The following is a 40,659-nucleotide window of genomic DNA, read 5'->3' as shown; positions in this document are numbered from 1 at the left end:
CTACGTCACCGGCTCGATGATCCGCGTCGACGGCGGCATGATCCGGGGGATGTAAACACGAGCGCCACCGGCACGGGATTGCCGGTGGCGCTTTGTCGGATCGTGCGGCGCGCCTCAGCGCCTGTGTACGGAATCCGGGTTGCGGGCGCTCTCTGCCGCCTCTAATGTGTGATGATATAACATTACATACTAGAGATTGGAGAGCCCAATGCCAGCCAAGGATAACCGCCTGCCCGTCACTGTCCTGTCGGGATTTCTGGGGGCCGGGAAGACCACGCTGCTGAACGACGTGCTCAACAACCGCGAAGGCCGCCGCGTCGCGGTCATCGTCAACGACATGTCAGAGGTGAACATCGACGCCGATCTGGTGCGCGAGGGCGGCGCCGATCTGAGCCATACCGAAGAGAAACTGGTCGAGATGACCAACGGCTGCATCTGCTGCACCCTGCGCGACGATCTGCTGCTCGAGGTGCGCCGCCTCGCCGATGAGGGGCGCTTTGACTACCTGCTGATCGAGGGCACCGGCATCGCCGAGCCGCTGCCCGTGGCCGCGACCTTCGACTTCCGCGACGAGTTCGGCGAAAGCCTGTCGGACATCGCCCGGCTCGACACGATGGTCACCGTGGTCGACACGGTGAACCTGTTGAAGGACTATTCCAGCCACGATTTCATCCGCGACCGCGGCGAGAGCCTTGGCGACGAGGATGACCGCACATTGGTCGATCTGCTGGTCGACCAGATCGAGTTCGCCGATGTGGTGGTGCTCAACAAGGTCAGCGACGCGGGCCCCGAGCGGGTGGACGCGGCGCGCAAGATCGTCGTCTCGCTCAACCCCGATGCGCAGATCGTCGAGACCGATTACGGCAAGGTCGCCTCTGATCGCATCATGGGCACCGGGCTTTTCGATTTCGACAAGGCGCATCTGCACCCGATGTGGGCCAAGGAGCTTTACGGCTTTGCCGACCATGTGCCCGAGACCGAGGAATACGGCGTTTCGTCCTTCGTCTACCGGGCGCGCCGCCCGTTCCACCCGCAGAAGATCCACGATGTGCTGAACGGCGATCTGCCCGGGGTGATCCGCGCCAAGGGGCATTTCTGGATCGCCACCCGTCCCGACTGGCTCGCCGAATACTCGCTGGCCGGGGCGCTGAGCAGCGTCAAGCCGATGGGCATGTGGTGGGCCACGGTGCCGCAGGAGCGCTGGCCCGATCACCCGCAGGCGGTGGCCTATCTCAAGCAGCACTGGCGCGAGCCCTTTGGCGACCGGCGGCAGGAACTGGTGTTCATCGGCTCCGGCATGGACAAGGCGGCGATCTGCGCGGCGCTCGATGCCGCGCTGGTGGGCGACGAAGCCAGCTTTGTGCCGCAGCAATGGCAGGACCTGCCCGACCCCTTCCCCGGCTGGCGACGCGCGCCGCAGGCGGCCTAAAGCGGCGGGCGCGGCTCTCAGGCGGAGCCGCGCCGCACCACCTCAAAGCCGAGGTCGATGACCGAAGAGCCGTCTTTGTCACCGCGCAGGCGCGCCAGCATGCTTTGGGCTGCGGCGCGCCCGAAGGCGGCCATATCCACCCGCACAGTGGTGATCCCCGGCTCGACCGAGGACGCGAATTCCTGATCGCCGAAGCCGACCACGGCGATCTGCCCCGGCACGTCAAACCCCTGCGCCTGCGCCTCGACCATGACGCCATGCGCCAGCAGATCGGACGAGCATTGGATCAGCCCGCCGGTGAAGCCCTGTTCGAGCAACTGCCGCAGCGCCGCGCGGCCATTGGCCAGCGATGCCTGCGCGTCGAAGAGCGCGCGCGGCACGTCGCCGGGGACATGCTTTTGCCACTCCTGCACGAAGGCCTCGCTGCGGCGGCGGGCGCGTTCGTCCCCGGCAGAGACCGTGCCAACCGTCCGGTAGCCCGCATTCCACGCGAACTCGGCCACGGCGCGGCCGGTCTCGACGTGGCTGAAGCCGACGCAGAAGTCGATCGGGCTGTCGGTGATGTCCCAGACCTCGGCCACCGGGATCTCGGCCCCGAGCAGCATCCGCCGCGCCTGCGCCGAATGGTGGATGCCGGTGAGGAACATCGCGTCGGGCCGCCGCGACAGGTGTGCGGAGATCAGCTTTTCCTCATCCTCGGGGCCAAAGCCGGTTTCCGAGAGCAGGATCTGATAGCCCTCCTCGCGCATCTCTTCCGAGAAGGCCTTCACCATCGAGGAGTAAACGATGTTGGTGATCGACGGCACCAGCGCCGAGATCAGCATCGACTTGCTGGTCGCCAGCGCCCCGGCCAGCGCATTGGGCACAAAACCCGTCTGCGCGATGGCTTCCTTGATCTTCGCAAGCGTTGCGGGCGACACTTTCGACGGGTCCGACAACGCACGAGAGACGGTGACCTGACTGACGCCCGCCAGCCTGCCCACCGCCTCCATGGTGACGCCGCGGCCCTGACCTTTTCGGCTGGCCCGCGGTTTTTTTTCCTGCTCCTCGCCCATCGCGCGCATCTTTCTGTCAGCGGCGGTCCGGGCGCAAGCCTCAGACTGCCTCGTCGTTAATCTCTTTCTTCTTTTTCGCCATCAGCGCGGCACCTGCAACCGATCCTGCGATGAGGATCCACAGAACCACGGCAATCCAGCTCTTGGTGAAGAAGATCGTCACAGTGCCGAAGCTCTCGAGGCTCTTGACGAAGTAGATCTCGGCGGACGGGCCAAGGATGAAGCCGATGATGAAGGGCGCCACCTCGAGCCGCAGCTTGGTGAAGAGCCAGCCCAGCACCCCGAAGATCAGCAGCGTCCAGACGTCGAACATGATGCCGTAGTTGATCGTATAGGCGCCGATCACGCACATCATCAGGATGACGGGGAAGAGGATGTGCTTGGGGATCGTCACCACCAGCGCGAAGTAGCGGACGGCGAAATACATCATGGCGAACATGGCGATATTGGCGATCAGCATGGCGATGATCATCGCGTCCCAGGTGCCCGGGTTGTTGCCGATGAACAGCGGACCGACCTGAATGCCCTGCAGGGTGAACGCCCCAATGAGCAGCGCGGTCGTCGAGTCGCCCGGAATGCCCAGCGAGAGCAGCGGCACCAGCGCGCCGCCGGTCAGGCCGTTATTGCCCGCCTCAGACGCCATGATCCCCGCCGGCTCGCCCTTGCCGAAGTTGCCGGGGCGCTTCGAGAAGGTCTTGGCATTGGTGTAGCTGATGATCGACGCCGCCGAGCCGCCAACGCCGGGCAGGATGCCGATGAAGGTGCCGATCAGCGACGAGCGCACGAGGTTGATGCTCTGCCCCTTGAAGATCCCGAAGGAAAAGCGCGAGTGCTTGCCGACGTTGATGTCTTTGGTCGAATGGCCCTTGGGCACACCGATCTCGGCCTGCTCGAGGATGGCCGCAAGACCGAAGAGGCCGATCAGCACGGGCAGCAGCGAGAAGCCGCTTTCCAGCCAATATTCAGTCCCCGGCGGCACAAGGCGCAGCTCGCCATTGCCCCCGCGCGAGATGTCATAGGTGCCGATGAGGCTGATGAAGATCCCCAGCACGCCCGAGAAGATACCCAGCAGCATGTCCGAGGACAGCGCCGCCATGACGGTGAGCGCGAAGAAGATGATCAGGAACTTCTCGACGTAGGAGAACTTGATGGCGAAATCGGCCAGCGTCGGCGCGAAGAGGTCGAGCACCAACAGCGAGATGAGGCCACCGACCAGCGAGGCGACGATGCCGATGCGCAGCGCCTTCTCGCCCTCGCCCCTCTGGGCCATTGGATAGCCGTCGAAGGTTGTGGTGATAGAGCTTGGCGTGCCGGGAATGCCCAGCAGAATGGCGGGCACGAGGCCGCCCGAAATGCCGCCGACATAGAGGCCGAGCAGCAGCGCCAGCCCGTTCTCGAGGCCCAGCGAATAGGTGAGCGGCAGGCAGACGGCAACGGCCATCGTGGCGGTCATGCCGGGGATCGCCCCGAAGATGATGCCGACAAGTGTACCGCCGACGATCAGCGAGACGAAAAGCGGGGTAAGGATCTCGAACATGGGTCGGACCTCAGGGCAAAGTCAGGAAGAGGGGATAGGTGAACAGCCACCACACGAAGGTCGGCCCGACCACCGCGACGATCAGCAGCGGCAGGATTTGACGGAACCCCCGCTCGTGCATGAACAGGATGCCGGTCGCCAGCACGTAGGGGATCGAGCACAGCAGGAAGCCGAGGCCGGTGTTCGGCCAGATGTCACCCACCGGAACCATCAGCGAGAAGTAAAGCAGCGTCAGCGCCAGCGCGCCAAGGAAGCGCGGCTTGTCCATCGCCGACCACGAGGCGTGCCAGTAGCTGCCCGCCGCGGCGATGCGTGCCCTGTCGCGGATGACGATGGCAAGGCCAAGCAGGCCAAGGACGATCGCGATGATGGTGGGGAAAATCAGGTGTGACGTCTGAAAGTCGATGGTCACACGGGTAAGGTCGCCCATTGGGTCCTCCCTATGGGTAGCTTTTGTCAGTGGGTCCGGCCGGGCGCGGCCCGGCCGAACCGAATGTCATCTGGCTATCAGGACCCGGACGAGATGTCCTCGATCACCTTCTTATAGGTGTCGCGCTTCTCGTTCAGATGCGCTTGGGCATCTTCGGTCGAAAGGTAGTTCGGGATGAAGAAGGCTTCCTTCTGACGCTCCTGAATTTTCCCTTCCTCGAAGATCTCGGCCAGCGCACCGTCGATGGCGTCGATCACTTCGGGGTCCATGTCCTTGTTGAACAGGAAGAAGAATTCCTTGTCGAAGGTGAAGTCCGCGCTGTCGCTCACCGGCACCGAGGTCTCGGGGCTGGCGAAGCTCAGCATGTCGTCGCGGGTGGTGCCGCCCATGCCGGCCTCGGGCGCCTGCTCGAGCGTTGCAGGGCGCGCGGTGATCCACACGAAGCGCATCGCCTTCTCGTCCGACGCGTCGAGCTGGGTGAACTGCTCGTTGGCCTGGATCGAGCCGTTGATCACATCCGCCAGATCGTCCCACATCGCTTGGTTCTTGTCCGACTGCGAGCCGGTGTTCACCGCGACGATGTTCTCTTCCGAGCCCGGAGCGCGCAGCTTGGCGGCATTTTTCATCGCCGAGAACCCGATCTCCGACACACCGCCCGGCTGGATGGCGACGCGCACGCGGGTGCCGGCCTCGGCAGCCGCAAGGATGTCTTCCATCGACTGATACGGGCTGTCGGCGGGCACGAGGTAGGCGTTGCCGGGGTTGATCGCCACGGTCGGGCCGACCGCGTAGTTGGCGAAGGGATCTTCATAGCCGCTGACGCCATAGAGATTGCCGAGGTAGCTCTGGTCATGGAAGATCATGATCGTGGTGCCACGCTTGTCACGGCCAAGCGCCTTGAACGCCTCGGACGCGCCGACGGCGTCGACCTTGATGTTGATGCCCAGCTTTTCGGACAGCGCCTCGGCAACGATGGCCGAGTTCTGGTAGGTGTCACCGCCCGTGGATTTCGAGCCGATCACCATGCGCATGTTGCGCGGCAGGTTCTGCGCCTCCGCGGCGAGCGGAGCTGCAACCATGGCCGCAGCCGAAACGGCGGCAAGAAGGGTTCTGCGGGTAAATTTCATCGTTTCCTCCCGATGGGCCGCTGAGCGGCCGGCTTCTACTGACCGGGCGGTCTCCTGTCTCGCACCCGGATGTCGTGGCCATACGCTATGAAAGCGCATACATAGCTCAAGACCACATTCGCAGGCCGTCTGTCAAGGATTTCTGCTAAAAGTTAATTTCACAGTTAAATCACCCTGAATTGCTTGACGTCTCTTAATGTATGCGCATACATCATCGCCAAGTGACCGCGATGAGACGGAGGAGAATCATGTCGCAAAAGCCACGCAAGACCCCGGAGCAACTGCGCAGCGCGCGCTGGTTCGCCCCTGACGATCTTCGCAGCTTCGGACACCGTTCGCGGATGATGCAGCTTGGATATTCCGAAGAGGAATTCCGCGATAAGCCGATCATCGGCATCCTGAACACATGGTCGGAACTCAACTCCTGCCACAGCCACTTCCCCGAGCGCGTCAAAGACGTGAAGCGCGGCGTGCTGCAGGCGGGTGGCCTTCCGGTCGAAATGCCCGCGCTGTCGGTGGACGAGAGCTTCAACAAGCCGACCTCCATGCTCTACCGCAACATGCTGGCGATGGAGACCGAAGAGCAGATCCGCGCCCACCCGCTCGACGGCGTGGTGCTGATGGGCGGCTGCGACAAGACCACGCCGGGCCTCGTCATGGGCGCCATCTCGGCGGGCGTTCCGTTCATCTACCTGCCCGCTGGCCCGATGCTGCGCGGCAACTACGCGGGCAAGATCCTCGGCAGCGGCTCGGACGCTTGGAAATACTGGGACGAGCGCCGCGCGGGCAATATCACCGATGAGGAATGGCTTGGCCTTCAGGGCGGCATCGCGCGCTCGGCGGGCACCTGTATGACCATGGGCACCGCCTCGACGATGACCGCGATCACCGACGCCATGGGCCTTACGCTGCCCGGCGCCTCGTCGATCCCCGCGTCCGACTCGGGCCACCAGCGCATGGGTGCGGACTGCGGACGCCGCGTGGTCGAAATGGTCTGGGAGGATATGACCCCCGATCAGATCATCACCCCCGCCTCGGTGCAAAACGCCGCCAAGGTCGCCATGGCCACCGGCTGCTCGACCAACGCCGTGGTCCACCTGATCGCCATGGCGCGCCGCGCCGGGGTCGATCTGACGCTGGACCATCTCGACGCGCTTGGCCGGGTCACCCCGCTGATCGCCAACGTCCGCCCCTCGGGCAAGGACTACCTTATGGAAGACTTCTTCTATGCGGGCGGTCTGCGGGCGCTGATGAAGCAGATGGAGGACATGCTCGACACCTCCTGCGTCACAGTCACCGGGCGCAGCCTGGGTGAAGAGATCGAAAGCGCGCAGGTGTTCAACGACGACGTGATCCGTCCGCTGTCGAACCCGGTCTACCACGAGGGCTCGCTGGCGCTGCTGCGCGGCAACCTCTGCCCCGATGGCGCGGTGATCAAACCGGCGGCCTGCGATCCCAAGTACCACGTGCACGAAGGTCCGGCGCTGGTCTTCGACAGCTACCCCGAGATGAAGGCGGCAATCGACGACGAAAACCTCGACGTCACCCCCGATCACGTGCTGGTGCTGCGCAATGCCGGTCCGCAGGGCGGTCCGGGCTTCCCCGAGTGGGGCATGCTGCCGATCCCCAAGGCGCTGATCAAACAGGGCCACCGCGATATGCTGCGGATCTCTGACGCGCGCATGTCCGGCACCTCCTATGGCGCCTGCGTGCTGCACGTCGCACCCGAAAGCTTTGTCGGCGGCCCGCTGGCGCTGCTGAAAACCGGCGACATCGTGCGGCTCGACCTGCCCAACCGCAGCCTCGACATGATGGTGGACGAAGAAGAGATCGCCCGCCGCAAGGCCGCATGGACGCCGCCGGAGCCGCGCTTTGAACGGGGCTGGGGCTACATGTTCTCGCGCCATGTGACGCAGGCCGACAAAGGCTGCGACTTTGATTACCTCGAACGCGATTTCGGCCGCACCGCGGGCGAGCCCGACATTTTCTGAGGAGACACATATGCTCGATCTCGATACCGCCCTCGCCGGCATTTCCGGCATCCTCGTCACCCCCTATGACGAGGCGGGCGAGATTGCCCCGGCCAAGCTTTCGCCGATCATCGACCGCGCGCTTGGCGCCGGGCTGCACATGCCCGTGGTCAATGGCAACACCGGCGAGTTCTACGCGCTGACCACCGACGAAGCCTGCACCATGGCGCGCGAGGTCTGCGCCATGGTGGACGGCCGCGCCCCGGTGCTGGCGGGCATCGGCCGCGGCATCCGCGACGCCTGCGCATTGGCCAAAGCCAGCGCCGAGGCAGGCGCCACCGCGCTGATGATCCACCAGCCGCCCGATCCCTTCGTGGCACCGCGCGGCACGGTGGATTACGTCAAGGCCATCGCCGACGCCTCGGGCGGGCTGCCGATGATGCTCTACCTGCGCAACGACGCGATCGGGACCGGCGCCATCGCCGATCTCTGCGCCGTGCCGGGTGTGAAGGGCGTGAAATGGGCCACCCCGAACCCGCAGAAACTCGCCGCCGCCAAGGCTGCCTGCGATCCCTCGATCACTTGGGTCGGCGGTCTTGCCGAGGTCTGGGCACCGACCTTCTATGCGGTGGGCGCGCGCGGCTTCACCTCGGGGCTGATCAACGTCTGGCCCGAGCGCTCGCTGGCGATCCACGCCGCGCTCGAAGCGTCGGATTACGCCGAGGCCAACCGCCTGATCGGCGAGATGCAGGCCTTCGAGGACATCCGCGCCGAAGAGCTCAACGGCACCAATGTCACCGGCGTGAAGGCCGCACTGCAGGCCACCGGCTTTGACTGCGGCGCGACCCGCCCGCCCTCGGCATGGCCGCTGACCCCGGCGCAGCAGGACAAGCTGCAGGTCTTCCTCAAGACCAACGGCCTGATCTGATCCGCCTCTCGGGGCGCCGAATCGGCGCCCCTCCCCCAAGTTTCCCTCTGCCCCCGAAAGGACCTTTCCCCATGGACGGCACGACCCCGATCTTCACCCCGCACGGCAAGCACCTGATCGCAGGTGAGTGGATCGCCACCGAGGCGCAATTCTCCTCCGAACCTGCCACCGGCCCGGTGCATGCGTTCTCTGTCGGCACGCCCGAGCTGGTCGATCAGGCCTGCAAGGCCGCCGAAGACGCCTTCTGGACCTATGGCTACACCAGCCGCGAGACCCGCGCGAAATTCCTCGAGGCCATCGCCGACGAGATCGAAGCGCGCGGCGAGGCGATCACCGAAATCGGCAGTCAGGAAACCGGCCTGCCCGAAGCGCGCCTGCAGGGCGAGCGAGGGCGCACCACCGGCCAGCTGCGTCTCTTCGCCGAGCACATCCGCAAGGGCGACTACCTCGACGTGCGCGTCGATGCCGCCCTGCCCGACCGCCAGCCGCTGCCGCGCCCGGAACTGCGCATGGTGCAGCGCCCGATCGGCCCGATCGCCGTCTTCGGCGCATCGAACTTCCCGCTCGCCTTCTCCACCGCGGGCGGTGACACCGCCGCCGCGCTGGCCGCGGGCTGCCCGGTCGTGGTCAAGGGCCACTCCGCCCACCCCGGCACCGGCGAGATCGTCGCCGAAGCCGTTGCCGCCGCCATCGAAAGCTGCGGCATGCCCAAGGGTGTCTTCTCGCTGATCCAAGGCGGCAACCGTCAGGTCGGTCAGGCGCTGGTGCAGCACCCGCTGATCAACGCCGTGGGCTTCACCGGCTCGCTCGGCGGGGGCCGTGCCTTGTTTGATCTCTGCGCGCAGCGTGAGGTTCCGATCCCCTTCTTCGGCGAGCTGGGCTCGGTGAACCCGATGTTCGTGCTGCCCGAGGCTACCAAGGCGCGCGGCGCCGAGATCGGCACCGGCTGGGCGGGCTCGCTGACCATGGGCGCGGGCCAGTTCTGCACCAACCCCGGCATCGCCGTGGTCGGCACCGGCGCCGAAGGCGATGCCTTTGTCGAGGCCGCGCGCGCCGCGCTTGAAAAGGCCGCGCCGCAGGTCATGCTCACCGAGGGCATCGCGGGCGCCTACCGCTCTGGCAAGGACCGCTTCGATGGCCGCAACGCGGTGCGTCCGCTGCTGACCACCGAGAGCGGCCCGCGGTCGGCCTCGCCGAACCTCTATGAGACCGACGCCGCGAACTACCTGCAGGATCACGCGCTGGGGGAAGAAGTCTTCGGCCCGCTCGGCCTTGTTGTGCGGGTCTCGGACGTCGACGAGATGGTCACGCTCGCCAAGGGCTTCGAAGGCCAGCTCACCGCGACGCTGCATATGGACGACGGCGATGCGGGTGCCGCCCGCGCGCTGCTGCCGGTGCTGGAGCGTAAGGCGGGCCGCGTGCTGGCCAACGGCTTCCCCACCGGCGTCGAGGTCTGCGAAGCAATGGTCCACGGCGGCCCCTACCCCGCCTCGACCAACTTCGGCGCGACCTCGGTCGGCACGCTGTCGATCCGCCGCTTCCTGCGGCCGGTCTGCTACCAGAACATCCCCGGCGCCGTGCTGCCCGAGGACCTCGCCTGACGCGAAACTTTGCCCGGTCCGTCTTCTTGCCCCCTGCGGACCGGGCCCCCGATTTACTGGAGGAGAACTCGATGAATCCCGAAACCCGTGACATTCTGATGGATGTGTCCGTCGCGACGCTGGCCACCGCGCTCTTCAAGCGCGGCCTGCGCAACCAGGTGATCCAGGGCGTGCACCCGGTCGGCTGGAAGGGCAAGAACATGGTCGGCCCCGCCTTCACCCTGCGCTATATGCCCGCCCGTGAAGACCGCAACCAACTCACCGAGTTCCGCAACCCCGAGCACCCGCAGCGCGTCGCGATCGAGACCTGCCCGGAAGGCAGCGTTCTGGTGATGGACAGCCGCAAGCAGGCCAATGCCGCCTCTTCGGGGGACATTCTGATCACCCGCCTGATGATGCGCGGCGGGGCTGGCGTGGTGACCGATGGCGGCTTCCGCGACGCGGCGGTGATCGCCGAGCTCGACATCCCGGCCTATCACACCCGCCCATCGAGCCCGACCAACCTCACCAACAACGAGGCCATCGCGATCAACGAGCCGATCGGCTGCGGTGATGCGCCGGTGTTCCCCGGTGACATCATCGTCGGCGATGCCGACTGCGTCATCGTGATCCCGGCGCATATGGCCGAAGAGGTTGCCGCCGAGGCCAAGGAAATGACCGCCTACGAGGATTTCGTCGTCGAGCAGGTCAAGGCCGGCGAGCCGATCATTGGCCTCTACCCGCGCGTCAACGAAGAGAAGTTCGGACCGCTCTTCGAAGCATGGCGCGAGAAGAACGGCCGCTGATCCAGCCATCCTCCCCCGGCGCGGCCCTCCCTCGCGCCGGACCATTGGGGGCCGGTCTCTGCCATCGCGTGGGGGCCGGCCCCTGTTTCATTTCACGCGCTGACATTCCCCGTGGGCAGCTATATGGTGCGCGCTCACGCAAAACGGGAGCGCCCCGCATGACGATCACCCAAGAAGATGAGCTCGACGGGCTGAAAGATATCGGCCGGATCGTCGCCAACACGCTGCGCGCCATGGCAAAAGCCATGGAGCCGGGCATGACCACGCGCGAACTCGATGAGATCGGCCGCGCCTTCCTCGAACGGCATGGCGCCGAATCCGCGCCGCAGTCGGCCTATGATTTCCCCGGCGCCACCTGCATCAGCGTGAACGAAGAGATCGCCCATGGCATCCCCGGCGAGCGGATCATCGCGCAGGGCGATCTGGTGAACATCGACGTCTCTGCCTCGAAAGATGGGTTCTTTGCCGACACCGGCGCCAGCTACCGCGTCGGGCCCGCGCATCCGCTGCTCGACAAGCTGTGCCGCGATGGCAAGCGCGCCATGCAGATCGGCATCGGTCAGGTCGCCGAGGGCAAACCACTGGCCGGGATCGGCAACGCCATTGGCAAGTTCGCCGATGAGCGCGGCTATACGCTGATCCGCAACCTTGCCAGCCACGGTGTCGGGCGCTCGCTGCACGAGTATCCCGAAGAGATCGCCACTTGGCCAAACCGCAGCGACCGGCGCCGGATCGACAAGGGGCTGGTGCTGACCGTCGAGCCCTTCCTCTCCACCGGCGGGCTCTGGGCCAGCGATGGCGACGATGGCTGGACGCTCTATGCCGAGCCCTGCGCCCCGGTCGTGCAATACGAACACACCATTGTGGCCACGACGCGTGGCGCGATCATTCTCACCCAGCCGGGCTGAGGCACACGCGCCTCCGCAAACGAAAAAGCGCCGCCCGGCAGTCAGCAGGGCGGCGCTTCTGTCAGTCTGGCGGCGATCAGCTCGCTTCGGCCATCCCTTCATGCCCGGACGAGCGCAGCGCGCTGTCGAGCAGGTGGCGGGTATAGGGATGCTCGGCGCGCAGGTTGCGCATCGCCTCCACTTCCAGCGTCTCGACGATCTCGCCCTTCTGCATGACCGCCACGCGGTCGCACATATGGCCGATGACCCCAAGATCGTGGCTGACCATCAGATAGGTTAGGCCGAACTCGGCGCGCAGGTCCGACAGCAGGTTGAGGATCTCGGCCTGTACCGACACGTCAAGCGCCGAGGTCGGCTCATCCAGCAGCAGCACCTTGGGCTCGGGCGCCAAGGCCCGCGCGATGGCGACGCGCTGCCGCTGTCCGCCCGAGAGCTGGTGCGGGTAGCGGAAGCGGAAACCGCCGCCCAGACCCACCTGTTCCAGCAGCCGGTCGATGCGCGCATCCACCCCGTCCTTGATACCGTGCAAGGCAAGCGTCTCGCTCAGCACCCGGTCGATGGTCTGGCGCGGATGCAGCGAGGCGTAGGGGTCCTGAAACACCATCTGCACCCGGCGGTAGAAGCTGCGCGAGCGCTTGGCCCCCGCCAGCTTCTCGCCGCCCACATGCATGGCGCCATGCCAGTCGTTGACCAGCCCGACGAGCGCGCGCAGCACCGTCGACTTGCCCGAGCCGGACTCGCCGACAAGCCCGTAGCTTTCGCCCTGCGCCACGTTCAGGTCGATCCCATGCACCACGCGGGTGCGCTCGTGACCTTCGCCGAAGAAAACCTCCAGCCCTTCGATCTGAATTTCCGGCTGGCTCATAGCATCGCACTCACAGACGGGGCCTCGCGCCAGACCGGATCGCGCTCAAGCGCCTCCAGCCGCGGACGCGGGCGTTCAAGATCGGGGACCGAGTTGAGCAGGCCCAGCGTGTAAGGGTGTTTCGCCTCATGCAGCTTGCCCGCCTCGCAGACCTCGACGATCCGCCCGGAATACATCACCGCCACCCGGTCGCAGAAGCCCGCCACCAGATTGAGATCGTGGCTGATGAAGATCAGACCCATGCCGCGCTCGCGCACCAGCTTGTCCATGATCTCCAGCACCTGCAGCTGCACCGACACGTCGAGCGCCGAAGTGGGCTCGTCGGCGATGAGGATCTCGGGGTTGGGGATCAACATCATGGCGATCATGATGCGCTGGCCCATGCCGCCCGAGACCTCATGCGGGTAAAGCTTCATCACCCGCTCGGGCTCGCGGATCGCCACGGCGTCGAGCATCTCCAGCGCGCGTTTGCGCGCCTCGGATTTGCCCACCTTTTCATGGGTGCGCAGCGCCTCGACGATCTGGTCGCCGACGGTCATCACCGGGTTCAGCGAGTATTTCGGGTCTTGCATGATCATCGAGATATGCTTGCCCCGGATCGCCCGCATCCGCTTTGGCGAGGCATCGAGCAGGCTTTCGCCCTGCATCTCCATGCGGTCCGCCGTCACCTCACCCGGCTTGCGGATGAGCCCGAGGATGGCCCGGCCGGTCATCGACTTGCCGGAGCCGGACTCGCCGACGATCCCCAGACGTTCGCGGCCGAGCGAGAGGGAAATCCCCCGCACCGCCTCGAAGGTCCCCGAGCGCGTGGGAAAGCGCACCGAGAGGTTCTCGATATCCAGAAGATTGCTCATTTGCCGGCCTCCTTCGGGTCAAGCACGTCGCGCAGACCGTCGCCGATCAGGTTGAATGCGAGCGAGATGGCAAAGATCGCAAGGCCGGGGATGGTGGCCACCCACCAGTAATCGAGGATGTACTTGCGCCCCTCCGAGATCATCGCGCCCCACTCCGGGCTCGGCGGCTGTGCACCAAGGCCGAGGAAGCCGAGGCCCGCCGCGGTGAGGATGATCCCCGCCATGTCGAGCGTCACCCGAATGACGAGGCTCGAGATGCACAGCGGCCAGACGTGGCGCGTGATGATGCGCAGCGGCCCGGCGCCCTGCAGGCGGATGGCATGGATATAGTCGGCGTTGCGGATGGTCAGCGTCTCGGCCCGCGCGATACGGGCGTAGGGCGGCCATGCGGTCAGCGAGATCGCCAGCACCGCGTTCTCGATCCCCGCCCCCAGCGCCGCCACGAAGGCCAGCGCAAGGATGAGCCGCGGGAAGGCGAGGAAGATATCGGTGATGCGCATCAGCACGGTATCGACCCAGCCGCCGAAATAGCCCGCGCAGGTGCCGATGATCAGCCCCAGCAGCGGCGCCACCAGCGCCACCAGCAGCACGATGTAGATCGAGATCCGCGCGCCATAGAGCAGCCGCGAATAGATGTCGCGGCCAAGGCTGTCAGTGCCGAAGATATGCCCGTCCCAGCCCGGCGGCTTGAGCCGCGCACCGAGGTCCTGCACGAAGGGATCATTGGTCGCCAGCAGCGGCGCGAAGATCGCAGCCAGCACAAGGATGGCCAGCACGATCAGGCCAAGCGTGGTCAGCTTGTTGGAGGTCAGCTTCAGCCAGCCCTGATACCAGGCGGCGGCGCGCGCCTGCCCGCGGGACTGCGGCGTGTCGCTGAGCAGCCAGGCCTTCAGGCCCGGCTTTGCGTCGGTTTTGGTGTGCGAGGTCATTTGGCCCTCGGATCGAAGAAGCGGTAGAGAAGGTCCGAGAAGATGTTGAGGCAGACGAAGATCGTCCCGATCACGACGGTGCCCCCAAGGACCGAGGCCATGTCATTGGCCAGAAGCGAGGTGGTGATATAGCTGCCGATGCCGGGCCATGCGAAGATGATCTCGGTCAGCACCGAGCCTTCAAGCAGGTTGGCATAGGCCAGCGCGATCACCGTGATGAGCTGGATGGCGATGTTGCGGAAGGCATGGCGCCAGACCACGTTCCATTCGCTCAGCCCCTTCACCCGCGCGGTGATGACATATTCCGAGTTCAGCTGTTCAAGCATGAAGCTCCGGGTCATGCGGCTGATGTAGGCGAGGCTGAAATAGCCCAGCAGACAGGCCGGCAGGATGATGTGCGAGAGCGCGTCCTTGAACACGTCCCAGTCGCCCGCGATCAGCGCGTCGACCAGCAACAGCCCGGTGCGCGTCGGCACCAGCCCCTCGTAGAACACGCCAAGCCGCCCGGGCCCGGCCACCCATCCAAGGATGCCGTAGAAAATCAAAAGCCCCATGAGACCGAGCCAGAAGATCGGCATGGAATAGCCCACAAGGCCGATCAGGCGCGATAGCTGGTCGATCCAGCTGCCGCGGTAGACCGCCGCCAGAACCCCCAGCGGCACGCCCAGAACCACCCCGAGGATGGTGCCGATCGTCGCCAGTTCCAGCGTTGCGGGGAAGACGCGGGCAATATCCTCGGCCACCGGCTTGCCGGTGCGGATCGAGGTGCCGAAATCGCCCTGCAGCACGTCGCCCACATAGATGGCAAACTGCGCGATCAGCGGCTTGTCGAGCCCGAGCTCCAGATAAACCTGGTCATATTGCGCTTGGCTTGCGCGCTCGCCGATCACCGCGAGCACCGGATCGATCGGCATCACGCGGCCGATCATGAAGGTGACGAACAGCAGACCCAAAAGGGTGATCGCCACGGTGAAGATCAGGCTGACGGATTGCTTCAGCCATTTAGGCGGAAAGGAGGACGCCGAGCGCCCTCCTCCGTTTGTCGTTGTCTCTGCCACGGGATTACTTCGTCACAACCCAATAGGAGACCGCGGTGGTCGCGCCGCCAGCCACGAAGTGCTCGACGCCCGACTGCATGGCGTTCTGCTCGATCTGCTGGAACATCATGCCGAAGGGGCTGACTTCCATGTGCTCGCGCTGCAGCTCTTCGTACATCGCCGCACGCTTGGCACTGTCCTGCTCGACGACGGCGGCGAGGGTCTCTTCGCTCATCTCCGGCAGTTCCCATGCGTTGCGCCACGCCAGCAGGCCAGTCGCGCCCGCCTCATCCGAGTTGTCGGGGTTGTAGGCGAACGTGCCGGCATTGGTGTTGGGGTCGGGATAGTCCGGGCCCCATGCGCCGAGGTAGATGTCATGCTCACGCGCGCGGTAGGTGTCGAGCGTCTGCGCGCCGGTGCCCACGATCATCTCGACGTTGATGCCGATCTGGCCCCAAGTGTTCTGCAGCGACTGACCGATGTCGATCCGCTCCTGCGCGTCGCGGACGTTGATGGTGATGTCGAAGCCGTCACCATAGCCTGCCTCGTCCAGCAGACCTTTGGCCTTCTCGATGTCGAAGCTGTAGGGCGTGTCGTCGATCGCACCCATGAAGGTCGCGGGCAGGAAGGACTGGTGCGTGATGTACTGGCCCTTGAGGAAGCTGTCCTGCATGCCGGTGTAATCGGTGGCGTATTTCATCGCCTCGATCACCTGCGGGTTGGACAGGATCTCGTTCTTCTGGTTGGCCGACCAATACATCAGGCGGCCGCGCAGCTCGTCGACGACCTTGACGCTGTCGACGCCTTCAAGGCCCGCCACATCCTCGGGCGAGAGGTTGCGCGCGATGTCCACGTCGCCACGTTCCAGCTGCAGGCGCTGGGTGGCGCTTTCCTGAATGTGCTGCACGATCACGCGCTTCATCGCGGGTGCGTCGCCTGCATACTCGGGGTTCAGGTCGAGCGTGTAGCTTTCATCGGGCTTCCACGACGCCAGCTTGTAGGGGCCCGAGCCTGCGGTGTTGTCGCGCAGCCATGCGTTGCCCATGTCGCCGTCGACCTCATTGGCCATCACGGTTTCCATGTCGACGATGCCGCCGATGGTCGCTGCAAGGCAGTTGAGCACGAAGGACACGGCATAGGCCTTGTCGAGCTTCAGCACGAGGGTCTTCTCGTCAGGTGCGACGATGGTTTCCTCGACGTTGTCCGGCGTAAAGCCGAACTGCGTCAGGATGAACGAGGGCGTCTTGTTGAGCATCACCGCGCGGCGCAGCGAGAACTCGGCGTCCTTCGCGGTCACCGGGTTGCCCGAGGCAAAGACGTGGCCGTCCGCCATGGTGAAGGTGATCTGGGTGCCGTCTTCGGAAACTTCCCAGCTTTCCGCCAGCGCCGGCTGGAAGCCCGAGTCGAGGTCCATCGGATCGAAGTCGACCAGCGATTCATAGACGTTGCGGCTGATGTCAGCGCCGGTGAACTCGAAGCTCTCGGCCGGGTCCATCGTCTTGATGTCGTCGATGCGCTGCGCGATCACCAGCATGTTCGGCGGCGTTTCCGCCTGCGCGGTCAGCGCCGTGCTGGACAGCAGCGCCGCAGTGAGCAGTGCCGCGCCGATGCGCATCGTCCGCGCCGGGGTATGTCGGGTCATGGTCGTCTCCCTGAAGTTTTTTTGGTCTCTGCCGCGCTCGCGCGCCGCTGCGGCCACTCTCGACATCTTCGGGACAGAGCGCATGGCCGCCGCGACGTCAGGCCCGCGGTGCGCGAAGGGTCGACGAGAAATTGAGCCTTGTCGATCATTTTTTGATCAAATGTTAAAATCCAGAGGTGGTATCGTCGCGTCACTATTCTAGCATAGGTTTATTCGATTTGAGAGATTTCGCGCGAGGCGCGGGGCAAAGGCCGCGAGGGTTGTCCTTGCCGCCCCGGCATGCGGCGGTCTAACTGGCCCCGGACGCATGTCGCGCCCGCGCATTTCCCGCCCAAGCGCAATCGCCGGGGCGCTCAAGAAAGGACATCCGATGACCATCACCCGCATCCAGCCCGGCCCCCGCATGAGTCAGGCCGTGGTCTACAACGGCACCGTGCATCTGGCCGGTCAGGTCGGCCATGGTGCCGATGTCACCGAGCAGAGCCGCGACGCGCTGGCCTCGATCGAGAAGCTGCTGGCCGAGGTCGGCTCGGACAAATCGCGCATCCTGTCGACCACCGTGTGGCTCGCCGACATGGCCGATTTCGCCGCGATGAACGCCGTATGGGACGCATGGGTCGACCCCGCAAACCCGCCCGCCCGCGCCTGCGGCGAGGCCAAGCTGGCAACGCCCGACTACCTCGTGGAATTCCTCGTGGTCGCGGCTGTCGCGTAAGTCGTCGTCAAAGCGATCCCGGCGCGCCGCCAACGCGGCGCGTCATCCCCCTTTGCGGCGGCGGGTCATGCCATGCGCCGGATCATAGCCCAGCAGCGCCAGCCCGAAGAACAGCGCGAACGCCAGCACCACCCACAGCAGCGCCCAGCCGTTGATCTGCCGGTAAAGCGCGAAGCGGATCAGTTCCACCGCGTGGGTGAACGGGTTCACCGCGCAGATGTCGCGCAGCACCGTTGAGCTTTCGGCCATCTTCCACAGCGGATAGAGCGCGGTCGACAGGAAGAACATCGGGAAGATGACGAAGTTCATTACCCCCGCGAAATTCTCCAGCTGCTTGATCGTCGACGAGATCAGCAGCCCCAGCGCCCCCAGCATCAGCCCCGAAAGCACCAGCACCGGCAGTGCCAGCACATAGCCCCAGCCGGGCAGCGTGATGCCAAAGCCCGCCGCGATGGCGAGGAAGACATAGACCTGCAGGATCGACACCGCGACCCCGGCCAGCAGCTTCGACAGCAGCAGCCACCAGCGCGGCAGCGGCGAGGTCAGCAACAGCCGCATCGACCCCATCTCCTGATCGTAGACGAGGCTGAGCGAGCTTTGCATGCCGTTGAACAGCTGGATCATCCCGCATAGGCCCGGCACGATATAGACCTCATAGGTGATGTAGGTCTCGTAGGGCGGGATGATCGACAGGCCAAGCGCGGCGCGAAACCCGGCGGCAAAGACCACCAGCCACACCAGCGGCCGCACCAGCGCGGCCAGAAAGCGCGAGCGCTGGTGCACGAAGCGCAGGGCCTCGCGCCGGATGATCGCCAGCATCGCGGTCAGCCAGCGGTTCATGCCCCCGCCCCGCCCGCGGGCGCGCCGGTCATCTCGATGAACACATCCGCCAAGAGCCGCCCCCCGCGCAGCGCGGCGGCGCGCTCATGCGCCAGCACCCGCCCCCTGTGCAGCACCACCACATCGTCACCGTCCTCGATCTCATCCACCAGATGCGTGGCCCAGAGCACGGTGAGCCCGCCCTGCGCCAGCGCATGCACATGGGCGGTGATCGCGCGGCGACTCTCGAAATCGAGGCCCACGGTCGGCTCATCCAGCAGCAGCACCTGCGGGCGGTGGATCAGCGCGCGGGCGATCTCCATCCGCCGCCTATGGCCGCCGTTGAGATTGCGCACCTTCTCCGCCGCGCGCTCCTGCATGCCAAGCTGCGCCAGCGCCACCTCGGCCCGCGCCGCCGCCTCGCGCCCCGAGATGCCATGAAGCGCCGCGAAGTAGCGCATATTGCTGGCCACGCTCATATCGAGATCGAGGGTCGGCTGCTGGAACACCACGCCGATCTTCGACAGCGCCGCGCGCGGCGCGCGCGCGATGTCGTGCCCGGCAACGCGGATCTGCCCCTCGCGGCTGACGAAAAGCCGGGTAAGCAGCGCAAACAGCGTCGACTTGCCCGCCCCGTTCGGCCCCAGAAGCGCGGTGAAGCCGGGGCGCAGCGCAAAACTCACCCCGTCGAGCGCGCGCTTAGCCCCATAGCTGTAGCCGAGGTCGGAAACGTCGAGGGCGGTCACCGAGAATCCCCCCTCATCACCGGGACGCGCCGCGCAAGCGCCGGCCCGTGGGATGGCGCTGCGACCTGCGGGGTCCGCGCTTTATCCCTGCCAAATCCGGATAGCCCCCGAACGGCGCGCAGACCCAGCCAAAGCGCCAGCCCGTGGGGACGGGCCGGCGCTTGCGCGGCGCCTTCGGCTTGAGTCCGCGCCGAGGATATCTGCACGCGCGCTTTAACCCCGCCACCGGCGCGCGCGCCGCTCCCATGGCTGCAGCACCAGCCATTCCACCGCCAGCATCACCGCGATGAACGACAGCGCATAGACCAGCACCATGGTCACGTCGAAAAGCTGGAAATAGAGGTGGATCTGAAACCCCACGCCATCCGAGCGGCCAAGGAATTCCACCACCAGCACGATCTTCCAGATCACCGCCACCCCCGAGCGCGCCGCGGCGGTGATGAAGGGCGCAAGCTGCGGCAGCACCACATGGCGCAGCCGCGCCGCAAGCGGCATCCGATAGACCCGCCCCATGGCATCCAGCCCCGGATCGAGCGCCCGCGCGCCCTCGCGGATCACCGTCGCCACATTGGGGATCTTGTTGAGCGTCACCGCCACGATGGCGGCGGTCTCGGTCAGGCCGATCCAGAGGTAGCACAGGACAATCAGCACCAGCGCGGGCAGGTTGAGAAACACCACCAGCCATGGATCGAGCCAACGGTCAGCGCGCGGAAAGCGCCCCATCACCAGCCCAAGCAATATGCCCAGCCCCATGGCCAGCACAAAGGCCCATGCCACACGGATCAGCGTCTTGCCGAGATGATAAGGAAGCTCGCCCGATCGCAGCGCCTCGGCAAAGGGCTGCAGCAGCGCCCATGGCTGCGGCAGCACCTGCGCGTCATCGGTCAGCGCGGCGGCCACGATCCAAAGGACCAGCAGCCCGGCCAGCGACAACACCGCGGTGCCCGACCGGCGCGACGCCGCGGGGCTGTCGGCGCCGCCATGGCAGACGCCGGTGATACGCGCTGCGGTCTGGTTGCCCTGCACGTGGTCCTCCTCGAAGGCGGAGGGTGGGCGGCGGCAAAGGGGGCGTCAATTACTCCTTTAGGAGCGGTTCGGCCTGAACGAGATGCCTGCTAAAGTAGAGTTAACGGAAACACCGCTTCACGCGCCTCTGGGTTCTGCCTGCGGGTTCTGGGCTCTGCCTGTGGGTCAGGCTTCGATGTCGCCCTCGCCGACAACCCGGCAGCGCCAGCGGTTGACCGTGAAGTTGGGGTGTTCCTCGACCCAGCGCGCAAGTTCGGGCTGGGCACCCATCATGCAGGCCATGGGGGTGACATCTGTGTAGACGAGACTGCGTTCGGAGCAAGTGTCGGGCGCAGTGGACAAGCATGCCACAAAGAGAAGCTCAATCATGGTTGCCTCGCTTGGTTGAACGTGATGCCCCTTCAGTATCGCGCCCAGCCCCTAATATTCCGCAGAAGAGATTTGTTTCAGTCTTGCTGCGCCGCAGCAATGCCCAAAAATCATACTGGACTGCTTCGAAATTAGGCGAAATTAGGTCAGCAAACAAGCACTGGCGCCGCATCTTTGGGCAGAGGCATCTGTCGCTCAAGGCGCGGCTCGGCATCGGTGCGGGCTTTCTGGGCCTTGCGACTCTCATCACCGCGCTGATCATCGTCGCCGGAATGGGGCGCGTTTCGGACCGTCTGCAAGAGGCGCTGGCCGCCGAACGCCGGCTCGAGGACTATGCCGCGCTGTCGACGCAGGTTTCCACCTATATCCTCGTCGCCGCCGAGCTGATCCAAAGCGACCAGCCCGCCGACACCCGCGCCGCCCGCACCGCGCAGGTGGTGCAGACCTTGCAGGGCACCTTCGCCCGGCTGCGCGGCGGGCTCGACGCCGAAGTGGCCGCAGCACAGGGCCTCGACGCGCAAAGTCGCCGCGCCACGCTGTCGCTGGCGCTCGCCCGGATGGAGGCTCAGCTAAACACCGCGCAGGCCGGGCTGCTGTCAAAGGACGCCACCCGCGCGCAACTGCGTGCCCATCTCGACGGCTTCGCTTCGGCGGTGGAGCCATTGCTGGCCGAGGCGGTGAACGAAGAGCGGCGTCTGAGGCGTGAAATCCTCTCTGGCATCGACGCTTTGCGCCACCGGCTGACCCTCGCCGCCGCAACCATGGCGGGCGTCGCGCTGCTGCTCACCGCCGGGTTCTACCTGTTTTTGTTGCGCCCGCAGTTCCGGCGGCTCGACGCCCTGCAGGGCGCCGCGCGGCGCATCGGGCAAGAGGATTTCAGCGTCTCGCTGCCCGGCACCCGGCAGGACGAGATCGGGCGGCTCTACACCGAGACCAACCGCATGGCGCAGGCGCTCGCCGCCCGCGCGGGCACCGTGGCGCGCGACCGCGCCCGGCTGGAAGAGACCATCGCCAGCCGCACCGAGGCGCTGCGCGCCGCCAACGCCCGGCTCGAACGCACCGACGAGGACCGCCGCCGCTTCTTTGCCGACATCAGCCATGAATTGCGCACGCCGCTCACGGTGATCTTGATGGAGGCGCAGCTTGGCCGCCGCGGCGCGCCGCAGCCGGAAGAGGCCTTTGCCACCATCGAAAACCGCGCCACGCGGCTCGGGCGGCGGATCGACGATCTGCTGCGCATCGCCCGCTCCGAAACCGGGCAATTGGCGCTCGACCCGGCCCCCGTCGACCTTGCCCAACTGACCACCGAGGCGATCGCGGAAACCACCGCCGAGCTTGCCAACGCAGGAATGGCGCTGCAGCGCCCTGACCCGGCGACGGCCCCGCTTATGGTGATCGCCGACCGCAACTGGCTGCGGCAGGTGATCTCCGGGCTGATCCGCAACGCCATCCGCCACGCCCGCGACGGCGGGCTGCTGCGGCTCGAACTGCAGGCGCAAGGCACCGCCGCCGAGCTTCGGGTGATCGACAATGGCCCCGGCATCCCGTCCGCGGCGCAGGCGCTTGTCTTCGACCGGTTCGCCCAGTCCGGTGGGCAATCGGCGCAGGGCTTCGGCCTCGGTCTGCCGCTGGCGCGCTGGGTGATCGAGCAGCAGGGCGGAGAGATCACCCTGCAAAGCCCCCTGCCCCGCGACAGCGCGCTTGGCCCGGCCCCCGGCACACAGCTTGCGCTGCACCTGCCGCGCGCGCCGCATACATTTACATCCGAGGCCGCATCATGACCGTTGCGCCGCCGCCCCGCCTCCTCGTCGTTGATGACGATCCCGAGATTTGCTCGGCCCTCGCGCGGGGGCTCAAGCTGCATGGCTATGAGGTAGAGACCTGCAACCGCGCCGCCACCGCCCTGCCCGAGCTTGCCGCGCGCCGGTTCGATGCGGCGGTGATCGACGTGATGCTTGGGGCCGACAGCGGCATCGCGCTGGTGCGCGAGGCGCGCGAGGCCGGGGCGCAGCTGCCCATCGTCATGCTCTCGGCGCTGTCCGAGGTCGACCACCGCGCCGCCGGGCTGGAGGCGGGGGCCGACGATTATGTGGTCAAACCCTTCTCCTTTGACGAGCTGGTCGCCCGGCTGCAGGTGCAGCAGCGCCGCGTCGCCGCGCTGCGCCCCGCCCCCGCCCGTCTCGATCCCGCCGAGCGGCGCGTCACCGCCGGGCCGCACAGCGCCCAGCTGACCGAGCGCGAGTTCGCGCTGCTCTCGCTGCTGGCGGCGCAGGCCGGAACGCCGCTCACCCGGGGCGAGATTTTCGACAGGCTCTGGGCCGGGGAGTCGCGCAGCGAGAATGTGGTCGACGTCTACATCGGCTATCTGCGCAAAAAGCTGCGCCCCGCCGAGGGTTTCGGGTTCGAGATCGCCACGCTGCGCCAACGCGGCTTCTGCCTCACCGGGATCGCGCCCCTCCTCCCCGCCGCGACGCCGGGCACCGACCTTGGTCTAGGCCGCTCTTAGATTATAAGACTCGCCCCGCGCCGACCGCGCTTGCCACACTGTCTCCACCGCCAGCTGCAACAGGAGGAGATACAGATGGCCTGGACCAAACCCGTGATCCGCGAAATCGAGTGCGGCATGGAAATCAACATGTACGGACCCGATCACGACGACGGCGTGTTGTTCTGATCGGCAGCGCGCGGAGAACGTGATGCAACAGATCCGCGCGCACATCCTCGGGGCCGCTGCCGGTGGCGGCCTGCCGCAGTGGAACTGCGGCTGCGACAACTGCCGGATGGCCCGCGCAGGCGACATCCCCGCCCAGACCCAAAGTTCGCTGGCCGTCTCGGCGAATGGCACGGACTGGGCGATCCTCAACGCCTCGCCGGACATCCGCGCGCAGCTTGCCGCGACCCCGTCGCTGCATCCCACGGGCCTGCGTGAGATGCCCCTGCGGGCGGTGCTGCTGACCAATGGTGACATCGACCATGTGGCCGGCCTGCTCACCCTGCGCGAAATGCAGCCCTTCACGCTTTACGCCACGCCCGGCATCCATGAGGTGATCGCCGCCAATCCCGCCTTCGACGCGCTCAATCCCAAGGTCGTCACCCGCGCCCCGCTGGCGCTGGAACAGCCGGTGGAACTGGTGCCTGGGCTCTTCGCCACGCTGTTCTCGGTGCCCGGAAAAGTGCCGCTCTATATGGAGGGCGGCGAGATGGACGGCGCTCTGCAGACCGACCTCATGGGCGAGCAGACCGTCGGCGTCGAGCTCAGCACCGGCGGAAGCCGCGCCTATTACATTCCCGGCTGCGCCCGGCTTGATGAGGCGCTGCGCGAACGGATCTCCGGTGCCGCGCTGGTGCTGTTCGACGGCACGCTCTGGCGCGACGACGAGATGATCGCCGCGGGCCTCGGCCAGAAGACCGGGCGCCGCATGGGCCATATCTCGATGAGCGGCCCGGCAGGGTCGATCGCCGCCTTCGACGGGCTGGACGTGGGTGCCAAGGTCTTCGTGCATATGAATAACACCAACCCGGTGCTGCGCCCCGGCTCCCCCGAGCGGGCCGAGGCCGAGGCCGCGGGCTGGATCATCGGACAGGATGGACTGGAGCTTACCGCATGACACGCACCCCCCCACAGCAAGACCCGCTGTCCCGCGCCGATTTCGAGGCCCGCCTGCGCCACATCGGGGCGGTGCGCTACCATGATCTGCACCCGTTCCACGATAGACTGCACGGCGGCGACTGCAGCCCCGACGAGGTCCGCGCCTGGGTGATCAACCGCTACTACTACCAGCACTCCATCCCGATGAAGGACGCCGCCTTCATGTCGCGCGTCGAGGACCCGGACCTGCGCCGGGCATGGCGCTCGCGGATCGAGGATCACGACGGCACCGAAACCAACGAAGGCGGCATCCGCCGCTGGCTGCGCCTCGCCGAGGCGGTGGGGCTGGACCGCGACTATGTGGCCTCCTGCGCGGGCGTGCTGCCCGCCACCCGGTTTGCGGTGGATGCCTATGTGCGCTTCGTGCGCGACAAAAGCCTGCTGGAGGCGGTCGCCGCCTCGCTGACCGAGCTTTTCGCGCCGAAAATCCACGCCAGCCGCATCGAGGGCCTCTTGCAGAACTACGCTTTCGCCGATGACGCGGCGCTGAGCTATTTCCGCAACCGCCTGACCGAGGCCCCCAAGGATGTCGCCTTCGGGCTCGACTGGGTGCTGACCCACGCCGACACCGCCGAAAAGCAGGAACAGGCGGCGCAGGCGCTGATCTTCAAGACCGATGTGCTCTGGTCGCAGCTCGATGCGCTCTGGGGGGCCTATGTCGCCCCCGCCCGGATTCCGCCCGGCGCCTGGCACCCCGGCGAGGGGTTGGCCAAAAGCGAAGCGGCCGCCTGATGGACCCCGCCGCGATCCCCGCCCTGCCCCGCGGCGTGCGCCTGCACCGCGACAGGGTGCGCGGCGGCTGGGTGCTGCTCGCCCCCGAGCGGGCCGTGACCCTCGATGCCATCGCCCATGCCATCCTGTCGGAAGTGGACGGCAGGCGCAGCTTTGCCGAGATCACCGAGACCCTCGCCGCTCGCTACGCCGCCCCGCCCGCGCAGATCGCCAAGGACGCCGCGAGCTTTCTGCACGCGCTTGAGGCCCGCCGCTTTCTCGATGTGACCCCCTAAGCCGCTTCTTCTCTTTCCAAATACGCACGGCCCGGCGCCGACCACGGGCCCCACCGCTGATCAAAGGCCCGCCATGACCGCCATGACCAAAGCCACGCCGTCTCCCCCGATCGCCATGCTTGCCGAGCTGACCCACCGCTGTCCGCTGTCCTGCCCCTATTGCTCCAACCCCGTCGAGCTGGCGCGGCAGGACAGCGAGCTCGACACCGCCACTTGGGCGCGGGTGTTCAAAGAGGCCGCGGAGATGGGCGTGCTGCAACTGCACCTCTCGGGCGGCGAGCCCGCCACAAGGCGCGATCTCGAGGATCTGGTGCGCGCCGCGCGCGAGGCCGGGCTTTACACAAATCTCATCACCTCGGGCATTGGCCTCACCGAGCGGCGCCTTGGGGCGCTCGACGCCGCCGGGCTCGACCATATCCAGCTCAGCCTGCAGGGCACCACGCCCGAGATGGCTGATGAGATCGGCGGCTATCGCGGCGGCTTTGCCCGTAAGCTGCAGGTGGCGCAATGGATCGGGCAGATCGGCTTTCCGCTCACGCTCAATGCGGTGCTGCACCGGCGCAACCTGCACCAGCTGCCGCGCGCGCTGGAGATGGCGGTGGAGATGGGCGCGCGGCGGATCGAGGTCGCCACGGTGCAATTCCACGGCTGGGCGCTGAAGAACCGCGACGCGCTGATGCCGACCCGCGCCCAGGCCGAGGAGGCCACGCGCATCGTCACCGAGGCCCGCGTCCGGCTGAAGGGCCAGTTGGTGATCGACTATGTGCCCGCCGACTACCATTCGGACTATCCCAAGCGCTGCATGGGCGGCTGGGGTTCGACCGGGCTCAACATCGCGCCCGACGGCCAGGTTCTCCCCTGCCACGCGGCGCAGACCATCCCGCATCTGAGCTTTGAGTCGGTCAAGGACCGACCCCTTGCCGAGATCTGGCTCCATAGCGCGGCGTTCAACGCCTATCGCGGCACCGACTGGATGCAGGAGCCCTGCCGCTCCTGCGAGCGCAAGACGATCGACTTCGGTGGCTGCCGCTGTCAGGCCATGGCGCTGGCGGGCGATCCGGCGGCGACGGACCCGGTCTGCGTGAAGTCCCCGCATCATGTGGACCTGCAGGCGCGGGCCGAAGCCCATGCGCAGGCCACAGGCGCGCCGCTGGTCTACCGCAGCGCCCCCAGAAAACCGGTCCCCGAGCCCGCCGAGTGAGTTTGGTGCCCGCACCGGCGAGCCGGAATCATCCCCAATTAGAGCCTGTTAGGATCGCGACTCGCGCTGTTCCCTCCCCTGCGCACGATTCGACCGGGCGCGGCGCCGCGCCCCGATCCGCGCCATAAGCCTTGAAATTGCGCAACACCGGACGTGAAAAGCTTTGACGCCAATTATCCGCGTTATTTCAGTGACTTATTTCACCTCTTGCGCGCAGCGCATGAAGCCCCGCAAGATGTCGCGGCAGACCCCCTGCCCCACAACCGCAGGAAATTGTGGACAACTGCGCTCTCTCTTGCGTAAAGAAACGGTAATAAAAGCGCTGGCGGAAAACAGCGTTACCGAAAATGAGGGCAGCAGTGGCGGAACCGATTCACATCAACGCCCGCGTGCGGGAAAACGCCGAAGCGATCAGCGCGGCGCTCGAAGACCATATGCTGAAGGTCTTCGCCCCCGATGCGCGAAAGGAATTGCGCCGTTTCTCCGCCGGAGAAGCGGCCGAACTGCTTGGCATCTCTCCGAGCTTCCTGCGCAAGCTGCATTTCGAAGACCGCGTGCCCGAGGTGCATACCACGCCGGGCGGAAGAAGACACTATTCCGGGGCAGATCTGCTCGAGATCCGCAAGATCCTCGACAGCACCGCCAAGACCAAGGGCACCTACATGCGCGGTCGCCGCGAGGGCGACAAGGTGCAGGTGCTGTCCTTCCTCAACTTCAAGGGCGGCTCGGGCAAGACCACAAGCTCGATCCACACCGCGCAGCGGCTGGCGCTGAAGGGCTACCGGGTGCTGGCGGTCGATATCGACCCGCAGGCCTCGCTGACCACGCTGTTCGGCTACCGCCCCGAGTATGATTTCCTGCATTCCGGCACGATCTACGACGCGATCCGCTACGACGATCCGGTGCCGCTGTCGCAGGTGATCCAGAAAACCTATTTCACCGGCATCGATCTGGCGCCGGGCGGGCTGATCTTGCAGGAATTCGAGCATGAGACCCCGCAGGCGCTGATGGCCAACATGCAGCCGCCGTTCTTCTCGCGCATGGCCGCCGCGCTGCAGGAGGTCGAGGCCGATTACGACGTGATCATCTTCGACTGCCCGCCGCAGCTGGGCTATCTGACCATGTCGGCGCTCTGCGCCTCGACCGGCGTGCTGATCACCATCGTGCCCAACATGCTCGACATCGCCTCGATGGCGCAATTCCTGCAAATGAGTGCCGATTTGCTCGATGTGGTGTCGAATGCCGGGGCCAGCATGGAGTTCGACTTCCTGCGCTTCCTGATCAACCGCTACGAGCCCAACGACGGCCCGCAGCAGCAGGTGGTGGCCTTCCTGCGCCAGCTTTTCGGCGAGGAAGTGATGGTCGCGGCCATGCTCAAATCCACCGCCATCTCTGATGCCGGGCTGACGACGCAGACGCTCTATGAGGTCGACCGCTCGCAGTTCCACCGCAACACCTACGACCGCGCGGTGGATTCACTCAATCAGGTCAACGATGAGGTCGAGTCTCTCATTCAGAAAGCATGGGGACGCTGATGGCACGTAAAGGCATTCTGGAACCAAGAATTTCGACCCTCGGCGGCGGCGCAGAGCGCAAACCGACCGCCGCTGAATCGCGGATGATGCCGCGCGGCGCGGTCGGCGCGCTGCAAAGCTCGCTGTCGAAGCTGCAGGAGAACGCGGTTCAGGAGATCGAGCCCGATCTGATCGACGACGCCGGGTTTGAGGACCGTCTGGGTCTCGACCCCGAAGCGCAGGGTCAGCTGAAAGAGAGCCTGCAGACCTACGGCCAGCAGGTGCCGGTGCTTTTGCGCCCGCATCCCAAACAGAACGGCCGTTTCGAGATCGTCTACGGCCGCCGCCGCCTTGGCGCGCTGCGCGAGCTGGGGATGAAGGTCAAGGCGATGGTCCGCCAGCTTGATGATCACGCGCTGGTCATGGCGCAGGGTCAGGAAAACACCTCGCGGCAGGACCTGAGCTTCATCGAAAAGGCCAGTTTCGCCGCGCAGCTGCAGGACTCGAACTATGACCGGCAGACAATCGCCGCGGCGCTGTCGATCGACCTGCCGATGGTGAGCCGGATGCTGAAGGTCGGCACGGCGTTTTCCCTGCCCTTCCTGCGTCAGATCGGCTCTGCCCCCGGCATCGGGCGCGACCGCTGGATGGCGCTGGCGAAGATCCTGCAGGACGAGGCGGCGAGTGCCCGCGCCGAGGAGGCGATGCGTGCGCCCGGCTTCGATGCGCTGGATTCCGATGCCCGTTTCGACGCGGTCTATGGCGCCACGCAGCGCAAGACCACCGTGGCCAAGCCCCCTGCCCCGCGTCCGCGCAGCCTGCGCGCGCATGATGGCACCGCGCTGGCCGAAATTCGCAGCACCGCGCGGGGCCTGACCCTGACGGTGCCGTCAAAAACAGCGGATGGTTTCGATCGCTGGCTCGACGCCCGCGCCGAAGAGATCATCCAAGACCTTCACGACCGCTGGCAAAGCACCCGGTCGGAAGACTGAGAGAGCAGTAGAAAAACAACGGAGGCACGAGAGGACAGGCGACAAAAAAAGAAAAGCCCCCCAGGACGGATCCCGGAAGGCCCTTCTCGAAAGTAGCAATTTGAGTTAGCCGCCAGAGCCGTTCCCTGTCAACTCCGCATCACGGTGTGGGGCAGGAAATTTGTTGTCTTTCGTGAAAAATATATGCTGGAGACGTCCCGACAGCCTGTCGGGCGGCCAATCTCGGCTTGCCTGACGGCGCAGGTCGGCACCCATGACAAATGGGCGCTGCTGCGCGACCTCACGACTGTGTCCGAAGACTTCGGTCTCGGGCATCGCACGCTTTCGGTTCTGAAAGCGCTGCTGACCTTCTGGCCGGAACGCGAGCTGCCCTGCGACGACGCCATCGTGTTTCCCTCGAACCGGGTGCTCTCCGAGCGCCTGTCGGGAATGCCCGAGAGCACCCTACGGCGGCATCTCAGCAAGCTGGTGGAAAGCGGCATTGTCAGCCGTCACGACAGCCCCAACGGCAAACGCTACGCCCGGCGCTGCGGGGCCGAGATTGGCATCGCCTTCGGCTTTGACCTCTCTCCCCTCGCCCGCCATGAGGCCGCGCTGGCCCGAGCCGTGGCCGAAACCGAGCTGCGCCGCGAACGGCTGGCGGTGCTGCGCGCGCGTCTCGGGATGCTACGCCAGCACCTGTGCGAGAGCGCGGCGCCCTGCCCCGCTCTGCTTGAAGAGGCCCGCCTGCTGCTGCGCCGGAAATGCTCTGAAGCGGTCCTCAATGAGATGATCCAGCGGCTCGATGCCGCGCTTCCGGTGATGCCGAAAGCCGAAGTCTTGGTCGAAGTGGACACCAATACCGCTTCCGCACCAGCGCAAATGAGCGCCAGCAACAGCCAAAATGAGCGGCACATACAGGAATCAGATAGATCCTTCTCTGACTCTGATAGCGCCCAGCCGACGAACGACACGCGGGCGGAAAGCGCCGAACCTGCAGAGAAAGACAGGCTCACCCTTCCGCAGATCACCGAGACTTGCCGCGAGTATCAAACCTTCTTCCCGGAAAAGCCGCGCAACTGGCACGAGCTGATTTCCATGACCCAGAGGCTTGCGCCGATGATGGGCATCGAAGCGCCGGTTCTGCATGACGCGCAGCGGACCATGGGGCCAGAGCGTGCGGCGGCGGTGCTTTTGTGCCTGCTCGACCGTCATTCCGAGATCCGCAAGCCCGGCGCCTACCTCAGACGGCTGACACAGATCGCCAGAAACGGCGGATTTTCGGTCTCCAGCATGCTTGGCGCGCTGTCGCGCCGGGCACCTTCTGGAAATTGTCAGCTGACAACTTGAAAAACGGCGTGTTTTCAGAAGCTTGTAAAAACGGCCCCTGACACGTCCGGCTGACAACATGGATATGCGACCTTGGGCTGTGTTTCGGTGCACCCGCAGCATCGCCTAGACTGAACGCCAACGAGACAACGCAGAGACCCCGATGCCCCCCGCCATCCCCCGCCCGAGGATTTCGCGATGACAGCTTCCCTGCATATCCCCGGCGCCAGCCTGCAGGTCTGCGAGTTGGCGGCCCTGCGTGCCACGGCGATGGATGGCTTTGGTCCGTGGCAAACGGGCGCGCTGCCCGGTGCGGTGCTGGTCGCGGATTTCCGGCCCTCGATGCTCAGCGGTCAGCTGCGGGCCTTTCGTTCTGTGGCGGCGGCGGAGGCGCTGGCGCTGATCGGCTGGCGGGTCTGCCTCGACGGCGGCTGGGTCGCGTTGCTGGCGCTTGGAGCCGGAGCGCCCGTGGTGGTCGCGCCCAGCCATGGCGACGAAGGCATGAGCCGGGTGATCGACGGTCTGGTGCGTGCGCATGACCTTGCCGAGGGGCTGGCGCTGGCCGGACAGTTCGAGGACCCGCCGCTGACCCCGGCGCTCTGCGCGCTCGACGAGATCGCAGTCCCCGGCGCGGCGCTGGTCATTGCCTCGGGATTTGAGATGCCCGGCGCTGGTCTTGCCGCCCGGATCGAGGCGCTGTCGCGCGCGCATCACCTGCGGCTTTTGCATGTGACCGATGGCGGCGAGCCCGAGTGCCCACCGACCCGCGGGCTGTTTGCGCTCGACGCAAATCTGCCGCCCGAACATGCCGCGCCGTATCTGTCACGGGCCCTGCGGCTGGTGCCGCGCCAAGGCTGCATCTGAGCCGTACGGCTGACAATCGCGGTCCCCGCGCGCAGCTCTGCAGCCGATACCAATGGTTGAATTGCCAGCATCCGGCCTTGGCCGCACCCTTGGCGCAGGCGCGCCAGAACGCAGCGCCCGCTTGGGAGGAGCAAGACGAATGGGAATTCTCGACAAGATATTTGGTGGTGACGAAGGCCCGGCAGAGGCGCGCTTCACGCATGTGAAAATTCATCCTCAGGTCGACACTGGCGTCGGCTCGGCACGGCCGGGCTTTGCCGGTGGAACGCTGACGTGCAAATGCACCAGCGATCCGGTTGTTGTGAAAGTCGGCGCGCAGACCGCGCATAACCACGTCTGCGGCTGTACCAAGTGTTGGAAACCCGATGGCGCGGTGTTCAGTCAGATCGCGGTTGTCAGCCGGGATCAGGTGAGTGTCGTCGACAATGGCGACAAGCTGCAGGTGGTCGATCCCTCGGCGGCGATCCAGCGCCACGCCTGCAGCGGCTGCGGCGTGCATATGTACGGGCGCATCGAAAACACCGGCCATCCGTTTCACGGGCTCGACTTCGTGCACACCGAACTCTCGGATGACAGCGGGTGGGCGCCGGCGGAGTTTGCCGCTTTCGTCTCGTCGATCATCGAGTCGGGTGTCGATCCGGCGCGGATGGACGACATCCGGGGCAGGCTGCGCGAGCTTGGGCTCGAGCCCTATGATTGCCTTTCGCCGCCGCTGATGGATGCGATCGCCACCCATGTGGCAAAGCAGAACGGCGCGCTGGCCTAGCAAACCGACCTGCATTCAACCGGCTGGCACCTTCGCGAACCCCGCGAAGGTGCTTCGTGCTTGAGGAGGACGGGGCCGTGAACGGCAAGCAAGGGAGTGCAGCTTTTCGCCGGTCCGAGGCGCGGGACCTGACGCCGGGGAATTACACCATTGCGCGAAAGAAAATTCATGCGCTAACGTTGAGCTGGGAGGAGAGTTCAATGAAAGACATGCAAGATGCGGCAGCATCGGGCACGATCGGGCCTGTCCTGATCGTCGATGATCACCCGCTTTACAGCGATGCTTTGGCGGCCGCGTTGCGCGCTGCGTTCCCAGATTGTCAGCCGTCGCAGGCGCAGACATTGGGGGCCGCGCTCGAGCTGCTGGCGCAGGGGGTCACGCCCGATCTGGTGATGTTCGATCTCAAGCTGCCGGATGTCTGCGGGATCTCCGGGTTCCAGAAGCTGCGCGAGGCGCTGCCGGAAACTCCGGTGCTGGTGATCTCGTCGCTGACCTCGGTGCAGGTGGTGCAGGCCCTGATGGAGGCGGGGGCTGCAGGGTTCCTGCCCAAGGACGCTCCGGCGCCGGTGCTGCGACAGGCCCTGCGCGAGATCGCGGCGGGCCACACCTATGTGCATTCGGGCTATGCCGGGCGTGCCATCGAAGAGCCCGCCGAGCAGCTGCCCTTCGAGGCGATGCATCCGAAGCTGGCCGAACTGACGCCGCAGCAGAAACGCATCATGAAGCTGATCTGCGCCGGCAAGCCGAACAAGCAGATCGCCTATGAGCTCGATCTGGCGGAGGCCACGGTGAAGGCGCATATCACCGCGCTCTTGCGGCGGCTTGGGGTGCAGAACCGGACACAGGCGGCGGTGCTGGTGGAAAGCTCGCAGCCCGCCACGGCGATCGGCGCGGCGGATGCCGACGCGCAGGCCTTCCTGAGCCGCTGAGCCGCCGACCCGAATGGCGCCCGACGGCCAGTTGCCCCGCTTCATCCGCATCGCGGTCTCGCATCAGTCCGAGGCCGCCGCCGCCGTGACCGAGGCGCTGGCGGCGCTCGATCTGCCCGAGATCTGCTTCATCCTCGCGTTTCTGCCCGAAGGGCTGGCGCCGGACGCGGTGGCCGCCGCGCTCGACGCGGGCTCGGGCGGGGTGCCGGTGTTTGGCTGCACGACGGCTGGCACGATCACCCCCGAAGGCTATGAGACCGGCGCGCTGCTGCTGCTGGCCTTTCCGCGGGAACACTTCCGCTGCGCCTCGATGCTGATCTCGCCGCTGAAGCCGCTCGAGATGAAAGCCATCGCCAGCGAGGTGCGCAGCCACGCCGCGAGGTTCCGCCGCACCGCCGGATGGAACCGGCTGGCGCTGATCTTTGCCGACGGGCTGGCCAAGCAAGAGGAGATGCTGGTCGCCACGCTGGAGGCGGCGCTTGGCGAGGTGCCGGTCTTTGGTGGCTCGGCGGGGGATAATCTGGCCTTTGAAGAGACCTTCGTGCTGCATGATGGTCAGTTCCACAGCAATGCGGCTATTCTCCTTCTGGTTGAAACGGACCTCGAATTCCAAGGGCTCGGCTTCGACCATTTTCTGCCGACGGAACGACAGGTGGTGGTCACCCACGCGCTGCCCGAAGAGCGGCTGGTGTTCGAGATCAACGGCGCGCCCGCCGCGCTGGAATATGCGCGCATCGTCGGCTGCCCGGTGGACCGGCTGTCGCCGCAGGTCTTTGCCGAGAACCCGATGCTGGTGCGGCAGAACATGAACTACCACGTGCGCGCGATCCACAGCGTGCCGGACAGTCACGCGCTGTCCTTCCTTGGGGCGATCGACGATGGGCTGATCCTCACGCTGGGGCGCGGCAAGGAAATCATCGAGACGCTGGAGGCAGAGCTCGACACCCGCGGGCCCGAGGGCGGGCCGCCGGATTTCGTGCTCGGCTTCGATTGCGTGCTGCGCAAGCTGGAGATCGAGCAAAAGCAGCTGGCGCCCGCGGTCAGCGAGATTTTCCGCCGCCGCCGGGTGCTGGGGTTCAACACCTACGGCGAGCAGCATTGCGGGGTGCATGTGAACCAGACTTTCGTGGGCGTCGCCTTTTACGATCCCGGGAGGCGTGAGCTGGCATGATCGACCCCGAAGAGCCGCTCGAGACCCAGCTTGCCCGGCAGGGCCGGATCATCGACGCGCTGATGCGCCGTGCCAACCGTCAGCATGAGGTCGGCAGCACCGCCTATGGGGCCTTCCAGTCGGCCATCGCGCTGCAGGCGCAGGTCTGGGCCAAGACCCGCGATCTGGAGCGCACCACCGACGAGCTGCGCCACGCCCGCGACGACACCCAGCGGATGCGCAAGAACCTTGCCGATGCGCTCTCGGCGATGGACGGCGGGGTGGCGCTGTTCACCGGCGGGCGGCTGGAGGTGTGCAACGACATCTTCCAGACGCTGCTGCCCGACATCACCGAGATCCTGCGTCCGGGGCTGCGCATCGACGCCTGTCTTTCGGCCATGGCCGAAAGCCGCCATCTGGTCACCGTCGAGGGCAGTTTCGAGACCGCGCTGGCGCAGGCGCGGCGGGGCAGGGGGGCCGCGGTGGTCACGCTGGTGATCGAGCTGACCGGCGATCGCTGGTATCAGGTCAACTTCCAGCGCACCGGCGAAGAGAACCTCGTGCTGCTGCTCACCGAGATGACCCGCATCGTGCGGCGCAACCGCTCGGAGAAGGAAAGCCTCATCGACCGCCACGCCGACTATCTGCAGGCGGTGTTCGAGAATATGACCTCGGGGGTGTGCACCTTCTCGCCGCAGGGCGAGGTGATGATGTACAACCAGCAGTTCCGCCAGTTGCTGGGGCTGCCCTACACGATCCTGCAGAAAGGCACCGAGCTGGGGCGGCTGCTCGACTACGTGGCGCAATACGGCCTGATCTCTGAGGCCGCCGAGCATGACATCGCCCATTGGCTCGACCGGCTCGAGCGGCAAGGACGGCTGCGGCGGCGGCTGCGCCATGCCTCGGGGCGGATGCTGGATCTGCACGCGCACCGGCTGCCCGACGGCGGGGTGCTGCTGGAGCTGAAGGACGTGACGCTGGAGACCCGCGCTACGGTGATGCTGGAAAACCGGGTGATCGAGCGCACCGCCGAACTGACCCGCGCCAACGCGCAGCTGCGCGAGCAGTTCGAACAAAAGGCGCGGGTGGAAGAGGAGTTGCGGCTGGCCAAGGAGCGCGCCGAGGCGGCGGTGTCGTCCAAGACCCGCTTCCTTGCTGCCGCCAGCCACGACCTGCTGCAGCCGATCAACGCCGCCAAGCTGCTGATCGCCACGCTGCTAGAGGCGGTTGCGGGCACGCGGTTCGCGCCCACGGTCGAGCGGCTGGAGGGGTCGTTCAATTCCACCGAACAGCTTTTGCATTCGCTGCTCGACATCTCGCGGCTGGAAAGCGCCGACCGTTCGCTGACGCCCTCCGAACTGTGCCTTGGTACCCTGATGCGCAGCGTCTGGGAGGATCAGACCCCGGTGGCGCAGCGCCGCGGCGTGCGGCTCGACGTGGTGCCCAGCATGGTCTTTGTGCGCTCCGATCCGATTTATCTGCTGCGCTCGATCCAGAACCTCGTGGTCAACGCGCTGCAATACACCCCCGACGGCGGGCGCGTCTTGGTCGGCTGTCGGCGGCGCGGCAATCGCGTCGAGCTGCAGGTCTGGGACACCGGCATCGGCATCAACCGCAAGGATCAGAAGCGCATCTTCGAAGAGTTCGCCCGCGCCGACAATGTGCCCTTGGGCTCGGGCGTGGGGCTGGGCCTGTCGATCGTCGATCGCACCTGCCGCCAGCTTGGCCATCACGTGAGGGTGCGCTCGAAACCCGGCGTCGGCTCGGTGTTCAGCATCGAGATGGATGTGGTCGAAGGGCGGCAGCCCGTCCCCGAAGAGCCCTGCCGCAATGACACCGCCACGCCGCAGCAGATGGATCACATCGTGCTGCTGATCGAGAACGATCCCGATGTGCTTTTCGCCTTCAGCCAGAAGCTCGAGCAATGGGGCGCCAGCGTGCTTGCGGCGCGCGGCATCGAAGAGGCGCTGGTGCATGTGGCGGACATGGGGATGCCGCCCGACATCATCCTTGCCGACTACCAGCTCGACGGGGATGAGACCGGGGATGTGGCGATTGCCGAGGTCCGCCGGGCCTGCGGCGCGCAAGTGCCCGCCATCATGATCACCGCCAACCGCGGCAACGGGCTGCTCAAGAAGGGCGCAGCGCAGGGGTTCTCGATCCTCACCAAGCCGGTGCAGCTGTCGCGGCTGCGCGCGCTCATCGAATGGAAGACCCGCTGGCAGGCACCGGACGGGTAGGGGGGCCAACCAGTATCCAGCTCAGCACCCACCTCAGCACCGACAAAAGTCGGCAATGACAGGCAGGGCAGGGGGGATAGGCTGGCGCGTGGGAGATAAGAGGGAGGAGTCTGACCGATGCGCAAGAGAATGGCCCTGATTGCCGTCGTGGCGGCGCTGGCGCTGCCTGCGGGTGCGGCGACGACCGAGGCAGAACAGACCTATGCGCTGCTCTTCAAAGAGGGCACGCTCGACGATGTGAGCCGCGCCTCGGTGCTGCGCTACACCCGCGCGGTCAGCAACAGCGCCAAGCCCGAGGCGGCAGAGCGCGACAGCGGCCAGATCGCTCTGTCGATCGACGAAAGCGGCGCGGCACCGCTCGCCAATCTGCAGTTCGAGCAAGGCGGCAAGCACCGCAACCTCGGCAGTTTTCCGGCCAGCGTCGGCAACCCGATGATCATGTATTTCTACGAGACGGTGATCCGCGACATGGCCGAGACCGCTGGCGGCTCGCCCTATTACATCCGCAACCGGGTGAAAGAGGCGCTGGTGGAGCCGGCTCAGATCGACATGGGCGAGGCAAGCTTTGACGGCGCGACAGTGCCGACGCGCACCATCACCCTGCGGCCCTTCGCGGATGATCCCAACGCGGGCCGGATGCAGGGCTTTGGCAATCTGGAACTGCGGGTGACCATGTCCGAGGCGGTGCCGGGCTGGTATCTCAGCTTCACCGCCGAGGCACCGGATGGCGGAGGGGCGGCGGGCGGCTACCGGTCTGAGCTGCGCTTTGCCGGGACGATGGCGGAATGATCCGGCGGCGCCTGCCTGCGCTGGCGCTTGGCGCGCTGCTCTGCGGTCCGGGGATCGCTTCAGCGCAGGGGATTGCCGAGCGGCTCAACGATTACCCCACCGAGGCGCGGGCCGATTACGTTTTCGGCTGCATGGCCAGCAACGGTCAGAGCCGTCAGGTGCTGCAGCAATGCGCCTGCTCGATCGACGAGATCGCAGCGATCCTGCCCTATGAGAGATACGTCGAGGCCGAAACCGTGCTCTCCATGCGCCTCACCGGGGGAGAGCGCATGGCGGTGTTCAACGGCTCTGCCGCGGCCAACGCCATCGTCGCCGATCTGCGCCGGGCGCAGGCCGAGGCCGAGGTGGTGTGTTTCTTCTGAGGTCTTCAGGTTGAGCCCTTGTTTCTTGCTGCGCGACGGGGCTTGGCGCGCCCCTCGCTGCCCATGGGCGGCGGGGGGATCGTTTGGGCCGCGGGCTCAGCCGCCCGCTTTCGGCAGCACCTGTTCGAACTCATTGCCCTCGGTATCGCGGGCCTTCACCGTCAGCGCCTCGGTGCCATTGTCGGCATAGGCAAAGCGGAACGTGGGGTTTTCCGAGATCGAGATGCCGCCCTCCATCGCGAATAGCTGCTCCTCGCCCTGCCAGACCTCGAGATGGTCGATGAAATGCGCCGGAACGAAAAGCTGGGTGATCTGGTCGCGCTGCAGCCCCGAGTAATTGGGGTGGCGGATCTGGATCTGCGCCTCGCGCCGCGCCACCGACTGCGCGGGTTGCTGTTCCGGTTGCGCCGCCCCGAAGAGCCGCAGCTTCATCTGCCCCATGGCCGCCAGCGCCGCCGCGGGCACTTTGGTGGCCGGGGCCGAACAGCCGCCCGAGGCTTTGACGAAGCGCCCGTCCATCCGCAGCCCATCGGGCGTCTCGGCGATCACCCGCACGTTGGAATATTGGTTCACCCGCACCCGCAGCTCGAAATCGAGCGGCGCCATCGCGGCACCAAAGGTGAAGGTTCCGGCGACCGGCGCGGGGTTCTCGTCGACCACCACTATGGCCCCGGTGATCGTGGCGGCGGGGTCGGTCTGCACGATATGCACCGGCACGGTGGCGGCGTCTTCGGCGCGATGCGGCGCCTCGACGGTAAAGAGGCTGCCTGCGGGCGCAATCTCTGCCGCGCCGGTGACATCCGCGCGCAGGTCCTGCCACGTGGCGCTCTCTGCCAGCGGATTGGGCGCGTCGGCGGCCATCGCCGCGCCGCTCATCAGCAGCGCCAGCAGCGGGGCCGCAAGGGTCCTGGGCTCCATTTTCTCCTCCTATCTCCGATCCCTTGTGTCTGCGGGCAGTTTGCCCGACGACGGTCCGCGCGGGTACCGAGCGCATGGTCGGTATGGATCGGCGGGCGCGGCGGCGCGAGGCTCGGCGCAGGAGGAGACGAGATGTTCGAAGCGGTGGTGATGATCTGCGCGGCGCTGGCGGGCGAGCCCTGCCGTGCCGCGCTGGTGCCGGGCTATGAGAGCGTCAGCATGGCCGCCTGCAAGGACGCGCTGGCGGCCCGGCCGGTGGCGGGCGCGGCCTGCCGCGCCGCTGGGCCGGCGCTGGAGGTGGGTGAAGTGGCGCCGGGGGTCTTCGTGCACCGCGGCGCGGTGGCCGAGCCCGATGCGCAGAACGGCGGCGACGCGTCGAACCTCGGCTTTATCGTCGGCCAAAGCGCGGTGGCGGTGATCGACAGCGGGTCGGCGGCGTGGATGGGCGAGGCGCTCTGGCGCGCCATCCGCGCCCGCACCGACCTGCCGGTGCGCTACCTGCTGCTGACCCATGTGCATCCCGATCACGTGCTGGGCGCGCGGGTGTTCGAGGCGGCGGGGACCGAGGTCATCGGCCATGCCGGGCTGCCGAAGGCGCTGGCGGAGCGACAGGCGGGTTATCTGGAAAGCCTCGCGCGTCTGATCGGGGCGGAGCGCTTTCTCGGCACCGCGCCGCCGCAGGTGACGCGCGGCGTAACGGCAGGGCTCGAGATCGACCTCGGCGGGCGGGTTCTGGACTTGCGCGCCTGGCCCGCGGCACACAGCAGCACCGATCTTACGGTGCTCGACCGGCAGAGCGGCACGCTGTTTGCCGGGGATCTGCTGTTCGACGCGCATGTGCCCGCGCTCGACGGCAACCTGCGGGGCTGGCAGGCGGCGCTTGGCGAGATGAAGAAGATCGACGCGCAGCGTGTGGTGCCGGGGCATGGCGGGCCGGTGCTGGACTGGCCGCAGGGCGCCGCGCCGGTGCAACGCTACCTGAGCGTGCTGGCCGCAGAGTCCGCCGCCGCCATCGCCGCCGGTGAGCGGCTGTCGGAGGCCATCGCGCATGTGGCGCAGGGCGAGGCCGGGCAGTGGCAGCTTTTCGAGGCGTTCAACCCGCGCAACGCGACGCAGGCCTTCACCGAGCTGGAATGGGAATGAGGCCGCCCCGAGACCCGCGCCCGCAGCGCCAGTGGAAGGCTGCGTATTTTTAAAGAGAAGAAGCAGGGGACCGTCCCTTCTTCCCCTTCTTCTCTTTGAAAATACGCCCGCCGGAGGCGTCCTGATCCCTCCGGCGGCGCGGCGCGGGGCAAGCGGGCTGAGTCAGTGGCCCGGATCAGCCAACCTCGGTCAGCCGCCCTCGCGCCCGGCCTCGGCGAGGATCTGGGCAATGGCATAGAGGCGCTTTTCCAGCAGTTGCGGCGTCTCGCACAGGTAGGTGATCGTGTGCTGGCGGTCGGTGAAGATGCGCTGGTCCCAGTCGATCTGTTCCTCCAGCGCGTCGACCCGGTCGAAATCGGGGTCGGCCTTGGCCATCTGCGCCTCCATCTCGGCGCGGGCGGCGTCGATCTTTTCCGACAGCGCGATCTGGCTGAGGGAAAATTTTCCGATGCCGTCGAGGATCCTTGTGCGGCGCGCGGCAAGCCGGTCGAAGACCTCGCCAAAGACCGCCCCCATCAGCGCCATGTCGCGGCCCTCGGCTTCGGCAAAGGCGGCGACCTCGGTGCGCGCGGCTTCGAGGTCCACGCGGCGCAGCGCCAGCAGCTCGGCCAGCTCATCGGCGGCGGCGCCAGCGGCGCCTTCGGGCCCGCTTTCGGGCAGCGGCTGCGGCCACATCAGCCCCGCCGACAGCCGCTCGACCTTGCGCTGTACGCAGGGCCACGTGGGATCGGAGAAATCCGCCGCCTGCGCCGCCGGTCCGGCCAGCGTGAGCGCGGCGGCGAGCGCGAGACCTCCCCGGAACATTCCCTGTCTCATCATGGTCTTCCTCCTGCTTGCGGGGCCGCGTTTTCCCCGCTTGCAGGCTGCGCTTTCAAGGCTCTGCGGGGAATACCCACCATTGGCGGTATTGTTGGGTATGCAACGGCGCACCCATACTCGCCTCAACCGCGGGACCCGTCTCGGGACCCGATGTGCAAGGATTTTCACTCAGGAGGAGGACTGCATGAGAACCCGTGCAGCCGTGGCGCTGGAAGCCGGCAAACCGCTCGAGATCA

The 40,659-nt window shown here is 66.4% G+C and carries 40 protein-coding genes; 25 read left to right on the top strand and 15 right to left on the bottom strand.

Annotation, left to right across the window (positions count from 1 at the left end):
* The first annotated feature begins 208 nt into the window (after positions 1 to 208).
* Positions 209 to 1,429, top strand: coding sequence for a zinc metallochaperone GTPase ZigA (gene zigA, locus G0A00_RS24185; RefSeq protein ID WP_164184801.1), 1,221 nt, complete (start codon positions 209 to 211; stop codon positions 1,427 to 1,429).
* A 17-nt stretch (positions 1,430 to 1,446) separates the two neighbouring features.
* Here zigA and G0A00_RS24180 read toward each other — a convergent pair whose 3' ends face one another.
* The 4 genes from G0A00_RS24180 to G0A00_RS24165 all read right to left on the bottom strand — a co-directional run bounded on the left by G0A00_RS24180 (position 1,447) and on the right by G0A00_RS24165 (position 5,578).
* A complete protein-coding gene (locus tag G0A00_RS24180) occupies positions 1,447 to 2,484 on the bottom strand; it encodes a LacI family DNA-binding transcriptional regulator (protein ID WP_235953314.1) in 1,038 nt (345 codons plus the stop codon).
* Between the two features lie 40 nt (positions 2,485 to 2,524).
* Positions 2,525 to 4,021 carry a tripartite tricarboxylate transporter permease gene (locus G0A00_RS24175; protein ID WP_164184800.1) on the bottom strand — a complete coding sequence of 499 codons (1,497 nt, stop codon included), beginning with the start codon at positions 4,019 to 4,021 and terminating at the stop codon, positions 2,525 to 2,527.
* A 10-nt stretch (positions 4,022 to 4,031) separates the two neighbouring features.
* Positions 4,032 to 4,451 carry a tripartite tricarboxylate transporter TctB family protein gene (locus tag G0A00_RS24170; protein WP_164184799.1) on the bottom strand — a complete coding sequence of 140 codons (420 nt, stop codon included), beginning with the start codon at positions 4,449 to 4,451 and terminating at the stop codon, positions 4,032 to 4,034.
* 77 nt (positions 4,452 to 4,528) lie between these two features.
* Entirely contained in the window at positions 4,529 to 5,578 is a 1,050-nt protein-coding gene (locus tag G0A00_RS24165; RefSeq protein WP_164184798.1) for an ABC transporter substrate-binding protein, read from the bottom strand.
* Positions 5,579 to 5,826: 248 nt separating this feature from the next.
* Between G0A00_RS24165 and araD the strand changes: the two genes are divergently transcribed.
* The 5 genes from araD (at position 5,827) to map (ending at position 11,770) form a co-directional block, all read left to right on the top strand.
* Positions 5,827 to 7,569: an L-arabinonate dehydratase gene (gene araD, locus G0A00_RS24160; RefSeq protein WP_164184797.1), complete on the top strand. Its 1,743-nt coding sequence runs from the start codon at positions 5,827 to 5,829 to the stop codon at positions 7,567 to 7,569.
* Positions 7,570 to 7,579: 10 nt separating this feature from the next.
* Entirely contained in the window at positions 7,580 to 8,476 is an 897-nt protein-coding gene (locus tag G0A00_RS24155; protein ID WP_066111680.1) for a dihydrodipicolinate synthase family protein, read from the top strand.
* A 71-nt stretch (positions 8,477 to 8,547) separates the two neighbouring features.
* Positions 8,548 to 10,077, top strand: coding sequence for an aldehyde dehydrogenase (NADP(+)) (locus G0A00_RS24150; protein WP_164184796.1), 1,530 nt, complete (start codon positions 8,548 to 8,550; stop codon positions 10,075 to 10,077).
* A gap of 71 nt (positions 10,078 to 10,148) precedes the next feature.
* A complete protein-coding gene (locus G0A00_RS24145) occupies positions 10,149 to 10,862 on the top strand; it encodes a ribonuclease activity regulator RraA (protein WP_066111684.1) in 714 nt (237 codons plus the stop codon).
* Between the two features lie 158 nt (positions 10,863 to 11,020).
* Entirely contained in the window at positions 11,021 to 11,770 is a 750-nt protein-coding gene (gene map / locus G0A00_RS24140) for a type I methionyl aminopeptidase (RefSeq protein WP_164184795.1), read from the top strand.
* 76 nt (positions 11,771 to 11,846) lie between these two features.
* On the opposite strand, the gene G0A00_RS24135 is transcribed toward map, so the two are convergent.
* The 5 genes from G0A00_RS24135 to G0A00_RS24115 form a co-directional block, all read right to left on the bottom strand.
* Complete coding sequence (locus tag G0A00_RS24135; RefSeq protein ID WP_164184794.1) at positions 11,847 to 12,635, bottom strand: ABC transporter ATP-binding protein; 789 nt, start codon at positions 12,633 to 12,635, stop codon at positions 11,847 to 11,849.
* On the bottom strand, positions 12,632 to 13,489 hold the full coding sequence (locus G0A00_RS24130; protein ID WP_164184793.1) for an ABC transporter ATP-binding protein: 858 nt from the start codon (positions 13,487 to 13,489) through the stop codon (positions 12,632 to 12,634). Before G0A00_RS24130 ends, G0A00_RS24135 begins: the two co-directional genes overlap by 4 nt.
* Positions 13,486 to 14,418, bottom strand: a complete 933-nt coding sequence (locus G0A00_RS24125) for an ABC transporter permease (RefSeq protein WP_066111694.1) — start codon at positions 14,416 to 14,418, stop codon at positions 13,486 to 13,488. The genes G0A00_RS24130 and G0A00_RS24125 overlap by 4 nt, the downstream gene beginning before the upstream one ends.
* Positions 14,415 to 15,416, bottom strand: coding sequence for an ABC transporter permease (locus G0A00_RS24120; RefSeq protein ID WP_255455376.1), 1,002 nt, complete (start codon positions 15,414 to 15,416; stop codon positions 14,415 to 14,417). Before G0A00_RS24120 ends, G0A00_RS24125 begins: the two co-directional genes overlap by 4 nt.
* Positions 15,417 to 15,480: 64 nt before the next feature.
* On the bottom strand, positions 15,481 to 17,097 hold the full coding sequence (locus G0A00_RS24115) for an ABC transporter substrate-binding protein (protein ID WP_235953312.1): 1,617 nt from the start codon (positions 17,095 to 17,097) through the stop codon (positions 15,481 to 15,483).
* A gap of 370 nt (positions 17,098 to 17,467) precedes the next feature.
* On the opposite strand from G0A00_RS24115, the gene G0A00_RS24110 reads away from it, so the two are divergent.
* On the top strand, positions 17,468 to 17,812 hold the full coding sequence (locus tag G0A00_RS24110; protein WP_164184792.1) for a RidA family protein: 345 nt from the start codon (positions 17,468 to 17,470) through the stop codon (positions 17,810 to 17,812).
* 42 nt (positions 17,813 to 17,854) lie between these two features.
* Here the strand turns inward: G0A00_RS24110 and G0A00_RS24105 are convergent, their stop codons facing one another.
* From G0A00_RS24105 to G0A00_RS24090, 4 genes are all read right to left on the bottom strand, one after another.
* Complete coding sequence (locus G0A00_RS24105; protein ID WP_164184791.1) at positions 17,855 to 18,652, bottom strand: ABC transporter permease; 798 nt, start codon at positions 18,650 to 18,652, stop codon at positions 17,855 to 17,857.
* Entirely contained in the window at positions 18,649 to 19,377 is a 729-nt protein-coding gene (locus G0A00_RS24100) for an ABC transporter ATP-binding protein (RefSeq protein WP_164184790.1), read from the bottom strand. The genes G0A00_RS24105 and G0A00_RS24100 overlap by 4 nt, the downstream gene beginning before the upstream one ends.
* A gap of 213 nt (positions 19,378 to 19,590) precedes the next feature.
* Positions 19,591 to 20,313: an ABC transporter permease gene (locus G0A00_RS24095; protein WP_066111970.1), complete on the bottom strand. Its 723-nt coding sequence runs from the start codon at positions 20,311 to 20,313 to the stop codon at positions 19,591 to 19,593.
* A 255-nt stretch (positions 20,314 to 20,568) separates the two neighbouring features.
* On the bottom strand, positions 20,569 to 20,772 hold the full coding sequence (locus tag G0A00_RS24090; RefSeq protein WP_066111705.1) for a hypothetical protein: 204 nt from the start codon (positions 20,770 to 20,772) through the stop codon (positions 20,569 to 20,571).
* A gap of 83 nt (positions 20,773 to 20,855) precedes the next feature.
* Between G0A00_RS24090 and G0A00_RS24085 the strand changes: the two genes are divergently transcribed.
* From G0A00_RS24085 to G0A00_RS24005, 17 genes are all read left to right on the top strand, one after another.
* Positions 20,856 to 22,553 carry a HAMP domain-containing sensor histidine kinase gene (locus tag G0A00_RS24085; protein WP_235953309.1) on the top strand — a complete coding sequence of 566 codons (1,698 nt, stop codon included), beginning with the start codon at positions 20,856 to 20,858 and terminating at the stop codon, positions 22,551 to 22,553.
* Entirely contained in the window at positions 22,550 to 23,278 is a 729-nt protein-coding gene (locus G0A00_RS24080) for a response regulator transcription factor (protein ID WP_164184788.1), read from the top strand. Before G0A00_RS24085 ends, G0A00_RS24080 begins: the two co-directional genes overlap by 4 nt.
* A 75-nt stretch (positions 23,279 to 23,353) precedes the next feature.
* Positions 23,354 to 23,446 (top strand): pyrroloquinoline quinone precursor peptide PqqA, encoded by a 93-nt coding sequence (pqqA, locus tag G0A00_RS24075; RefSeq protein ID WP_066111709.1) that lies wholly within the window; start codon positions 23,354 to 23,356, stop codon positions 23,444 to 23,446.
* 22 nt (positions 23,447 to 23,468) lie between these two features.
* Positions 23,469 to 24,380 carry a pyrroloquinoline quinone biosynthesis protein PqqB gene (gene pqqB / locus G0A00_RS24070; RefSeq protein WP_164184787.1) on the top strand — a complete coding sequence of 304 codons (912 nt, stop codon included), beginning with the start codon at positions 23,469 to 23,471 and terminating at the stop codon, positions 24,378 to 24,380.
* Positions 24,377 to 25,153 (top strand): pyrroloquinoline-quinone synthase PqqC, encoded by a 777-nt coding sequence (pqqC, locus tag G0A00_RS24065; protein WP_164184786.1) that lies wholly within the window; start codon positions 24,377 to 24,379, stop codon positions 25,151 to 25,153. The genes pqqB and pqqC overlap by 4 nt, the downstream gene beginning before the upstream one ends.
* Positions 25,153 to 25,428, top strand: a complete 276-nt coding sequence (pqqD, locus tag G0A00_RS24060; RefSeq protein WP_164184785.1) for a pyrroloquinoline quinone biosynthesis peptide chaperone PqqD — start codon at positions 25,153 to 25,155, stop codon at positions 25,426 to 25,428. The genes pqqC and pqqD overlap by 1 nt, the downstream gene beginning before the upstream one ends.
* A gap of 82 nt (positions 25,429 to 25,510) precedes the next feature.
* Positions 25,511 to 26,629 (top strand): pyrroloquinoline quinone biosynthesis protein PqqE, encoded by a 1,119-nt coding sequence (gene pqqE / locus G0A00_RS24055; protein WP_164184803.1) that lies wholly within the window; start codon positions 25,511 to 25,513, stop codon positions 26,627 to 26,629.
* Positions 26,630 to 26,988: 359 nt separating this feature from the next.
* Positions 26,989 to 28,164, top strand: a complete 1,176-nt coding sequence (gene repA, locus G0A00_RS24050; protein ID WP_157374382.1) for a plasmid partitioning protein RepA — start codon at positions 26,989 to 26,991, stop codon at positions 28,162 to 28,164.
* Positions 28,164 to 29,135: a plasmid partitioning protein RepB gene (gene repB / locus G0A00_RS24045; protein ID WP_164184784.1), complete on the top strand. Its 972-nt coding sequence runs from the start codon at positions 28,164 to 28,166 to the stop codon at positions 29,133 to 29,135. Before repA ends, repB begins: the two co-directional genes overlap by 1 nt.
* Before the next feature lie 183 nt (positions 29,136 to 29,318).
* A complete protein-coding gene (gene repC / locus G0A00_RS24040) occupies positions 29,319 to 30,464 on the top strand; it encodes a plasmid replication protein RepC (RefSeq protein ID WP_164184783.1) in 1,146 nt (381 codons plus the stop codon).
* A gap of 177 nt (positions 30,465 to 30,641) precedes the next feature.
* Positions 30,642 to 31,307, top strand: a complete 666-nt coding sequence (locus G0A00_RS24035; RefSeq protein WP_164184782.1) for a hypothetical protein — start codon at positions 30,642 to 30,644, stop codon at positions 31,305 to 31,307.
* Positions 31,308 to 31,446: 139 nt separating this feature from the next.
* Positions 31,447 to 32,073, top strand: a complete 627-nt coding sequence (gene gfa / locus G0A00_RS24030) for an S-(hydroxymethyl)glutathione synthase (protein ID WP_164184781.1) — start codon at positions 31,447 to 31,449, stop codon at positions 32,071 to 32,073.
* Between the two features lie 200 nt (positions 32,074 to 32,273).
* Positions 32,274 to 33,002 carry a response regulator transcription factor gene (locus tag G0A00_RS24025; RefSeq protein WP_164184780.1) on the top strand — a complete coding sequence of 243 codons (729 nt, stop codon included), beginning with the start codon at positions 32,274 to 32,276 and terminating at the stop codon, positions 33,000 to 33,002.
* A gap of 13 nt (positions 33,003 to 33,015) precedes the next feature.
* On the top strand, positions 33,016 to 34,173 hold the full coding sequence (locus tag G0A00_RS24020) for an FIST N-terminal domain-containing protein (RefSeq protein ID WP_066111726.1): 1,158 nt from the start codon (positions 33,016 to 33,018) through the stop codon (positions 34,171 to 34,173).
* Entirely contained in the window at positions 34,170 to 36,392 is a 2,223-nt protein-coding gene (locus G0A00_RS24015) for a PAS-domain containing protein (RefSeq protein WP_164184779.1), read from the top strand. Before G0A00_RS24020 ends, G0A00_RS24015 begins: the two co-directional genes overlap by 4 nt.
* A gap of 117 nt (positions 36,393 to 36,509) precedes the next feature.
* Positions 36,510 to 37,181, top strand: coding sequence for a hypothetical protein (locus tag G0A00_RS24010; protein WP_164184778.1), 672 nt, complete (start codon positions 36,510 to 36,512; stop codon positions 37,179 to 37,181).
* Positions 37,178 to 37,543 (top strand): hypothetical protein, encoded by a 366-nt coding sequence (locus tag G0A00_RS24005; RefSeq protein WP_164184777.1) that lies wholly within the window; start codon positions 37,178 to 37,180, stop codon positions 37,541 to 37,543. The genes G0A00_RS24010 and G0A00_RS24005 overlap by 4 nt, the downstream gene beginning before the upstream one ends.
* A 96-nt stretch (positions 37,544 to 37,639) precedes the next feature.
* On the opposite strand, the gene G0A00_RS24000 is transcribed toward G0A00_RS24005, so the two are convergent.
* Positions 37,640 to 38,461: a quinoprotein dehydrogenase-associated SoxYZ-like carrier gene (locus G0A00_RS24000; RefSeq protein ID WP_164184776.1), complete on the bottom strand. Its 822-nt coding sequence runs from the start codon at positions 38,459 to 38,461 to the stop codon at positions 37,640 to 37,642.
* A 132-nt stretch (positions 38,462 to 38,593) separates the two neighbouring features.
* On the opposite strand from G0A00_RS24000, the gene G0A00_RS23995 reads away from it, so the two are divergent.
* Positions 38,594 to 39,604 carry a quinoprotein relay system zinc metallohydrolase 2 gene (locus G0A00_RS23995; RefSeq protein WP_164184775.1) on the top strand — a complete coding sequence of 337 codons (1,011 nt, stop codon included), beginning with the start codon at positions 38,594 to 38,596 and terminating at the stop codon, positions 39,602 to 39,604.
* Between the two features lie 189 nt (positions 39,605 to 39,793).
* Here the strand turns inward: G0A00_RS23995 and G0A00_RS23990 are convergent, their stop codons facing one another.
* The gene (locus G0A00_RS23990) at positions 39,794 to 40,408 is read right to left on the bottom strand and encodes a hypothetical protein (RefSeq protein ID WP_164184802.1); all 615 of its coding nucleotides are present in this window, start codon (positions 40,406 to 40,408) and stop codon (positions 39,794 to 39,796) included.
* Positions 40,409 to 40,659 lie beyond the last annotated feature (251 nt).

Origin of the sequence: Salipiger sp. PrR002, from assembly GCF_010500775.1 — a bacterium.
Taxonomy (GTDB): domain Bacteria; phylum Pseudomonadota; class Alphaproteobacteria; order Rhodobacterales; family Rhodobacteraceae; genus Salipiger.
The sequence above is the reverse complement of the archived record's forward strand: the minus strand, read 5'-3'. Positions and strand labels throughout refer to the sequence as shown.

What these genes read in the sequence shown, in the direction of transcription:
- G0A00_RS24155 (WP_066111680.1), top strand. Translation starts at nt 7,580, where the DNA reads ATGCTCGATCTCGATACCGCCCTCGCCGGCATTTCCGGCATCCTCGTC.
- G0A00_RS24015 (WP_164184779.1), top strand. Translation starts at nt 34,170, where the DNA reads ATGATCGACCCCGAAGAGCCGCTCGAGACCCAGCTTGCCCGGCAGGGC.
- G0A00_RS24020 (WP_066111726.1), top strand. Translation starts at nt 33,016, where the DNA reads ATGGCGCCCGACGGCCAGTTGCCCCGCTTCATCCGCATCGCGGTCTCG.
- G0A00_RS24035 (WP_164184782.1), top strand. Translation starts at nt 30,642, where the DNA reads ATGACAGCTTCCCTGCATATCCCCGGCGCCAGCCTGCAGGTCTGCGAG.
- G0A00_RS24110 (WP_164184792.1), top strand. Translation starts at nt 17,468, where the DNA reads ATGACCATCACCCGCATCCAGCCCGGCCCCCGCATGAGTCAGGCCGTG.
- gfa (WP_164184781.1), top strand. Translation starts at nt 31,447, where the DNA reads ATGGGAATTCTCGACAAGATATTTGGTGGTGACGAAGGCCCGGCAGAG.
- G0A00_RS24105 (WP_164184791.1), bottom strand. Translation starts at nt 18,652, where the DNA reads ATGAACCGCTGGCTGACCGCGATGCTGGCGATCATCCGGCGCGAGGCC.
- G0A00_RS24130 (WP_164184793.1), bottom strand. Translation starts at nt 13,489, where the DNA reads ATGAGCAATCTTCTGGATATCGAGAACCTCTCGGTGCGCTTTCCCACG.
- pqqE (WP_164184803.1), top strand. Translation starts at nt 25,511, where the DNA reads ATGACCAAAGCCACGCCGTCTCCCCCGATCGCCATGCTTGCCGAGCTG.
- G0A00_RS24150 (WP_164184796.1), top strand. Translation starts at nt 8,548, where the DNA reads ATGGACGGCACGACCCCGATCTTCACCCCGCACGGCAAGCACCTGATC.
- G0A00_RS24090 (WP_066111705.1), bottom strand. Translation starts at nt 20,772, where the DNA reads ATGATTGAGCTTCTCTTTGTGGCATGCTTGTCCACTGCGCCCGACACT.
- G0A00_RS24125 (WP_066111694.1), bottom strand. Translation starts at nt 14,418, where the DNA reads ATGACCTCGCACACCAAAACCGACGCAAAGCCGGGCCTGAAGGCCTGG.
- araD (WP_164184797.1), top strand. Translation starts at nt 5,827, where the DNA reads ATGTCGCAAAAGCCACGCAAGACCCCGGAGCAACTGCGCAGCGCGCGC.
- G0A00_RS24165 (WP_164184798.1), bottom strand. Translation starts at nt 5,578, where the DNA reads ATGAAATTTACCCGCAGAACCCTTCTTGCCGCCGTTTCGGCTGCGGCC.
- G0A00_RS23995 (WP_164184775.1), top strand. Translation starts at nt 38,594, where the DNA reads ATGTTCGAAGCGGTGGTGATGATCTGCGCGGCGCTGGCGGGCGAGCCC.
- map (WP_164184795.1), top strand. Translation starts at nt 11,021, where the DNA reads ATGACGATCACCCAAGAAGATGAGCTCGACGGGCTGAAAGATATCGGC.
- G0A00_RS24115 (WP_235953312.1), bottom strand. Translation starts at nt 17,097, where the DNA reads ATGACCCGACATACCCCGGCGCGGACGATGCGCATCGGCGCGGCACTG.
- G0A00_RS24180 (WP_235953314.1), bottom strand. Translation starts at nt 2,484, where the DNA reads ATGGGCGAGGAGCAGGAAAAAAAACCGCGGGCCAGCCGAAAAGGTCAG.
- pqqD (WP_164184785.1), top strand. Translation starts at nt 25,153, where the DNA reads ATGGACCCCGCCGCGATCCCCGCCCTGCCCCGCGGCGTGCGCCTGCAC.
- G0A00_RS23990 (WP_164184802.1), bottom strand. Translation starts at nt 40,408, where the DNA reads ATGTTCCGGGGAGGTCTCGCGCTCGCCGCCGCGCTCACGCTGGCCGGA.
- G0A00_RS24080 (WP_164184788.1), top strand. Translation starts at nt 22,550, where the DNA reads ATGACCGTTGCGCCGCCGCCCCGCCTCCTCGTCGTTGATGACGATCCC.
- repC (WP_164184783.1), top strand. Translation starts at nt 29,319, where the DNA reads ATGCTGGAGACGTCCCGACAGCCTGTCGGGCGGCCAATCTCGGCTTGC.
- G0A00_RS24175 (WP_164184800.1), bottom strand. Translation starts at nt 4,021, where the DNA reads ATGTTCGAGATCCTTACCCCGCTTTTCGTCTCGCTGATCGTCGGCGGT.
- G0A00_RS24145 (WP_066111684.1), top strand. Translation starts at nt 10,149, where the DNA reads ATGAATCCCGAAACCCGTGACATTCTGATGGATGTGTCCGTCGCGACG.
- G0A00_RS24010 (WP_164184778.1), top strand. Translation starts at nt 36,510, where the DNA reads ATGCGCAAGAGAATGGCCCTGATTGCCGTCGTGGCGGCGCTGGCGCTG.
- G0A00_RS24135 (WP_164184794.1), bottom strand. Translation starts at nt 12,635, where the DNA reads ATGAGCCAGCCGGAAATTCAGATCGAAGGGCTGGAGGTTTTCTTCGGC.
- repB (WP_164184784.1), top strand. Translation starts at nt 28,164, where the DNA reads ATGGCACGTAAAGGCATTCTGGAACCAAGAATTTCGACCCTCGGCGGC.
- G0A00_RS24170 (WP_164184799.1), bottom strand. Translation starts at nt 4,451, where the DNA reads ATGGGCGACCTTACCCGTGTGACCATCGACTTTCAGACGTCACACCTG.
- zigA (WP_164184801.1), top strand. Translation starts at nt 209, where the DNA reads ATGCCAGCCAAGGATAACCGCCTGCCCGTCACTGTCCTGTCGGGATTT.
- pqqA (WP_066111709.1), top strand. Translation starts at nt 23,354, where the DNA reads ATGGCCTGGACCAAACCCGTGATCCGCGAAATCGAGTGCGGCATGGAA.
- G0A00_RS24005 (WP_164184777.1), top strand. Translation starts at nt 37,178, where the DNA reads ATGATCCGGCGGCGCCTGCCTGCGCTGGCGCTTGGCGCGCTGCTCTGC.
- pqqC (WP_164184786.1), top strand. Translation starts at nt 24,377, where the DNA reads ATGACACGCACCCCCCCACAGCAAGACCCGCTGTCCCGCGCCGATTTC.
- G0A00_RS24000 (WP_164184776.1), bottom strand. Translation starts at nt 38,461, where the DNA reads ATGGAGCCCAGGACCCTTGCGGCCCCGCTGCTGGCGCTGCTGATGAGC.
- G0A00_RS24025 (WP_164184780.1), top strand. Translation starts at nt 32,274, where the DNA reads ATGAAAGACATGCAAGATGCGGCAGCATCGGGCACGATCGGGCCTGTC.
- pqqB (WP_164184787.1), top strand. Translation starts at nt 23,469, where the DNA reads ATGCAACAGATCCGCGCGCACATCCTCGGGGCCGCTGCCGGTGGCGGC.